The sequence below is a fragment of the Streptomyces sp. NPDC057617 genome, from assembly GCF_042800555.1.
Classification (GTDB): Bacteria; Actinomycetota; Actinomycetes; order Streptomycetales; family Streptomycetaceae; genus Streptomyces.
On sequence record NZ_JBHVGV010000013.1, the window covers coordinates 156913 to 203598 of the forward strand.

General features: G+C 69.5%; 44 protein-coding genes, 1 tRNA gene and 3 pseudogenes. 25 read left to right on the top strand and 23 right to left on the bottom strand.

Annotation, left to right across the window (positions count from 1 at the left end; translation table 11 throughout):
- Nucleotides 1-138: 138 nt before the first annotated feature.
- The gene (locus tag ACFU9P_RS28435) at nt 139-933 is read right to left on the bottom strand and encodes a BTAD domain-containing putative transcriptional regulator (RefSeq protein ID WP_384086389.1); all 795 of its coding nucleotides are present in this window, start codon (nt 931-933) and stop codon (nt 139-141) included.
- Between the two features lie 245 nt (nt 934-1178).
- On the opposite strand from ACFU9P_RS28435, the gene ACFU9P_RS28440 reads away from it, so the two are divergent.
- The 4 genes from ACFU9P_RS28440 to ACFU9P_RS28455 all read left to right on the top strand — a co-directional run bounded on the left by ACFU9P_RS28440 (nt 1179) and on the right by ACFU9P_RS28455 (nt 5854).
- On the top strand, nt 1179-1586 hold the full coding sequence (locus ACFU9P_RS28440) for a hypothetical protein (protein ID WP_384086125.1): 408 nt from the start codon (nt 1179-1181) through the stop codon (nt 1584-1586).
- A gap of 4 nt (nt 1587-1590) precedes the next feature.
- Nucleotides 1591-3855, top strand: coding sequence for a TOMM precursor leader peptide-binding protein (locus tag ACFU9P_RS28445; RefSeq protein ID WP_384086128.1), 2265 nt, complete (start codon nt 1591-1593; stop codon nt 3853-3855).
- 104 nt (nt 3856-3959) lie between these two features.
- Entirely contained in the window at nt 3960-5186 is a 1227-nt protein-coding gene (locus tag ACFU9P_RS28450) for a sensor histidine kinase (protein ID WP_384086131.1), read from the top strand.
- 53 nt (nt 5187-5239) lie between these two features.
- Entirely contained in the window at nt 5240-5854 is a 615-nt protein-coding gene (locus tag ACFU9P_RS28455) for a DNA-binding response regulator (RefSeq protein WP_376385416.1), read from the top strand.
- Nucleotides 5855-6013: 159 nt separating this feature from the next.
- Here the strand turns inward: ACFU9P_RS28455 and ACFU9P_RS28460 are convergent, their stop codons facing one another.
- The 4 genes from ACFU9P_RS28460 to ACFU9P_RS28475 form a co-directional block, all read right to left on the bottom strand.
- The gene (locus ACFU9P_RS28460; RefSeq protein ID WP_376385304.1) at nt 6014-6643 is read right to left on the bottom strand and encodes an antibiotic biosynthesis monooxygenase family protein; all 630 of its coding nucleotides are present in this window, start codon (nt 6641-6643) and stop codon (nt 6014-6016) included.
- The gene (locus ACFU9P_RS28465; RefSeq protein ID WP_384086392.1) at nt 6630-7595 is read right to left on the bottom strand and encodes an aromatase/cyclase; all 966 of its coding nucleotides are present in this window, start codon (nt 7593-7595) and stop codon (nt 6630-6632) included. The genes ACFU9P_RS28460 and ACFU9P_RS28465 overlap by 14 nt, the downstream gene beginning before the upstream one ends.
- 161 nt (nt 7596-7756) lie before the next feature.
- Nucleotides 7757-8791, bottom strand: a complete 1035-nt coding sequence (locus tag ACFU9P_RS28470; protein ID WP_384086134.1) for a ketoacyl-ACP synthase III family protein — start codon at nt 8789-8791, stop codon at nt 7757-7759.
- A 23-nt stretch (nt 8792-8814) separates the two neighbouring features.
- Entirely contained in the window at nt 8815-9513 is a 699-nt protein-coding gene (locus tag ACFU9P_RS28475) for an alpha-isopropylmalate synthase regulatory domain-containing protein (RefSeq protein ID WP_384086395.1), read from the bottom strand.
- Nucleotides 9514-9526: 13 nt separating this feature from the next.
- Between ACFU9P_RS28475 and ACFU9P_RS28480 the strand changes: the two genes are divergently transcribed.
- The gene (locus ACFU9P_RS28480) at nt 9527-9685 is read left to right on the top strand and encodes a Cys-every-fifth RiPP peptide CefA (RefSeq protein ID WP_384086398.1); all 159 of its coding nucleotides are present in this window, start codon (nt 9527-9529) and stop codon (nt 9683-9685) included.
- A gap of 110 nt (nt 9686-9795) precedes the next feature.
- Here the strand turns inward: ACFU9P_RS28480 and ACFU9P_RS28485 are convergent.
- Nucleotides 9796-10614 (bottom strand): annotated as a pseudogene (locus ACFU9P_RS28485) (citramalate synthase); the annotation flags it as partial.
- A 161-nt stretch (nt 10615-10775) separates the two neighbouring features.
- Between ACFU9P_RS28485 and ACFU9P_RS28490 the strand changes: the two are divergent.
- Entirely contained in the window at nt 10776-11795 is a 1020-nt protein-coding gene (locus ACFU9P_RS28490) for a zinc-binding dehydrogenase (RefSeq protein ID WP_384086136.1), read from the top strand.
- Nucleotides 11795-12976 (top strand): macrolide family glycosyltransferase, encoded by a 1182-nt coding sequence (locus ACFU9P_RS28495; RefSeq protein WP_384086139.1) that lies wholly within the window; start codon nt 11795-11797, stop codon nt 12974-12976. The genes ACFU9P_RS28490 and ACFU9P_RS28495 overlap by 1 nt, the downstream gene beginning before the upstream one ends.
- 158 nt (nt 12977-13134) lie before the next feature.
- Here ACFU9P_RS28495 and ACFU9P_RS28500 read toward each other — a convergent pair whose 3' ends face one another.
- Nucleotides 13135-13848 (bottom strand): class I SAM-dependent methyltransferase, encoded by a 714-nt coding sequence (locus ACFU9P_RS28500; RefSeq protein ID WP_384086141.1) that lies wholly within the window; start codon nt 13846-13848, stop codon nt 13135-13137.
- 231 nt (nt 13849-14079) lie between these two features.
- On the opposite strand from ACFU9P_RS28500, the gene ACFU9P_RS28505 reads away from it, so the two are divergent.
- Nucleotides 14080-15324 carry a winged helix DNA-binding domain-containing protein gene (locus tag ACFU9P_RS28505; RefSeq protein ID WP_384086143.1) on the top strand — a complete coding sequence of 415 codons (1245 nt, stop codon included), beginning with the start codon at nt 14080-14082 and terminating at the stop codon, nt 15322-15324.
- A 105-nt stretch (nt 15325-15429) separates the two neighbouring features.
- Nucleotides 15430-16542 (top strand): DegT/DnrJ/EryC1/StrS family aminotransferase, encoded by a 1113-nt coding sequence (locus ACFU9P_RS28510; RefSeq protein ID WP_384086146.1) that lies wholly within the window; start codon nt 15430-15432, stop codon nt 16540-16542.
- Nucleotides 16543-16869: 327 nt separating this feature from the next.
- Here ACFU9P_RS28510 and ACFU9P_RS28515 read toward each other — a convergent pair whose 3' ends face one another.
- The gene (locus ACFU9P_RS28515; RefSeq protein WP_384086149.1) at nt 16870-17850 is read right to left on the bottom strand and encodes an NAD-dependent epimerase/dehydratase family protein; all 981 of its coding nucleotides are present in this window, start codon (nt 17848-17850) and stop codon (nt 16870-16872) included.
- A gap of 163 nt (nt 17851-18013) precedes the next feature.
- Here ACFU9P_RS28515 and ACFU9P_RS28520 point away from each other — a divergent pair, with 163 nt between their 5' ends.
- Complete coding sequence (locus tag ACFU9P_RS28520; RefSeq protein WP_384086152.1) at nt 18014-19489, top strand: alpha/beta fold hydrolase; 1476 nt, start codon at nt 18014-18016, stop codon at nt 19487-19489.
- Between the two features lie 45 nt (nt 19490-19534).
- Here ACFU9P_RS28520 and ACFU9P_RS28525 read toward each other — a convergent pair whose 3' ends face one another.
- A complete protein-coding gene (locus tag ACFU9P_RS28525) occupies nt 19535-19933 on the bottom strand; it encodes a hypothetical protein (protein WP_384086155.1) in 399 nt (132 codons plus the stop codon).
- A gap of 217 nt (nt 19934-20150) precedes the next feature.
- On the bottom strand, nt 20151-20471 hold the full coding sequence (locus tag ACFU9P_RS28530; RefSeq protein WP_376385340.1) for a hypothetical protein: 321 nt from the start codon (nt 20469-20471) through the stop codon (nt 20151-20153).
- 117 nt (nt 20472-20588) lie between these two features.
- Here ACFU9P_RS28530 and ACFU9P_RS28535 point away from each other — a divergent pair, with 117 nt between their 5' ends.
- On the top strand, nt 20589-21251 hold the full coding sequence (locus ACFU9P_RS28535; protein ID WP_384086158.1) for an HAD family hydrolase: 663 nt from the start codon (nt 20589-20591) through the stop codon (nt 21249-21251).
- On the opposite strand, the pseudogene ACFU9P_RS28540 reads toward ACFU9P_RS28535, so the two are convergent.
- The 3 genes and pseudogenes from ACFU9P_RS28540 to ACFU9P_RS28550 form a co-directional block, all read right to left on the bottom strand.
- Nucleotides 21232-21993 (bottom strand): annotated as a pseudogene (locus ACFU9P_RS28540) (transcriptional regulator); the annotation flags it as partial. The gene ACFU9P_RS28535 and the pseudogene ACFU9P_RS28540 sit on opposite strands and share 20 nt — an antisense overlap.
- Before the next feature lie 245 nt (nt 21994-22238).
- Nucleotides 22239-22721 carry a hypothetical protein gene (locus ACFU9P_RS28545; RefSeq protein ID WP_384086161.1) on the bottom strand — a complete coding sequence of 161 codons (483 nt, stop codon included), beginning with the start codon at nt 22719-22721 and terminating at the stop codon, nt 22239-22241.
- 161 nt (nt 22722-22882) lie between these two features.
- A complete protein-coding gene (locus ACFU9P_RS28550; RefSeq protein WP_384086164.1) occupies nt 22883-24004 on the bottom strand; it encodes an epoxide hydrolase family protein in 1122 nt (373 codons plus the stop codon).
- A gap of 194 nt (nt 24005-24198) precedes the next feature.
- Here ACFU9P_RS28550 and ACFU9P_RS28555 point away from each other — a divergent pair, with 194 nt between their 5' ends.
- On the top strand, nt 24199-24678 hold the full coding sequence (locus ACFU9P_RS28555) for a hypothetical protein (RefSeq protein WP_384086167.1): 480 nt from the start codon (nt 24199-24201) through the stop codon (nt 24676-24678).
- A 191-nt stretch (nt 24679-24869) separates the two neighbouring features.
- Complete coding sequence (locus ACFU9P_RS28560; RefSeq protein WP_376385354.1) at nt 24870-25703, top strand: hypothetical protein; 834 nt, start codon at nt 24870-24872, stop codon at nt 25701-25703.
- A gap of 7 nt (nt 25704-25710) precedes the next feature.
- On the opposite strand, the gene ACFU9P_RS28565 is transcribed toward ACFU9P_RS28560, so the two are convergent.
- Complete coding sequence (locus ACFU9P_RS28565) at nt 25711-26772, bottom strand: CaiB/BaiF CoA transferase family protein (protein ID WP_384086171.1); 1062 nt, start codon at nt 26770-26772, stop codon at nt 25711-25713.
- A gap of 220 nt (nt 26773-26992) precedes the next feature.
- Between ACFU9P_RS28565 and ACFU9P_RS28570 the strand changes: the two genes are divergently transcribed.
- From ACFU9P_RS28570 to ACFU9P_RS28585, 4 genes are all read left to right on the top strand, one after another.
- A complete protein-coding gene (locus tag ACFU9P_RS28570) occupies nt 26993-28234 on the top strand; it encodes a cytochrome P450 (RefSeq protein ID WP_376385359.1) in 1242 nt (413 codons plus the stop codon).
- A gap of 177 nt (nt 28235-28411) precedes the next feature.
- A complete protein-coding gene (locus ACFU9P_RS28575; protein ID WP_376385362.1) occupies nt 28412-28735 on the top strand; it encodes a 2Fe-2S iron-sulfur cluster-binding protein in 324 nt (107 codons plus the stop codon).
- Complete coding sequence (locus ACFU9P_RS28580; RefSeq protein ID WP_384086176.1) at nt 28735-29985, top strand: NAD(P)/FAD-dependent oxidoreductase; 1251 nt, start codon at nt 28735-28737, stop codon at nt 29983-29985. Before ACFU9P_RS28575 ends, ACFU9P_RS28580 begins: the two co-directional genes overlap by 1 nt.
- A 247-nt stretch (nt 29986-30232) precedes the next feature.
- Entirely contained in the window at nt 30233-30616 is a 384-nt protein-coding gene (locus ACFU9P_RS28585) for a hypothetical protein (protein WP_384086179.1), read from the top strand.
- Nucleotides 30617-30699: 83 nt separating this feature from the next.
- Here ACFU9P_RS28585 and ACFU9P_RS28590 read toward each other — a convergent pair whose 3' ends face one another.
- The 4 genes from ACFU9P_RS28590 to ACFU9P_RS28605 form a co-directional block, all read right to left on the bottom strand.
- Nucleotides 30700-32337: an MFS transporter gene (locus tag ACFU9P_RS28590; protein WP_384086182.1), complete on the bottom strand. Its 1638-nt coding sequence runs from the start codon at nt 32335-32337 to the stop codon at nt 30700-30702.
- Nucleotides 32334-33782 (bottom strand): NDP-hexose 2,3-dehydratase family protein, encoded by a 1449-nt coding sequence (locus ACFU9P_RS28595; RefSeq protein ID WP_384086401.1) that lies wholly within the window; start codon nt 33780-33782, stop codon nt 32334-32336. The genes ACFU9P_RS28590 and ACFU9P_RS28595 overlap by 4 nt, the downstream gene beginning before the upstream one ends.
- Before the next feature lie 93 nt (nt 33783-33875).
- A complete protein-coding gene (locus ACFU9P_RS28600; RefSeq protein ID WP_384086185.1) occupies nt 33876-34994 on the bottom strand; it encodes an acyl-CoA dehydrogenase family protein in 1119 nt (372 codons plus the stop codon).
- A 338-nt stretch (nt 34995-35332) separates the two neighbouring features.
- Nucleotides 35333-35803, bottom strand: a complete 471-nt coding sequence (locus ACFU9P_RS28605) for an SRPBCC domain-containing protein (protein ID WP_384086188.1) — start codon at nt 35801-35803, stop codon at nt 35333-35335.
- Between the two features lie 64 nt (nt 35804-35867).
- On the opposite strand from ACFU9P_RS28605, the gene ACFU9P_RS28610 reads away from it, so the two are divergent.
- The 4 genes from ACFU9P_RS28610 (at nt 35868) to ACFU9P_RS28625 (ending at nt 38599) form a co-directional block, all read left to right on the top strand.
- Nucleotides 35868-36152 carry a hypothetical protein gene (locus ACFU9P_RS28610; protein WP_384086191.1) on the top strand — a complete coding sequence of 95 codons (285 nt, stop codon included), beginning with the start codon at nt 35868-35870 and terminating at the stop codon, nt 36150-36152.
- Between the two features lie 10 nt (nt 36153-36162).
- Nucleotides 36163-36957, top strand: coding sequence for an SDR family NAD(P)-dependent oxidoreductase (locus tag ACFU9P_RS28615; RefSeq protein WP_384086193.1), 795 nt, complete (start codon nt 36163-36165; stop codon nt 36955-36957).
- A 107-nt stretch (nt 36958-37064) separates the two neighbouring features.
- On the top strand, nt 37065-37649 hold the full coding sequence (locus tag ACFU9P_RS28620; protein ID WP_384086196.1) for a flavin reductase family protein: 585 nt from the start codon (nt 37065-37067) through the stop codon (nt 37647-37649).
- Nucleotides 37646-38599 carry an MBL fold metallo-hydrolase gene (locus tag ACFU9P_RS28625; RefSeq protein ID WP_384086199.1) on the top strand — a complete coding sequence of 318 codons (954 nt, stop codon included), beginning with the start codon at nt 37646-37648 and terminating at the stop codon, nt 38597-38599. Before ACFU9P_RS28620 ends, ACFU9P_RS28625 begins: the two co-directional genes overlap by 4 nt.
- Nucleotides 38600-38627: 28 nt before the next feature.
- Here ACFU9P_RS28625 and ACFU9P_RS28630 read toward each other — a convergent pair whose 3' ends face one another.
- Complete coding sequence (locus tag ACFU9P_RS28630) at nt 38628-39098, bottom strand: nuclear transport factor 2 family protein (RefSeq protein ID WP_384086202.1); 471 nt, start codon at nt 39096-39098, stop codon at nt 38628-38630.
- 169 nt (nt 39099-39267) lie between these two features.
- A tRNA-Ser gene (locus ACFU9P_RS28635) sits at nt 39268-39354 on the bottom strand.
- A gap of 658 nt (nt 39355-40012) precedes the next feature.
- Here ACFU9P_RS28635 and ACFU9P_RS28640 point away from each other — a divergent pair.
- Nucleotides 40013-41428: a helix-turn-helix domain-containing protein gene (locus tag ACFU9P_RS28640; protein ID WP_384086205.1), complete on the top strand. Its 1416-nt coding sequence runs from the start codon at nt 40013-40015 to the stop codon at nt 41426-41428.
- Nucleotides 41429-42036: 608 nt separating this feature from the next.
- On the opposite strand, the pseudogene ACFU9P_RS28645 reads toward ACFU9P_RS28640, so the two are convergent.
- A pseudogene (locus ACFU9P_RS28645) lies at nt 42037-42147 on the bottom strand (GntR family transcriptional regulator); the annotation flags it as partial.
- Nucleotides 42148-42371: 224 nt separating this feature from the next.
- Here ACFU9P_RS28645 and ACFU9P_RS28650 point away from each other — a divergent pair.
- Nucleotides 42372-42974: a hypothetical protein gene (locus ACFU9P_RS28650; RefSeq protein ID WP_384086208.1), complete on the top strand. Its 603-nt coding sequence runs from the start codon at nt 42372-42374 to the stop codon at nt 42972-42974.
- A 409-nt stretch (nt 42975-43383) separates the two neighbouring features.
- Here ACFU9P_RS28650 and ACFU9P_RS28655 read toward each other — a convergent pair whose 3' ends face one another.
- Together ACFU9P_RS28655 and ACFU9P_RS28660 are read right to left on the bottom strand one after the other, a co-directional pair.
- Entirely contained in the window at nt 43384-44619 is a 1236-nt protein-coding gene (locus ACFU9P_RS28655; protein ID WP_384086212.1) for a hypothetical protein, read from the bottom strand.
- Nucleotides 44620-45130: 511 nt separating this feature from the next.
- The gene (locus ACFU9P_RS28660; RefSeq protein WP_384086214.1) at nt 45131-45343 is read right to left on the bottom strand and encodes a hypothetical protein; all 213 of its coding nucleotides are present in this window, start codon (nt 45341-45343) and stop codon (nt 45131-45133) included.
- Nucleotides 45344-45576: 233 nt separating this feature from the next.
- Here ACFU9P_RS28660 and ACFU9P_RS28665 point away from each other — a divergent pair, with 233 nt between their 5' ends.
- Nucleotides 45577-45834: a hypothetical protein gene (locus tag ACFU9P_RS28665; RefSeq protein WP_384086217.1), complete on the top strand. Its 258-nt coding sequence runs from the start codon at nt 45577-45579 to the stop codon at nt 45832-45834.
- A 245-nt stretch (nt 45835-46079) separates the two neighbouring features.
- Nucleotides 46080-46529, top strand: coding sequence for a hypothetical protein (locus tag ACFU9P_RS28670; protein WP_376385410.1), 450 nt, complete (start codon nt 46080-46082; stop codon nt 46527-46529).
- Nucleotides 46530-46686: the final 157 nt, after the last annotated feature.

Genomic DNA, 46686 nt, shown 5'->3' on the forward strand with positions numbered 1-46686 from the left:
GGACCAGCGGGGGGGGGGGGGGGGGTTGGGGGGGGGGGAGGAAGGGGAAAAAAAAAGGGACCTCTCTTCCTCCCATGTGTCATGGGCGCAGGCCGGTCCTCTGCTGCGTACGGTCGGAGGGCTGTTCGCGTACGGATCTCAGCCGATCGCGGTCGCTTCGAGATCCAACTCCGGGTCGGCGGTCAGTATCCGGTGATGCAGCCGCCGCAGACGGGGAGACGGTTCGAGTCCCAGCTCGCCGATCAGAGTGGTGCGCAGACGCTGGTACGCCTCCAGCGCGCGCCACGCGCTGCCCGAGCGGTGCAGGGCCGTCATCAACTGCGCACAGAAGTTCTCGTGCATGGGGTGCTTGGCGGCCAGCACCTGTAGCTCCGGCACGATCTCGGTGTGCCGGCCGAGCTGGAGGTCGGCGCCGATACGCCGCTCCAGCGCCGCCATCCTGTTCTCCTCGGCCCGCAGGACTTCCAGCTCAAGGACGCTGCCGACGGGGACGTCCACCAGCGCCGGGCCACGCCATATGCGCAGTGCCTCGCCTAAAAGCTCGGAGGCGGCGCGGTGGTCGCCCGCCGCGTCCGCGGCGCGTCCGGAGGCGGTGAGCCTGTCGAACTCCTGGACATCGACCCGGCCCGGCTGGACCTGGAGCATATAGCCGCCGTGCCGGGTGACCAGGACGTCCTTGGCCTGCTGGAGCGGGTCGTCACCGAGCGTCGCGGCGATCTTGCGGCGCAACTGGAGAATGTAGGTCTGTAACGTGGTGGCCGCGCTGCGGGGGATCCGCTCTCCCCAGATCTCCTCCATCAGCGTCGGCACGGTCACGACCCTGTCTGCCTGAAGGGCGAGGAGAGCGAGGATCTGACGCGGCTTGGCCGCCGTGGGCACCACAGAAATGCCGCGTTCCCGGGCGGTGAGGGGGCCGAGCACCGTGATCTCCATCATTCGCTCTACCTTTCACACGTTCTCCGTCGATCCGGCTTGAGCCAGGCCCTGTCCGGTCCGGCGCGTCCGTCGAGCCTCGCATCCGGCGCGTTCCGGCCCCAGTGATCCGGTCATGAGGGCGGGCGTGAAAATGTCACACCCCGTTGATGAAGTGTGCACTGTGCCGTCGGGAGAGCCGCCCCGCAGAATCCAGTCCACGGACGTCGGACGCAAGTACGTACGAGTGTCTCCAGGGGGATTCGATGAACGGATCTACGGTCAAGGACATCACCACGGTCAAGGGCATCACCGAGGACATCACCAAGAACACCGCCGAGAGGCTCACCGACGAGCCGGGCGCGGCCACTCCGGAGCAGCGCTTCGCCCTGCTCACCGCACGGGCGGGGCTGGAACCCGAACTGGCGCAGCGGTACTCGGCACACCCGCTCTCCGTACTCGCCGAGTTCGGCCTCCCGGCCACCTGGCCCGTACGTTTCCCGGACGACCGCGCCGCCAGCCGCACCGACAACCACCCCGCCGACCACCCCGGGCAGCCCGACACGATCACCATGCCCGGCACGATCGCCCGGGAGGACCTGGACCGCGCGGGCTCCTCCGTCACCTGGGGCTGCTTCTCCAACTTCACCCATCTCTCGGCCCCCGGTCGGTGAGCCGGTGACGGTGCCCGAACCGGCCCCGACCGGACTGCCGGTGGGGTTCAAGCGGCATCTGCGGGTGGAGACGGTGGCCGGCGAGGCCGTGTATCTCCTGTCGGAGCGCGGCACCACCGTGCTGCGCGGCCCCCGGGTCGAGGCGCTCGCGCCGCTCCTGGACGGCACCCGCACGCTGCCCGCGGTGCTGGCGGAGGTGCCCGCCGCGCTGCCCGCCGACGAGGCGGGCCGGATGATCGCGGAGCTGGCCAGGGCCGATCTGGTCGGGTACCACGGTCCCGGGTCGGACACGGCCGCGGACGCGTACTGGGAGTTGGCCGGGGTGGGCGGTCCGGGGGTCCAGACCGCGCTGGGTTCGGCCCCGGTGGAGGTGGTCGCGCTCGGCAGGACGGATCGTGAGACGGTCCGGGCGCAGTGCCTGGCCGACGGGCTGACCCTCGCGGGGCCTGGCAGGCCGGCCGTGTTCACGGTGGTGTTCTGCGACGACTATCTCGACCCTGAACTGGGCGGTATCGACGCGCGTCACCGGGCGGCCGGCCTGCGCTGGCTGCCCGCCCGTACCAGTGGCACCGCGGTGTGGGTGGGGCCGGTGTTCGGCGCGGACGGCGGGCCCTGCTGGCACTGTCTCGCCCACCGGCTGCGCGGGCACCGCTCGTCGCAGTCGCCGGTCCGGCACGCCCTGGGGCTGGCGGGTCCGGTGCCGCTGCCCGAGGCGTCGCTGGCGGCCGGGCGGCTGCTGGGCGTGCACACGGCCGTACTGGAAGCCCAGAAATGGCTGGCCGGGGTGCGCTATCCGGGCCAGGACGCGGTATGCGCGCTGGACACCCGTACGCTGTCGGCCCGTCACCACCCGGTGACCCGCAGACCGCAGTGTCCGGTCTGCGGGGACCCGGGGCTCGTCGGGGCGTCGGTGCGCGAACCGTACGTACCGGTGTCCCGGCCCGTCGGGCACGAGAGCGGCGGTACGCACCGGGCCCTGTCCCCCGCCGCCGTGCTCGCCCGTTACGGCCGGCTGATCGATCCGGTCACCGGTGTCGTGGCGGAGGTACGGCCGGCCCCGGGCACGCCAGAAGGCCTCAACCACTATGTGTCCGGCCGGAATCTGGCGCTGCGCAGCACCTCGCTGAACGGACTGCGCAACTTCAGCGGCGGCAAGGGGATCACGGCCGAGGAGGCCGAGGCCGGGGCGCTGTGCGAGGCGGTGGAGCGCTACTGCGGCACGCGCCAAGGAGACGAACCGGTCGTACGGGACTCCCTGACCGGGCTCGGTGACACGGCTCTGCACCCCAACGCCTGCCAGCTCTACGCGGAGAGACAGTTCCAGGAGCGCGAGGCGTGGAACGCGTCGCGCCAGGGGACACAGCTCGTCCCGCCGCGGTTCCGGCCGGACGTCCCGACGGAGTGGACCCCGGTGTGGTCGCTGACCGCGGGCCGGCACCGTCTGCTGCCCACCTCCATGCTGTACTTCGGCCCGGCGCCGGACGGCACCGAGAGCGCGCCCTGGGCCGACTCCAACGGCAACGCGGCCGGCGGCAGCGTCGAGGACGCGGTGGTCCAGGGGTTCCTGGAGCTGGTGGAGCGCGACGCGGTGGCCCTGTGGTGGTACAACCGGCTGCGCAGACCCGCCGTGGACCTCGACTCGTTCGACGAACCGTGGCTGGCCCGGACCCGGACGGCATACGCGCGGACGGGCCGCGAGCTGTGGGTGCTCGATCTCACCGCCGACTTCGGCATCCCGGTCATGGCCGCCGTCTCCCGCCGTACGCGCGGCCCCGCGCAGGGCATCTCGTTCGGCTTCGGGGCGCACTTCGATCCGCGGCTGGCGCTGCGCCGGGCCGTCACGGAAATGAGTCAACTCCTGCCGCCCGAGGGGTACTTCGGACCGTCCGCCCCTCAACGCTCCCCCTTCGCCTCGGAGGTGGACCTCTGGTGGCATGAGGCGACCGTGGACCAATTGACGTATCTCACGCCCGATCCGGCCGAGTCGCCTCGCGGGCCCGGTTGTTACACGTACGTATCGCGGTCCGACATGGGCGCGGACGTGGTGGCAGCGGAGGCGGTGGTACGCCACCATGGCATGGAGCTGATGGTCCTCAACCAGACACGGCCCGACCTGGAACTCCCCGTGGTGAAAGTGCTTGTCCCGGGGATGCGGCACTTCTGGGCCCGGTACGCGCCGGGGCGGCTCTTCGATATACCCGTCGCCCTTGGCTGGCGCAGTCATCCTATGAAATATAATGAGATCAACCCATTGCCCCTGTTCGTATAGTCTGTTCCCCTTACAGTCCGTTGGCCATTAGTATGCGGTTCTGCCACAGTCCAGTTGAGGAGTGGCCATAGCCAACCGTTCCGAAGGCCCGGGTGGATGCACTGATGAGCGAAGAACGGGGCGCGAGTGTCCCGAGGAGCCTGCCGCGGTACGCGACAGAAGTGCCCGCTCCCCGGCTGGCCCGGACCATCACCGGAGTCGCCCTCGGCTGCTACGCCAGCGTCACCATCCTCAATGTCCTGAGAGCCGGCGGCTCCAGCACCACCCGGCTCACCATCTGCATCGGGCTCGTTCTCCTGGTGTTCGGCGTGCAGTTCGTCGTGTCCGCTCCCCGGGCGCGGTCCTGGAGCATGGTCCGCAAGCTGTCCACGCTCGGCTTACAGGTGGTCCTCACCTATCTGCCGCTGTTCTGGTTCGGCATCTCGTGGGGCAGCATGGAGGGCCCGCTCGCCGCGACCGTCCTGCTGAGCCTGCCCGGCCGGATCGCCTGGCCGCTGTACGGGGCGGTGGTGACCAGCATCCCCGGCTACGCCTATGCCATCGGTGTACCGGGGGTGGAGGTGGGCTATTTCTTCATCGCCGGCATGCTGTCGGGACTGGTCATCTACGGACTGAGCAGGCTGACCGACCTCGTCCACGAAGTGCACGACACCCGCGAGGAACTGGCCAGGATGGCGGTCGGCCAGGAGCGGCTGCGGTTCGCCAGGGATCTGCACGACCTGCTCGGCTACAGCCTGTCGGCCGTCACGCTCAAGGGGGAGCTGGTCCACCGGCTCATTCCCGTACGGCCCGAGCAGGCCCAGCGCGAGACACGGGAACTGCTCCAGGTCGCGCGCCAGGCACTGGCGGACGTACGCCTGGTGTCCAGCGGCTACCGCGAGATGTCACTGCGGGACGAGGCCGCGTCGGCCGCGTCGATCCTGGCGGCCGCCGATATCCACGCCGAGGTGGACATCGACTGCGGCCGGCTGCACCCGGTCACCGAGACGGTGCTGGCCACAGCTCTCAGAGAAGGTGTCACCAACATCTTGCGCCACAGCAAGGTCCAGACTTGTACGATTAAGGCGACGAGCAATGCTGAAGCGGTCCTGTTGGTTCTGGTGAATGACGGCGCGCAGCAGAACGACAGGGGTCCGGGGGTCCCTGCGGGCAGTGGGCTGAGCAATCTGCGTGAGCGTATCTCCGCGATCGGCGGCCAACTCACCGCCGGACTGCGGGAGGACGGCCTCTTCCACCTTGAGGCCTGCACGCCGGCTCAGCCGCCGAACGCGCACGACACCACGGACCGGACCCCATGCGCGCCGCAGCCGGAACCGTGCCGCCTGATGTGACCGTGCCGACGGCCTTGCCGCCGTTCATGACGACATCGACCGACGGGGGAACGATGCTGTCCGTGAGGATTCTGCTTGCCGAAGACCTGCATATGATCCGCGGAGCTCTGGTCGCCCTGCTGGAACTGGAACCGGATCTGAAAGTCGTCGCGTCCGTCGACCGGGGCGATGTGATCGTCAAGACCGCGCTGGAGACCAGGCCCGATGTGGCGATCATCGACATCGACCTGCCGGGCATCGACGGACTGACCGCCGCCGCCGAACTGCACGGGCAACTGCCCGGCTGCCACACGCTCATCCTCACCAATCTGGGCCGCCCTGGCACCCTGCGACGCGCGTTGAGCGCCCATGTCGCCGGCTTTCTGCTGAAGGACTCGCCGCCCGACCAACTCGCCCAGGCCGTACGGGCGGTGGCTGCGGGCCGGCGGGTCGTCGACCCGCATCTCGCCCTTGCCGCCTGGGACTCGGCGGACAGTCCGCTGGCCCCCAGGGAGCTGGAGGTCCTGCGGCTCGCCGCGCGGGGCGCCGACACCGCCGAGATAGCCGGGCTCCTCTATCTGTCCAAGGGGACCGTACGCAACTACCTCACGGCGATCGTCAGCAAGCTCGGCGCCCGCAACCGTATCGACGCGGTGCGGATAGCCGAGGAGGCCGGCTGGATTCCCTGAACCGCCGCCCGGCGCTCGGGGCCCCGGGGTCGGTCCGCCGGCGCGGCGGGCTGAGTCCGCCACGCGGGAACATCCCGCACATCGAATCGCACCGCGGCGCGTTCGCGTGTGCGTCCTCACCGGCGCCCGAGGCCGTTTTCACCGGCGCCCGGGGCCCGTTCAGCAGATCGCGCGCTCGAACGCCACATGGCGGCTGCGTTCCGTCGTCACCCACGCGACCTCCCGCTGCGCGTCCAGCGCCGCGCGGTAGCCGTCGGTGGCCTCGGCCCGGTCGCAGTGGCCCGCGTCGCGCCACCACAGCACGCCGGTGTAGGTGAAGGGGCGTACGGCGGAGCGGAGCAGATCGCTGCCGCCGAAGCCGTCCGCCTCGTCGCACCGGGCGCTGAGCTCCGCGAAGCGCCTCTCCAGCTCGACACAGTCGCCGTACACCTCGGCGCTGAGGAGGACGACGCTGGACGACCCGGCCGTGGACGCCTCGCGTACATGGCGCCGTACGCTGACCGCCTGGTCCGCCTCGGTGACCACCTTCGGGCCGATCCGGCGGACATGCTCCACGAAGGTGTCGTGCCGTACGACGTCGAGAAAGCCCCGCAGGGTCCGCCAGTACCCCAGCCGCACATACACCCGGGGGTCGTCGACGAGCCCGACGGTCAGCGAGAAGTCGAAGTCCTCCTGTCCGCGCAGAAACTGGGAGTGGTCACGGAATTCTCCCTCGAATTCCGCGATGTCACCCTTGACCTGGAACCGGTTCACAACGGTCACAGGCCGGTCGGGATCACGCTCGTGCACGCGCTTCCTCCGCGAAGCGCCTGGCGTGGCGCAAGGTGGTCGAGCTGTTGGTGCCCAGGGCCTTGCGTACCAGCGCACGCGCTTCGGCCGGGGTGGCCTCGGGGCCGAGGGCCTTGCGCACCCCTTCGGGGTCGAGCGTGACGGTGTGCCAGGACGTCACCCGGACGGTGCCGTCGCCGAGCGGTTCGATCTCCCAGCGCCCGGTGTGACCGCTCATCGCGACCGGCACCTTGAGCTGCTTGTAGACGATCAGCCCGCGGTCCGCGAAGCACACCCGTATCGACGTGGTGTTGTGCACCGAGCCGTCGGGGCTCCGGGTGTCCATGTCCATGTGCTGGACGCCGGGTTCGTCCTCGGTGAGATCGAGCCGGGACACATGCGGCAGCCGCTGCGGCCACAGATCGGCGCGGTCCAGGAACGTATACACGTCACCCGCGTCACCCGCGACAGTCTCGGAGTCGCTGAAGACGAAGTGCAGCTCGTCGCGCAGTTCCCCCTGTTCCGCGGCTTCCTTCAGGGCGGCCAGCTCGGCGAGGCTGTTGCGGTCCACGGCGCGCGCGATCAGCTCCTCCGCGGCCGGGTCGTCGTCGACCGCGCGGTAGTCGTGCAGCAGGACCACCCGGCTCGTACCGTCCCCGGCGGACTCGACACGCCACTCACCGCCCATCGACGCGACGGGCGCGGCGGGCACGGTCTGCCGGAAGAGCACGGTGCGGGCGGCGGGATCGAGGACGCGGCGCGAGGTCCAGGCGCGTACCTGTCCGTTGGCGGTGGCCCAGATACGGAGCAGCTGCTCGCCGCCGCGCTCCGGGTCCGCCTCCTCCAGGACATCCACATGGACGGTGGGTCCGAAGACCGCGGGCCAGCCGGCGACATCCGCGATCAAGCCGTACACGACCGCCGGAGGCGCCGCGACGGTGATGGAGTGCTCCGTCGCATGGGTCGCCGGCATGTCCGCTGTTACGTGCGCCACGGCGTACCTTCCCTTTCATCGCGTCATTGCGTCATTGCGGCTGGCTGAACGGGCTGAGTGAACGGCTGACCCAGCCTGCACGCACATGCCTGAAGGTCACTTGAGCGCGGGTGGAACATGATCGGTGGCCGGTCACCTGATCAGTGGCCGGCCCAGCCGGGGCGCCCGGTGATCTCCACGACGGCGCATCCCCAGCTGTAACCGGCTCCGACACTGACGAGCACGATCCGGTCGCCGGGGCGGGCCCGTCCTGACACCACGAGATGGTCGAGGCTCGCGAACTGGTCGCCCGCGCCGAGATGCCCCACGGTGCGGCTGAACTCCCAGGTGGTGCGGGCCGGGTCGATGTCGAACGGCTTGTAGTAGATCGACTCCAGCCGCCGGCGTCCGAAGTGCGGCAGGATCACCCAGCGCGCGTCGGCCAGTTCCATCCCGGCGTCGGCCAGCGCTTCCTTGACCGCGGTCCGCTGGCCGTTGTGGGCCCGGGTGATCGCGTACGAGATGCCTGCGCGGCCGATGAAGGCACGCTTGGCCTCTTCGAAGTCGACGGGGATGCGGTGGGTGAACGGCGCGGGGGTGAAGGGGTCGTCGCCCCTGTGCAGCGGTTCGAGCTCCGGATCGGCGTACAGCGCAAGGGACTTGAGCCGGGCGAAGCCGCCGCGCCGGGACAGCACCAGGGCGGTCGCCCCGTCCGCGTAGGGGGTGCCGGGGTCGGTCCGCCACCGGTCGATGCCGGGCTCGCAGAACCGGTCGGCGGTGGTGAGCAGGGCATCGGCGCGGCCGTGCCCGGCGGTGAGATAGGCGGTGGCGAGATCCATGGCGGCGAGACCGCCGTTGGACATCTGCCGGATCTCGATCGCCGGGCAGCCGTTGCCGACCGCTTCCCGCTGGATGTACGAGGCGACGGGCCACAGGTCCTGGCCCTGGTGGTAGGTGTCGGCGTGCAGGAGCAGATCGATGTCCTCGGGTCCGGAACCGGTCCGCTCCAGAACGGCCCGCGCGGCGCCGGCCGCCATCTCCGCCGCCGACTCGCCGGGCGAATACGCCACGGACTCAAGACCGGTGGCGGCGGCCGTCCGGGGCGGGCAGGCCCCGGACGCGACCGCGTCGGCGACGGGCGTCAGGGAGGGCAGCCGTACGGACGTGCCCCGTATCCAGATGTCTTCCACACGCACAGCCACTCCCGGGTTTCGAGGTCTCAGCTCGCGCGGGCGGTCGCCAGAGGCGCGGCGGCGCGGTCGGCGCGGTCGGGCCGCGCGCCGTCGAGAAGGGCGTAGCGGACGGCGTCGACCAGCGCCCGCCAGCCGGCGGCGACCGTGTTCCCGCCCACTCCGACGGTGCTCCAGTCACGGGCGCCGTCGCTGAACCGGACCAGGACCCGGGCGCCGCCCGTGCCGGTCCCGGTGCCGCCGGTCCCGGTGCCGCCGGTCCCCGCGGTCCCGCCGCTGAGGACCCGTACCTGATGGTCGGTCAACTCGACCTTCGCGAGCTGCGGGAAGACCGGTTCGAGGGCCGAGTGCAGGGCCCGGTCCAGGGCGTCGACGGGGCCTTCGCCGTGCCCGGTCGCGGTGACGGCGGTTCCGTCGACGCTCAGCTCCACGGCGGCTTCGGTACGTACCTCGCCGTCGCGCCCCCGGGCCACGGACACCCGCCAGGTGGTGACGGAGAACGGCGGCCCGTCCGGCGCGCCCGCCAGTTCCTCGCGCAGCAGCAGCTCGAACGAGGCGTCGGCGCTGTCGAAGCTGTAGCCGCGGCTCTCCAGGTCCTTGACCCGGGCGGCGGCGCGCGCCGCCGCCTCGGAACCGGCGGTGACGGCGTAGCCCAGTTCGCGGGCCTTCAGCTCGACGGAGGAGCGCCCGCCCAGGTCGGAGACGAGGGTGTGCGTGCCGTTGCCCACCCGTTCCGGGGCGATGTGCTCGTACAGCCCGGGGTCGACGCGCGGCGCGGAGGCGTGCGGCGCGGAGGCGTGCGGCGCGGAGGCGTGCGGCGCGGAGGCGTGCGGCGCGGAGGCGTGCGGCGCGGAGGCGTGCGGACCGGCCTTGTGGGAGAAGGCGGCCGCGCCCACATAGGGGGCGGCGGGGTCGGGCGGGACGCCGGTCAGCTCGGTGATGGCGCGCCCTGCGTCGGCCAGCCCGCCGAGGAGCGCGGGGTCGATCACGTCACGGCCGCGTTTGAGGACGAGGTTGGCGAGGACGGTGAACAGGTCGGCGTTGCCGCAGCGTTCGCCGTAACCGTGCGCGGTCCCCTGCACATGGGTGGCTCCGGCGTCGACCGCGGCCATGGTGTTCGCGACGGCGCAGCCGGTGTCGTCGTGGCAGTGGATGCCGATCGCGGCTCCGGTGGCGGCGACAGTGTCCGCGACGACGGCGGCGATCTCGTCGGGCAGGCACCCGCCGTTGGTGTCGCACAGCACGACCGTCTCGGCGCCCGCCTCCGCGGCGGTCAGCACCACTTCCAGGGCGTACGCGCGATTGAGGCGGAAGCCGTCGAAGTAGTGCTCGGCGTCGAGGAACACCCGGCGGCCGCCGTGCACGAGATGGCGTACGGTGCTGCCGATCATCGCGAGATTCTCGGCGAGCGTGGTGCGCAGGGCCCGGGTCACATGCCCGGTGTGGCTCTTGGCGACCAGGGTCACCACCGCCGTACCGGCCTCCTTCAGCGCCCGTACCCGCGGGTCGGCCGAGACCAGGGCGCCGGGCCTCCGGGTGGCGCCGAAAGCCGTCAGTACGGCGTGCTTGAGGTCGAGTTCGGTCCGGGCGCGCCGGAAGAACTCAGTGTCTCTCGGTACGGCTCCGGGCCATCCGCCCTCGATGAAACCAATCCCGAGGGAGTCCAGACGGCGGGCGACGGCGAGTTTGTCGTCGACCGTCAGGGCCATGCCCTCCTGCCGGCTTCCGTCGCGCAGGGTCGTGTCGTAGAGCTGGAAACCCCGTTCGCTCATCGTCCCGCTCTCCCTCGCTGTCACCCTCTGTGGTGCCGAGAGTTCTGCGGGCGGCATGAGCGCGTCTTGAGAGGCGCTGGAGAGACCGGTGCACGGCCGACGCGCGGCCGGCGCGGGACCGGCGCGCGGTCCGCGACATGCCGCACGGATTCAAGCGGGATTCGAGCACGCGCCGGAACGATGTCCTTCGGATAGTTGTCCGCGACCAGGAAGGCACCATGACCACCGAAGAGATTCCCGCGAAGGCCAAGGAAGTGCGTCTGGCCGCCCACCCGGACGGCGCGCTGACTCTCGCGAACTTCGAGCTGGCCGAGGCCGCGGTGGCCGAGCCCGGAGAGGGCGAGGTCCTTGTCCGCTACCAGTATCTGCAACTGGCCGCGGTGATGCAGGACCTGATGAAGCCGGAGCCGAGCCTGCCGATGCCGGGCTACCAGATCGGCGCCCCGATGTGGGGTGCGGCCGTCGGCGTCGTGGTCGCGTCGAACAGTCCCGACCTGGCTCCCGGCGACATCATCGAAGGCATGGACGGCTTCAAGGAGTACTCCACAGGGCCGGCCGGTGACTACTTCAAGCTGGACCCGGACGCCTTCCCCAGCCCCCTCCACTACCTGACCCAGGGGCCGACCGCCTATCACGGCATGGTCGACATCGTCGAGGTCGGCGAGGGCGACACGGTGTTCGTCTCGGGCGCGGCCGGCGGTGTCGGTTCGCTGGCCGGGCAGATCGCCAAGTGCCGCGGCGCCAAGCGCGTCATCGGCGCGGCGGGCAGCAAGGCCAAGGTCGAGTACCTGGTGAACGAGCTGGGGTACGACGCGGCGTTCGACTACCACGACGGACCGGTGCTCGACCGGCTGCGCGAGCTGGCCCCCGACGGTATCGACGTCTTCTTCGACACGGTCGGCGGCGAGCAGTTCGAGGCCGCCGTCCAGGCCGCCTCGGCGGGCGCGCGGTTCGCGCTGTGCGGCGCGCTGTCGGGTCAGGTCGGCGACGCCATCGGCGCGTTCCCGCGGCTGGACATCATGACGTCGATCGTCAAGCAGATCTCCATCCGCCCCTTCGCGACGTACCACACACCCGAGCAGATCTGGGCGTGGAACTCGAACTTCGCGACCTGGCTGGAGGAGGGCCGGTTCGTCCTGCCCCAGTCCGTGGTGGAAGGCGGCCTCGAAGCCGCCCCGCAGGCGCTCATCGACCTGCTCGGGGGTAAGTACACCGGCAACCTCGTCGTGAAGTTCTGATGAGCCGGCACATCGCCTTCTTCAACATCCCGGCGACCGGTCACCTCACGCCCACCCTCGGTGTGGTCGAGGAACTGGTACGCAGGGGACACCGGGTCACCTACGCGGCGACCGCCGAGTACGCGGAGCTGATCGCCTCCACCGGGGCGACCGTCCTGCCGTACACCTCCTCGATCGACCCGCAGAAGATCGTGCCGGCGGGCGCCGAGGACTGGCTGGCGCGGGTACTGCTGGGCAATGTCCGTGAGGGTGTCGCGACGGCGCCGGTCATCGAGTCGTACTTCGGCGACGACCTGCCCGATCTCCTCGCGTACGACATCTCCGTACAGTTCCTCGGCGGGATCCTGACCCGCAAGTGGGGACGGCCGGGCGTGAAGTTCTACTCGGTGTCCCCGACGAACCGGAGCATTCCGCGAGAGGCGGTCGGCGCGCAGGCGTACGACCAGATCGAGCGGGAGCTGCGGGAGTTCGGGGCGCGGCACGGAGTGGGCGATGTGTCGTTCGACGAGCTGGTGGACGATCCCGCGACGCTCGGTGTGGTGTCCGTACCCCGGGAGTTCCAGTACCAGCAGGAGACGTTCGACGAGCGGTTCGCGTTCGTCGGGCCGTGTCTGCGGGAGCGGGACCTCCAGGCCCGCTGGGAGCCGCCGGCGAGCGGCCGTCCGGTCGTACTGATCTCGCTCGGTACGAGCTTCAACGCGCAGCCGGAGTTCTTCAGGACCTGCGTCGAGGCGTTCGCCGGGATGCCATGGCACACCGTGCTCATCACGGGACCGGGGGTGGACCGCGCGGCGCTCGGACCGCTTCCCGACCATGTCGAGGTGCACGACTGGCTGCCGCTGCAAGGGGTGCTGGCGCACACCAAGGTGTTCGTCTGCCACGGCGGCTGGGGCACGGTCATGCAGTCGTTGTACGCGGGAGTGCCGATGGTGGTCGTCCCGCAGGTCGGTGAGACCGATCAGCTCGCGCATCAGATCACTTCGCTGAATCTGGGCGCCGTGCTGTCCCGGGACGAGGTGACCGCCTCGCTGATCCGGGACACCGTGACGGCGGTGGACGGGGACCAGGAGATACGGGACGGCGTCGGGCGGATGCGGAAGCATGTGCGGGACGCGGGGGGCGCGGCGCGGGCCGCGGACGAGATGCTGGCGCATCTGGAGCGGCGTGGGCGGGCGGGATAGCCGGGTTTGATGGCTCAGCCCGATGGCTGAGTCCGATGGCTGAGTCGGGCGCGCCGGATGTGCGCCGAGGCCGGCCGCCACGCGGGATTCCGCGGGCGGCCGGCCTCTGTCGTGTGCGTCTGTCGGGCCGGCCTCTGTCGTGTACGTCAGCCCGACCGTCAGTCCGCGGCGGCGAGGAACAGTCCCCGGCCGTTCTGGATGCCGGGTACGTACTCGACGGCGAAGCCCGCGTCGCGGAACGCGGCCTCGTACTGCTCCCGGGAGAACAGCGTCGCGCGGTGCGTCTCGGTGAAGTACCTGACGCCTTCGGTCCGTTCCGCCACGACGTAGTGCACCTCCATCCGCGACGCGTCGCCGTCCCGCACGGTGTGCGACACCCGCGCGACCGTACGCCCCTGCACCTCCACCACATCCGCGGCGACATGGCCGGGCAGGAACGTCTCCGGGAACCACCAGGGTTCGACGGCGACGGCCCCGCCGGGTGCGAGATGGCGGCGGAAGCACCGCAGGGCGGCCGTCAGTTCGGCCTCCGAGCCGAGATAGCCGACCGAGGCGAACAGGCAGGTGATCACGTCATAGGTCCTGCCGAGGTCGAACTTCCGCATGTCGGCGACGGACACGGGCACCCCGGGCAGCCGTTCGCGCGCCACGGCCAGCATCGGCTCGGAGACATCGATGCCCTCCACCCGGGCGAAGTGCCGCCCGAAGACCTCCAGATGGGCTCCGGTGCCACAGGCCACATCGAGCAGCGAGCCGGAGGCCTTGGACTTCGTCCTGATGCGGTCGAGTACGTTCTCCGCCTCCGCCAGGAAGTCCTTTCCTCTGGCCCGGTGGGTCTGGTCGTAGATCGCGGCCGCTTCTGCGCCGTACATGGGACCACCTCGAACGGTGAGCGGGGTACGGCGACTTGCCGTACGGGACACGGTCGTACGGGCCGGTCGACCCGGGGTCGAGAGCGGCTCGCTCGGGGCATGGCAGGCTGGCCCCACGACCCCGTGCCGGGCACGGCAGCGTCTGCCGGGAGAGGCACTCGTACGCCCTTCCCTTCCCGGCACGTCTGCCGGCCGCGGCACTCGTACGCCCTTCCAGGAGGACCCCCGCACATGGCCGTCAGTGAGCAGCAGCCCGATGTCCCGGACGCCGTGTGGCAGCGCGTCCGTGCCCGGCGTCTGGCCAGGCACAGCCTGGACGTACCGGCCGCCGGGGGGATTCCGGCGGTCGCGGGCGCGATATGCGGGGCGCACGCGCAGGTGATGTCCGCGGCCGAGCTGTCGATCGGGTTACGGACGGCCGGGACGACCCGTGCCGATGTACGGCGGGCGCTGTGGGAGGACCAGACCCTGGTCAAGACGTTCGGGCCGCGCGGCACGGTGCATCTGCTGCCGTCCGACGAACTCCCGTTGTGGACCGGTGCGTTGGCCGCCGTACCGATGCCTCCGGGCGGGATGCCCGTGGCGGCCCGCATGGACGAGGCGCAGACCGATGCCGTTGTCGACGCCGTCGCGGACGTACTGCGCGAGGGGGAGCCACCCACGGTCGACGAGCTGAGCGAGGCGGTGATCGCACGGCTCGGGGACTGGGCGGCCGATCCGGTCGTGCCGGGCTTCGACGGAATGTGGCCGCGCTGGCGGCAGGCCCTGCACACCGCCGGACACCGGGGGGCGCTGTGCTTCGGCCCGAACCGCGGGCGGAAGGTCACGTACACCAGTCCGGACCGCTGGCTGCCGGGCTTCACCCCCATGGACGCGGACGCGGCCCAGGCCGAGGTCTTACGCCGCTATCTGCGCGCCTACGGCCCGGCGAACGCGCAGCACTTCGCGCAGTGGCTGAGCGCGCCGCGGCCCTGGGCGAGCGCGCTGTTCGCCTCGCTGCGCGACGAGTTGCGGCCGGTGGGACCCGGGGGAAGCAGGGGGAGCGGGGAGAGCGCGGAGAACATCGGTACGACTCTCTTCGAGCTGGCGGACGAGGAGGCCGGCCCGGACAGCGCCGCCCCGGACAGCACCGGCGACAGCACCGGCCCGGATGCGCTGCGGCTCCTGCCGTACTTCGACGCCTACGCCGTGGGCAGCCACCCACGGGCGCGGGTCTACCCCGGGCAGGCCGCCGAGCGGGCCCTCACGCGCGGGCAGGCCGGCACCGTGCAGGTGGTCACCATCGGCGGGGTGGTGTCCGGGGTGTGGCACCAGAAGCGCTCCGGACGCAAGGTCGCCATCACGGTCGAGGCCTTCCAGAAACTGACGAAGCGTCAACTAGCCGATCTGGAAGCCCAGTCGGAGCGCGTCGGCGAGATCCTGGAGGCCGCCCCGACCCTGTCGCTCGGCGCCGTCGAGACCGGCAAGCACCTCTGAGCCGAGGACCGAAACGCATCGTTCCAGCGAGGGTCGAGCGGCGGTCCAACGGCGTGTCCGACAGTGGTGCGCCCGACGACGACTACCGCGGAGGCCGACCACCCCATGACCACTTACGTGTGGGACTACCTTCCGGAGTACGAGAGCGAGCGCGCCGATCTCCTCGACGCGGTCGAGACGGTCTTCGGCTCCGGGCAGCTCGTGCTCGGCAAGAGCGTCCGGGGTTTCGAGGAGGAGTTCGCCGCGTACCACGGCCTGGCGCACTGCGTCGGCGTCGACAACGGGACGAACGCGGTGAAGCTCGGGCTCCAGGCCCTGGGTATCGGGCCCGGCGACGAGGTCATCACGGTGTCGAACACCGCCGCGCCCACGGTCGTGGCCATCGACGGGACCGGTGCGAAGCCGGTGTTCGTCGATGTCAGCGCGGACGACTACCTCATGGACGTCAGCCAGGTCGAGGCCGCCATCACCCCCCGTACAAGGGCGCTGCTCCCCGTCCATCTGTACGGGCAGTGCGTCGACATGGCCCCGCTGACGGCCCTCGCCGAGCGCCACGGTCTCGCCGTGCTGGAGGACTGCGCCCAGGCACACGGTGCCCGGCAGGGCGGGCGGACGGCGGGCACGATGTCGGACGCGGCCGCCTTCTCCTTCTACCCGACGAAGGTCCTCGGCGCGTACGGCGACGGAGGCGCGGTCGTCACGGACGACGCCCAGGTGAAGCGCCGGCTGCGACGGCTGCGGTACTACGGCATGGAAGAGCGCTACTACGTCGTCGAGACACCCGGCCACAACAGCCGGCTCGACGAGGTGCAGGCCGAGATCCTGCGACGCAAGCTGACCCGTCTCGACACGTACATCGAGGGCCGCCGTGCGGTGGCCGCGCGCTACGAGGAAGGGCTCGGCGATCTGGCGGAACTGACGCTGCCGCGCACCAACCCGGGCAACGAGCACGTCTATTACGTGTACGTGGTACGCCACCCGCGCCGCGACGCCGTACTGGAAGCGCTGCGTCCGCACGGCTTCCACTTCAACATCAGCTACCCGTGGCCGGTCCACACCATGACCGGCTTCCGGCATCTCGGCGTGCCGACTGGTGCGCTGCCGGTCACGGAGCGGCTGGCGGGCGAGATCTTCTCGCTGCCGATGTACCCGTCGCTTCCGCGCGCGGTACAGGACCGGACGATCGAGGTACTGCGCGAGGTGCTGGCGCGGGTCTGAGCGGCGGGTACGGGCGCGGCCCGGCCCGGTACGGGCGGCGGGGGTAGGGGCGGCGGGGGTACGAGCGGCGCGGCGCGGCCCGGGCGGCATGGGTACGAGCGACGCGGGTACGGGCGACGCGGGTACGGGCGACGCGGGTACGGGCGGCGGGGGTACGGGCGGCGCGGCCCGGTTCGAGCGGCGGGGCCCGGTCCGGGCGGCGGAGGTACGGGCGGCGCGGCGAGGTCCGGTACGGGCGGCGCGGGTACGAGCAGCGCAGGTACGGGCGGCGCAGCCCGTCCAGGCGGCGCGGTCGGCCGTGGTGAGTGCCCCGTCCGGCCGTCGGGCTCACACCACCGTGGCGCGGGCGCGCGGATACTGCTCCCAGTACGCCCGTACGGCATCCTCCAGCGATCTGCGGGGCCGCCAGCCGAGCAGTTCCGCAGCCGGACCGGTGTCCACCCGCATCCAGTCGGCCGGTGCCGGGGCCGCGCCGCGCGGCTCGTCCCGTACGGTCTCGACCAGCCGGACAGGCACCCCGCTGACGGCCACGAGCAGTTGGACCAACTCCCGCACCGGCACGGCCTCGCCCCGGCCGATGTCGACGCACCGCCCTGTCAGCGACGTACCGGCCGCCGATGCGTCGGCCGCCGCGACCACCGCGTCGGCCACGTCCCGTACGTCCACGTAGTCGCGGTGCGCACGCAGCGGCGACAGTTCGACCACGACCGGTTCCGGCCCGCCGTCCCAGGTGGCGAGGCGCGCGGCCACCTGTCCGAGCAGGCTGATGTCCGGCGTCCCGGGCCCCGCCACATTGGCGATCCGCAGGACGAGCGCGTCAGCGGTCCCCGCCGCCTCCGCCGCGAGGACCGCCTCGGTGGCGGCGAGTTTCGCCCTGCCGTACGGGGTGTCGGGCCTGGCCGGGCCGCGTGCGGTCGTCCCGGGCGCGACCGGCCCGTATTCGAGTACGGACCCGAGATGGACCAGCCTCGGGCGCCCGGCGGCCATGGCCAGCGCTTCGAGGAGCCGCTCGGTGGGCGCGACGACCGACGGGACCATGTCCTGCGCGGTACGCCCCCAGATGCTGCCCACGCAGTTGACGACGGTGCCGGGCTTCTCCCTGTCCAGAAGGCGGGCGAGAGCGGTGGCCGGTACGGCGCCGAGGTCGAGCCGCAGGGCGCGGACAGCAGGGTGGTTGCCGGGAGCGGGCGACGGTACGGGATTCCTGGACGCGGCGGTCACCTGACGGCCCGTCGCCGCGAAGGCGGCGCACACCTCCCGCCCCACGAACCCGCTGCCTCCGAGCACGAGCACACGGTCGTCGGTCATGAACGTCCCCCCGGAACAAGGGTTTTCGCGGTCGGTCTCACGTCGGGCGGCCACACTGCCCGGCCGCCCTTGAGCACGGGTGCAGCACACCTGGACACGCGCGGGGGCGCGTACGGGCGCCCGACTCCAGCCCCCCTCAAGGCACCGTCGGCAAGGTACGGCCATGACCAGTGGGATGGATACCGCGAACCCGGCGCCTGCGGACCCGGCGCCCGCGTACCTGGCGCAGCGCCCCCGGTGGACCCCGGCGCAGTCCCCGGAGGTCCCGGACGGACGGCTGGAGTACGCCGAGATCGAGGCGCCGCTCGACTACGCCCGGCCCGAAGGACCGCGCATCACCCTCGCCCTGAGCCGTATCCGGGCCACCGGTCCGGCCCGCAGGGGCATTCTGCTGTCGCTGAACGGCGGCCCCGGCGGTGACCACGGCATCGGCCGCGGACTGCCCGCCCGGCTCGCCGCCGCGACGCCGCTGGGCGAGGCGTACGACCTCATCGGCTTCGACCCGCGCGGTACGGGCGCCTCGACGCGGCTGGAGGGCGAGGACAGCCCGGTGACCGTACCGTTCGACTCGCGTCCGCCCGACTCGGTGTTCGACGCGCTCGCCGCGGACATGCGGGAGCGCGAGGAGGGCTGCCGGCGCGCGGGCGGCGAGCTGCGCCCGTACATCTCCACCAGGAACAACGCACGCGACATGGATCTGATCCGCGCCGTGCTCGGCGAGGAGAAGCTGAGCTTCGTCGGCTGGGCGTACGGAACGCTGCTGGGCGCGGTGTACGGCACGATGTTCGGCGAACGGCTGGACCGCAGTGTCCTGGACTCGTGCGTCCACCCGGACTGGGACTGGCGCGAACAGTTCATGTCCCAGGCGGAGGCGAGCCGCGAGAACGTGGACGCGTGGGCGGGGTGGGCCGGCGAACGTCCCTCGGCTTTCGGTCTCGGTACGGGCCCCGGCGCGGTCGTCGCCACGGTCGAGGCGGCGGCGTCGGCACTCGCCGCGCTGGACGGCGGCCGGGCCCTGCGTACGTCGTTCGACATGCTCATGGGCTCGCTGGCCGCCGACCGTTCGGGCTGGGCCACACTCGGCGAACTGGTCGGCGAACTGCTGCGCGCCGCGCGGGCCGGCGATACGGCCAAGGCCGGCGAACTGCTCGCCGGGCAGGCGGAATGGCGCCCCGGCACCCCGGCCGGCACCCGGCGCGAGGCGGTGCTCGAAGCGGTCACCAGCGAGACGGACTGGCCCTCCGACCCCCGCCAGTACCACGCGGCCATGCGCGACTTCCGCGACCGCTGCCCGTACGGCCTCGGTGTGATGCGCGCCCAGCCCTGGGTGGGCACGTTCCGCACCTTCACCCCACCCGAACCCGCCACCCGCGTACAACCGGGCCCGTACCCCACGGGCCTCATCATCCAGGCGGACGGCGACCCCCTGGACCACCACGAGGGCGCCCACGCCATGGCCGCCCGCCTGGGCCACCGCCTGATCCAGGTGATCGACTCCGGCGCCCACGAGATCTACGCCCTGTCCGGCAACGCGTCCGTGGACGCGTGGGTGAACAGCTACCTACTGCACGGCACACTGCCCCCGGAGCCCACAACCAGGGTCACGGGCGTCCCACGCCCAACAACGCCAACGGGCTGACGAACCCGCCCCGGCCGCGTCCGCCCCACCACGTAGGAAACGGTCTCAGGTGGACCGCCCCGCACCCTCGGTCGGTGTCGTTTCGGCGCCGGCCAATGCCGTGCCCAGGAGAACGTATGCGACGAGCGCGGGGATCGGCATGTGGCCGCCCGCGCGGTCGATGTCGTCGATGAAGTACCCGGAGACCATGAGCCAGGCGACCCCGCCGACAAGGATGAGGAGAAGGTTGCCGGTTTCCCGCAGCAGACGCATACCGGCCCACAGCAGGAGCGGCATGAGAACCCACGAAGCGGCCGTGACGAGAAGGAATTCGAAGGCCCCGGAGAACATGGTGCCCCCGCTGTCGGTTTCGGCCTCGCGTGCCCACCCGTAGCCGTTGCTCATAAGGGTGTGGCAGACGGCGGTGGCGACGACAACACTGAGGCCGCCTTTGGCGTGTCTCACATAATTCACAGACAGAACCTTTGCCCCTAAAGACCGGTGTGCCCCAACCTGTTCCGACGGGGCCTTCAGTCACCCCGGCCTGGCCAACGACCAGCGTCCGGCTCGGCATCTGCCGACCAGACGGAGAGCCCTGCTCCCCGCCGCCCTCGCTGACCATGCGCAAGCCCTCCTCCCCCGCCCCTCCAGAAACCCTAGGCGACCAATCCGACGCGGGGTGTCATGAACGGCGGGGGATCGTCGCGTGGACAGGCGGCCGTTGAGCAACTGCTGTCTGTTCTCGTCGACGGAGCCGACCCTCGGCCGTGTACGTCGAAGGAACCCAGGCGTCCAGATGCGCCCGGACCGCGGCCTCCGGCCCGGCCTCGTCGGCGGTACGGAACCGGAATCCGTCCGGCAGCACCGGCTGTTCCACGTCGGTGAGGTCCCGCTCGTTGAGCTGGGTCCAGTACCCGGTGTCGCCGAGCGAGGCCGGGTCGGTCTCATAGCCGTGCGCCGCCCATCGCTTCAGGGCGAACTCATCCGCGGCGGACGGCGACACCGTACGCTCGATGCCCGCCGCGATACTCCGGGGGCGCTTTCGTCATGCTCTGGGACTGGACCGCACAGATGCGGGGAGCGCTCTTGGGCGGATGTGCCCGCTGGCTACGATGCGGCCATGATTCGGGCGGTGGTTTTTGACGTCGGTGAGTGTCTGGTGGATGAGACGAAGGAGTACGGCGCTTGGGCCGACTGGCTCGGTGTGCCGCGGCATACTTTCGCCGCCGTGTTCGGTGCTGTCGTCGCCCAGGGCCGGGACTATCGCGATGTCTTCCAGGAGTTCGAGCCGGGCTTCGACCTGCACGCCCAGCGGCGGGCGCGGGCCGATGCCGGGCAGCCCGAGGCGTTCGACGAGTCCGACCTGTACGACGACGTCCGCCCGGCACTCGCCCGGCTCCGGGCGGACGGACTCTGGCTCGGCATCGCGGGCAACCAGACGGTGCGGGCCGGCGGCATCCTTCGGCAGCTCTTCACCGACGACGTCGACCTCATCGGTACGAGCGACGACTGGGGAGCCGGCAAGCCGGACCCCGAGTTCTTCGTCCGTGTCGCCGATGCCGTCCCGCACGAGCCGGACGAGATCCTGTACGTCGGCGACCGCGTCGACAACGACATCCGCCCCGCAGCGGCGGCCGGGATGCGAACGGCTCTTGTCCGTCGGGGGCCCTGGGGGACGATTCAGTGGCAGACCACGGAGGCGCGCGATCTGCCCACGTTCCGTATCGAGTCTTTGGCCGAACTGTCCCAAGCCGTCAAGGAATTCAACGAGCGAGGGCGCTGACCGTCGTGGCCCATCCGTAAAGCCGCTCGTCGAGGTCGCGCACGCACTGTTCGTGCTGATGCGGTGCCAGCGCCCGCCGGACGTCGCGTGCCCGGTCCATGCCCGTCGCGTACCAGGTCCGCCCCAACTGGTCGAGCGCTCGTACGGCGTATTCGCACGCCTCCTCCGGCCGCCCTGCGGCAGCCTCTACTGCGGCCAAGTCGCCGAGGATCACCGTGGTCTGCTTCTCCGCCCGATCCAGATCGGCAAGAACAGCGAGCAGGGTCTCCCTGGCCTGCGGAAGGTGCCCCGCCTTGAGCTGTGTGTTGCCCTTGAACGCTGCCAAGCGGACCGGGCTGAACCAGTCCATCCACTCAGGGGTTTCGTGTGCGCTGCCCCGGACGAGAACGTCCTCGGCATGACCGATCAGATGCAGTGCCGTGCGGGTGTGCCCGCATCGTGTCTCGCACTCGGCCTCCACCGCGTCCAGCCACGCCAGGAAACTGGCGCTTGCCGGCCCTCGACGTGCGTAGGTACGGGCCGCCACCATGCGTTCGACGGCGGCATCCCGCTCTCCGGCCCAGCCGGGGATGAATGCGGTATGGGCCAGGATCGCTGCGCCGAGCAGTTGGTCATCCGCTTCTCCTGCGGCTTGCAGCGCGCGAAGCCACGTGCTGGAAGCGCGGTCCGGCTCACGGAGATCGAAGAACTCGATTCGGCCTGCGAGCAGCAACGTCTCCGAAAGGGCGGCGGCGGGCCTTCGAGAGCCGGCGGATCAGGTGGGTGCTCGCGGGCCAACTCATCATGGAACTCCTGGAGTTCACCCTCGTGGACCTGGCAGTAGAACACGCCACGTACCTGAAACGGGCCGAGGCGCCAGGCAAGCTCTTCAGCGGACGCTGAAGCGAGCGCCTCAGTAGATACAGCACTGAGGCAGGACCGGGGCCGGTCTGTTGCTCGGCTCCGGTCCGCGGTGCGGCCTCGGTCTGTACGGTCGGCTGTGCGGCGTCAGCAGGGCTCGGGGGCTGTGCTGATGCGGCGGACCTCGACGTGTGCCGGTGCGGTCGCGAGGTGCGTGCCGGTCGCGTCGTAGATCTTTGACAGGCCGTCGCTCTTGATCCGCTGAGCGTGCTGGACGCCCCTCTGGTCGACCCGGACGAAGCCCACGGTGGCGCCGGTGCCGTCGTACAGGCGCTCTGTGACCTGGTACGACAGGGTGTTCCCGCCGGTGGCGTGCCAGCGGCCCCGGCCTTCGCCGCCGCCCTCGCCGCCGTCGCCGGACCGCAGGCACAGCACCCCGTTCCGGTGGAACGACAGGGTGACGTCCCCCAGGCCCTCCGCGTGCTGCACGGTGCCCTCCCAGGTGCCGACGGGCGAGACGGCGCCTCCCGTACGCGGACCGGACCGCTCGCCGGCGGATGCCGCGCCCGCCGCGTTCGGTGCCGCGAGAGCCGCTGTCGTCGCCAGCCCCACGGCCAGAATCGTGGTCATCACCCTGGACGTGCTCTTCCCTATGGTCATCTGCCTTGCTTCCTCTCAGTTGTTGTCAGGGCTTGGCAGGTGCGGGGGGTGTACTGGGTGGGGGATTTGCGGGGGGCTTTTCAGGTGGGGGGACTTTCAGGTGGGGGGAGCGGGCTGCTGGAAAACGGAGGTCAGCCCAACGCCCTGCTGAACGTACGCAGTTCGCCCGCCAGCACCTCCGGCCGCTCCAGGGCCGGGAAGTGCCCGCCATCCGGCAGGTCGCGCCAGTAGCGGAGGTCGGTGAAGCGTTCCCGCGCCCAGGCGCGCGGCAGCCAGGCGTCCTTGGGGAACACGGAACAGCCGGTCGGCACGTCCGTCGGGTGCATCGGCTCCTTGTCGAAGCTCTCCCAGAACAGCCGCGCCGACGACGCTCCCGTATTGCCGAACCAGTACATCGAGACGATGTCCAGCAGCCGGTCGCGCGGAATCGCCTTCTCCAGCTCGCCGTCGTGGTCCGCCCACGCCCAGAACCGGTCGATGATCCAGGCGAGTTGCGCGGCCGGCGAGTCGGCGAAGCCGTACCCGAGCGCCTGCGGACGGGTCGACTGGATGGCGGCGTAACCGGACCGGTCCTTGCCGAAGCTCCGCATCCGCGCCATGGCCTTCCGGTCCCGCTCGTCCAGCTCGATCTCCCGCTCCGGGGGCCTGGCCAGCGGCATGCTGAGATGGATGCCGCGCACATGCTCCCGGTCGACGGCGCCGAGCGCGGCGGACACCCACGATCCCCAGTCGCCGCCGTGCGCGAGGTACTGGTCGGCACCGAGGCGGGCCATGAGCGCCGCCCAGGTCCGCGCCACCCGGTCGACGGTCCAGCCGGCCTCCGCGGGCCGGTCCCCGAGGCCGTGTCCCGGCAGGGTCGGGCAGACGACGTCGAAGGCGTCGGCGGGGTCCTCGGGGTGGGTGAGCCGGGGGATCAGATCGAGGAACTCCACGACGGAGCTGGGCCACCCATGGGTCAGCAGCAGCGGCCGCGCGCCCGGGTGGGGCGAGCGCGCGTGCAGGAACTGGACGCGCAGTCCGCCGATCTCGGTGGTGAACTGCGGGAAGGCGTTCAGCCGTTCCTCGGTGGCCTTCCAGTCGTAGCCGTGCGCCCAGTACCGGCACAGCTCGCGCATCCGCTCCAGCGGCGGCCCCTGCGACCAGTCGTCGACCGTCTCCCGGTCCGGCCAGCGCGTGTTGTCCAGCCGGGCCCGGAGATCGTCCAGCGCGGCCTGCGGTACGTCCGCCCGGTACGGCTCGATGACGGGATTCACTCGTACGCTCCTCTGTGACGTGTGCGACGTGTGCGACGTGTGTGATGTGTGTGATGTGTCTGACGTCTTCCTGTCGCGGTCATGGCTCTGCCGCGGCCATGTCTCTTGCCGGGGTCCTGTCGCGGCGAGGGTAGGAGCCCCGCCTACAGCAGCGGTCGAGTGCGGTGAGAGGACGTCTCGCAACACTCCTCGTCATGAACCTGACACTGAAATCGCGGACCGCCCTGGGCGCCGCGTCCCTCCTCGTACTGCTCCCGCTCACGCTGACGCTTCCGCTCACGACCACGACGGCCCAGGCCGCCGGACGATCCACCACCCCCGAGGGGACCTGGCGCGCCACGGTCACCCGCGAGGGCGCCGTCTACGACGTACAGATGTCCTTCGCCCCGGACCGCACGGTCTGCCTCGTCTCACCGGCCGGCCCGAGCGAGGGCACCTGGCACGTCCAGAGCCGGCACGGATTCGGCTACTTCATCCGGGAGATGTGGTACGACGCGAACGGCGCCGTCGAGGGCTGGGTGGACATCGACCAGGACGGGACGCGCACCGGATCCAGCTTCAGGACCACCGGCGTATCGAGCGTCTACCTCCCCGACGGCACCCTCGACAGCACGGTCCCGGTCACGATCACAGCGGTACGGACGGGTCCCCCGGACTCGTCCGCCTGCGCATAGCCGCAGCGGTAGCCGGAGCGGCAGCGGCAGCCGGAGCGGTAGCCGGAGCGGCGGCCGAAGCAGCGGCGGGGGTGGCCTCCAGTACAGGAACGACCCTCGCCGAGGCCGGCTTACGGAGGTGGTGTGAAGGTCTCTTCGGCCAATCCGCAGAAGTCGATATCGTCTGGGCACCGACGGGGGGGGAGGGGATCATGGCAGGTTCATCCGACGGCGATTCCACCGCCAAGTTGTGGGCATTGCTCGGAGGAATCGCATCCCTGGTGGCGATCGTGAGCTGGTTAGGTGTCAGCAACGCGCAGGAGCTGAAAGCGGTCTTGAACGAGTCGTCCCCAACCAGTTCCAGCTCAGCACCCAGCTTCAGCTCACCCCCGGATGAGCCTTCGGAGACTGTCCACATCCCTGACAGCCCTGAGCCGACTGATACGGACTCCGACGATCCGGGTTGGGGCGACGACTCCAGCGGCGGATCGGACGACCCCGAATCCGAGACACCGTCACCCACTCCCGACCCCGCCGAAGAGGCGTTCAAGGCCGTCTCGGTCGGCGACTGCCTGGAGGTCTTCGACACCGGCCGCGGCGGCGACAGCATCGACTGGAGCGCCGACATTCCGCCGGCGCCCGTGCCCTGCAACATCCAGGCGGCGGGCCTCGTCCAGGTCACAAGCACCACGGACACCACCTGTCCCAGCGGTGCGGGGAAGGCGTCCTGGACGTACACGTCTGCCGTCTCGGGCGAAACCACGAGGCTCTGCGTCACCCGCATTTACCACAAGTACTACTGCGTGCTCGGTAAGCGGGTCGGCGACAATACCCGGCTGGGAGCGATGACAGCCGTGGACTGCAACGCGCAGCAGATTCCCGCCAAGTACAACCGGATCATCCATATCACCGGCGTCTATCAGGCCCCGTCGAACGCCAGCCCCCGCAACTGTGCGCTGGGGCCGAACGACCAGACGCAATACCTGGCCTGGCTGGTGAACGACGACAAGCTACTGCTCTGCGCGAAGATCTATCAGGGCGGCTGACAGCCAACTAGGTCCCAGGTGCCCCGGCCGCCGAGGTGCGTCCAGGTCTCCCGGCCGTCGGCGTCCGCCCGAATCTCGGTACGGCGGCGGCCTCGACGACACCGTCGGCCGTACGGCGGTACACCCCGCGAGCCCGGTGGTGCGGGTGCTCCACCGCCTCCTCCAGGGTCAGTACGGGCGTGACGCACGCCTCCGTACCCTCGAAGGCCGCCGCCCAGCCGTCCCTGCTCCTGGTGAGGAAACACGCGGCGAGCCGGGCCCGCAGGACCGGCCAATCGGCCCGGTCCGTACGGTCGGGGACCTCGTCCGGCGCCAGTCCGAGCCCGGCGAGCAGCGCCGCGTAGAAGCGGTCCTCCAGGGCGCCGACGGCCACGTACCGGCCGTCGGCGCAGAGGTACACGTCGTAGTACGGGGCGCCGCCGTCCAGGACGTTCGTACCGCGCTCCGGCCGCCACTCGCCCGCCGCCGTCATCCCGGCGAGCATGCCGAGCAGCGCGGCCGTACCGTCCACGATGGCCGCGTCGACGACCTGGCCGAGACCCGACCGGTGCCGCTCCTCGACCGCCGCCAGGACACCGAAGGCGAGTGGCAGTCCGCCGCCCGCGAAGTCGCCCAGCAGATTGAGGGGGATCACGGGCGGTCCGCCCGCGCGGCCCATGGCGTGCAACGCACCGCTCAGAGCGAGGTAGTTGATGTCGTGGCCGGGGGCCCGGGCCAGCGGCCCGTCCTGCCCCCAGCCGGTCATCCGCCCGTACACCAGCCGCGGATTGCGCGCCAGGCACACCTCGGGGCCGATGCCGAGGCGTTCGCAGACACCCGGCCGGTACCCCTCCACCAGGATGTCGGCGCCCTCCACCAGCCGCAGCAGTGCCTCGACCGCCGCAGGGTCCTTCAGGTCGAGTGCCACGGTACGGCGGCCACGGTCGAGCACGCGGTGCCAGGCGCCGAAGGCCCTGTCCACTCCGGGCCGGTCGACACGGACGACCTCGGCGCCGAGGTCGGCGAGGAGCATGCAGGCGAACGGTACGGGCCCGATGGCGGCCAGCTCCAGTACACGCAGGCCGCTCAACGGCCCGCCACGCACACCACTCAACGAACCGCCACGCAGACCACTCAGCGGCCCGCCACTCAGACCGTTCAACGGCCCACCGGTCACAGGACTGTTCACCCGGCAAAGCTAGGAACGCGGGCTTCAGGGTGCCTTGAGCGTGACTCCATCGGGGACGGAGGCCATGTCGCGACACTGCTGACTTCGCGGCCCATGCCGACCGAAGGGACCACCGACCATCATGACGACCAGCATCAGTCAGTCGGGCGCCGGACCGGACGCAGAACCGGACGCCGAGGAGAAGACCTTCCCGTACCAGCGCGGCTGCCCCTTCAGCACCCCCGCCGAGTACCCGGAGATGATCGAGAAGGACGTCTCGCAGGTCACGCTCGCCGGTTCGGGCCTGCGGATCTGGACGGTGACGGGCTACCACACGATCCGTACGCTCCTCACCGATCCGCGGGTCAGCGCCTCGCGCAAGCACGCCAATTTCCCCTTCTACTTCATCGCGCCGCCGGAGTTCCGTACGGAGACGTCCTTCATCGGTTACGACGGTGACGAGCACATCAACACCCGTCGGAAGGCGGCCCTGACCTTCACGAGCCGTCAGGTGCGCAAGCTGCGTCCCCGGATCGAGCAGATCGTGGACGACCACATCGACCGGATGCTGTCGATGCCCCCGCCCGTCGACATGCACCATGCGTTCTCGCTGCCCGTCCCGATGACGGTCATCTGCGAGCTGCTGGGCATCCCGGACGACAAGCACGACTTCTTCATCAAGCACGGGACGGCCCTGCTCGGCGGGCACAGCACCCCCGAGGAGCGCCAGGCGGCGATCGTCGAGGTGAACGCGTACGTCGCCGAGCTGATCCAGTTGAAGAAGCGCGAGCCCGGCGAGGACCTGCTCAGCCGGGCGATGGCCGACTACGAGGCGTCCGGGGAGGAGTACACCGACCGGGACCTGTTCAACATGGTCCGGCTGCTGATGAACGGCGGCCACGAGACGACCGCGAGCCAGATCTCGCTCGGTACGGCCTGCCTGCTGGAGAACCCGGACCAGTTGGAGCTGCTCAGGGCGGACCCGGAGCTGGTCAGGCCCGCCGTGGAGGAGCTGATCCGGATCGCCACGATCGGTGACACGGCCGTACCGCGGGTCGCCCTGGAGGACATCGAGATCGGCGGGCAGACGATCCGCGCGGGGGACGGCATCCTCTGCCTCGGGCTGGCCGCGAACCGCGACCCCGAGGTGTTCCCCGAGCCGGACAAGGTCATCATCAGCCGCGGCAGCCGCAAGCACCTCGGCTTCGGGCACGGGGTGCACCACTGCATCGGCGCGGATCTGGCCCGGCTGGAGCTGGAGATCGTCTGGAGCAAGCTGTTCGAGCGCATCCCGACCCTGCGGCTGGCGAAGCCGTTCGCGGACATACCCCGCAAGGAAGGCGCGGTCATCTACGGCCTCTGGGAACTGCCCGTCGCCTGGTGACGGTACGGACCCGTCGCCCGGCGATGGTACGGACCCGTCGCCTGGCGACCGTACGGACCCGACGCCCGGTGACCGTACGGACCCGACGCGGCCGAACCGACGCAGACACCCGGCCGCCGTCCCGCCACCGGGGCGGCGGAACCCGCAGCCAACCCCCATGGTCCGAGGAGGACACCCATGGCCAAGATCACCTACCGGAGCCCGAGCGGCACCGACACCGTCGTCGAGGTGACCGCCCCCGGCACCGTGATGCGTGGCGCCAAGCTCAACAACATCGACGGCATCGAGGCACAGTGCGGTGGCTCGGCACAGTGCGGCACCTGCCATGTGTACATAGACGAGGCCAACACCCGCCCGCTGCCGCCGATGCACGAGTCCGAGGACGACGTGCTGTACGGAACGGCCAGCCCCCGGCGCCCCACCAGCCGGCTGAGCTGCCAGCTCCCGATCACGGACGACCTCGACGGTCTGCTGGTGCATCTGCCGGAGAAGCAGTCCTGATGCCGGCGTCGGTCGTCGTCGTGGGGGCCGGACCGGGCGGGACGGAGACGGCCGCGGCGCTGCGCGGACGCGGCTTCCCCGGCCGGATCACCCTCATCGGCGCGGAGGACGCTCTGCCGTACCAGCGTCCTCCGCTGTCGAAGGGGTATCTCGCCGGTACGGTGCCGCTCGCCGAACTGGCCCTGCGACCCGAGTCGTTCTTCGGGAGCCAGGACATCGATCTGGTCAGCGGCACATCCGTCACGGAGATCGACACGGCCGGGCGGCGGGTGACCCTGTCGTCGGGGGCGGGACTTCCGTACGACCATCTCGTCCTGGCGACGGGGGCTCGGCCGCGCCGACTTCCGCTGCCCGGCGCCGGTCTCGTCGGTCTCGCCGGGGTGCATACGCTGCGCGATCTGCGTGACGCCGACGAGCTGCGCGCCGCGCTGTCGGCCGGGGGCCATCTGCTGGTGCTGGGCGGGGGCTTCGTGGGGCTGGAAGTGGCCTCCACTGCACGGAAGTTGGGCGTGGAGGTCACGGTGGTCGAAGCCGGTCCGCGGGTCATGGAGCGGTCCGTCGGCGAGCTGCTGTCCCGCCGGGTCACCGAGGAGCACCGCAGGCAGGGCACCCGGATACTCCTGCGCCGTGAGGTGCGCGCCCTGCGGGGCGACGGCGCCGGGCATGTCCGGGTGGCGGAACTGGACAACGGCGAGCGGGTGTCCGCCGACCTGGTGGTGATGGGGGTGGGCGTACTCCCCAGGACCGAACTCGCGGCGGACGCCGGTCTGCCCGTCGGTGACGGTGTGGTGGTCGACCGGCTGCTGCGAGCCGGACCCGGGGTGTACGCGCTCGGCGACTGCGCCCGATTCCCCAGCCGCCGGGCGGGCCGCCGACTGCGGCTGGAGTCCGTCCAGAACGCCTCCGACCAGGCCAGGACCGTGGCCGCCGGAGTCTGCGGGGAGCCGGAGCCGTACACCGCGGTCCCATGGTTCTGGACGGAGCAGTACGGGCTGCGGGTCCAGCTCGCGGGGATCACGGCCGGGCACGACCGCACGGTCGTGAAGGGCGATGTGGAGGGAGGGCGCTTCTCGGTGTTCTGCTTCCGCGGGGACCGGCTCGTCGGTACGGAATCGGTGAACCGGCCGGCCGACCACATGATCACCCGTCGGCTGCTGGCCGACGACGCGGGCCCGGGTCCCGGCCCGGACGAGATCGCGCGTCCGGACTTCGATCTGAAGGAGTACCACTTGGCGCGTACGGCGGGGTGAGGGCCTGGGGTACGAGGGTGGGAAGACTGTGGCGCGCGGACGGGAGCGGGGCCGAGGCCCTGAGGTGTACGGGGCGGGAGCCGGTGGCGGGGCCGGGGCGCCGGTCGGGGCGCCGGTCGGGTGGCCCGGCTTCCGCTCCGTACGCGTACCCGTGCCCGTGCCCGTACCGCCTCGACCCGCCCGTACCGCCTCAACGCGCCCGTACCGCTCGACCCGCTCTCAAGGCGGCCCGGGCAGTGTGCCGCATATGACAGCCTCCACGGGGCCTACCAGTCCTGCGAATCCCGCGAGCCCCACGGGCCGGAGCGGACCGGCCGGCGCGTGGACGGCGCGGATCGGCCGCGAGACCGAGACCTCGGCGAACACCTTCCACTTCACCGGGGACGGCCGGGTCTTCCTGGCGGACGGCGGCGCCGGCACCTGGACGGCGACAGGACCGGCGTCCTTCGGCTTCCGTATCGCCGAACCGATCTACGACGGGACAGGGGCGTGCGTCGGCTGGGTGGACATCGACCAGCGGGCCGTCCTGAGCGGCACGACCTTCACCAGCGAGGGCGTCTCGCTCGTACGGGACAGCGAGGGCCGGACGCTGCGCACCACCCGGGTCACGGTCACGGCCAGCCGGGTCTGACGTCGGCCCGGACATGGCCGTACGCGGCCCCGGCTCGGCAGGACGAGCCAGGGCCGCACATGTGCCGAACAGCGGGAGCGGGCTCAGGCCGTGGCCGCCCCGGAACCGGAATGATCCGCCGCGGGCCCACCTGTAGGCCCGCCCTCAGGAGTGTCCTTCGCCGCGGTGTCCTCCGCTGCCGCCTCCCCGTCGCTCGGCTTCACATCACGCAGTAGGACGAACGCCAGCACAGCGGCGACGAGCACCAGCCCAGCCGCAGCCACCGCGTTGACGTGCAGACCGTCGACGAACGCCAGCCGCGCCGCGTCGACGAGCCCGGCTCCGGTGGCGTCCGGCAGCGTCCCCGCCACCTCCAGCGCCCCGCCCAGGGTGTCCCGGGCGGCTTCCGCGGCCCCCGCGGGCACCCCGGCCGGCATGGTGTCGGAGAGCACCGACCGGTACACGCCCGTACCCACACTGCCGAGCACGGCGACACCGATCGCCGCCGCGAACTCCTGGTTGGTCTCGGACAGCGCCGACGCCGCGCCCGCCCGCTCGGGCGGGGCCGAACCGACGATCATGTCGACGCCCATGATCGAGATGGGTGTGACACCGACCGCGAAGACGACGGAGGAGACGACCAGCAGCGTCAGATCACCGGATCCGTCGAGACCGGTGAACATCGAGAAGCCGACCGCCGCGACCACCAGACCGCCGCCCATCACATACGCCGGACGGACGGACTTGACCAGCGCCGTCGTGAGACCGGCCGCGATCACCATGCCACCGGCCTGCGGCAGGGTCCACAGCCCGGCCTGGAACGGCGAGAGCCCGAGCACGAGCTGCATGTACTGGGACAGGAAGAAGAACAGCCCGGACATCGCGAACAGCGTCAGGGTGAGCGTGATCAGCGAGGCACTGAACGCGCGGCTCGCGAACAGCCGCAGATCCAGCAGCGGATGCGCCAGGACTCCCTGCCTGCGGATGAACCACACCCCGAGCGCAACACCGACGACCAGCGCGAGCAGCGGGACGGCCGCGAAGCCGTCCTTGGCCAGCTCCTTCACCCCGTACACCAGCGAGATCATGGCCGCGACCGACAGACCGACACTGGCGAAATCGACCTTGCCGGGGTTCGGGTCACGGTACTCGGGCAGCAGAACCGGGCCGACGGCCAGCAGCAGCACCATCGGCGGTACGGCGAGCAGGAACACCGCGCCCCACCAGAAGGCCTCCAGTACGGCACCGCCGACCAGCGGACCGATGGTCATGCCGATGGTGAAGCTCGACATCCACACGGCGATGGCGGCGGTGCGCTGGGACGGTTCGTGGAACATGTTGCGGATCAGCGCCAGCGTGGACGGCATCAGCGTGGCTCCGGCGATGCCCAGCAGCGCACGGGTCGCGATCAGCATCTCCGCGCTGCTCGACCAGGCCGCGAGCAGGGACGCCACACCGAACGCGGCGGCACCCGCCAAGAGCAGCTTCCGCCGCCCGATCCGGTCCCCCAAGGTGCCCATGGCGATGAGGAATCCGGCCACGAGGAACCCGTACACGTCCAGGATCCAGAGCAGTTGGGAACTGCTGGGGGCCAGGTCCTCGCTCAGTTCGGGGACCGCCAGATACAGGACGGTCACATCCATCGAGATGAGCAGCGTGGGCAGTGCCAGGACAGCGAGTCCGATCCATTCCCGCTTGCCCGCCCGGCGCGGGGGTGCGTCGGGCATGGCGGCTTCTGTCATGAGTGTCCTCCGTAAGGACTTCGGTGTTCCGGACTTCGGTGTGCCGGTGCCGCGTCGGCCGCTCCGGTGCTCAGCACCGTGAGCAGACTCCGCGCCTGGACGTTCAGGTAATACCCGTGCCGGGCGAGTGCGCCGAGCTGCGCGACGGTGGCCCAGTGGAAGCCGGGCGGCGCGGTGTCGGGGACCTCCGGCGTGCCGGGGGCCGTCGGCGTGTCCGGGGCCTCGACGATCAGATAGCGGCTCTCGGCGTTGAGGAAGCGCCCGCCCTCCTCGGAGTGGACGGCCTCGTAACGTATCCGCTCGCGGGGCGCGCCCAGCACGACATCGAGGAAGCGCGGCCGGTCCTCGGGGGCCAGGTGGGCGTGGTTCTCCGGTACGCACTGCACGGTCGGCGCCAGCTCCACGCCGTGGTACAGCCCGGCCTCGACCCGTGCCTGGACCAGGACGTGCGGTACGCCCTGGAAGCGGCGGGTGACGAACGCGGCGATCCCGCGGCCCGTCGGCTCGAACAACGGCTGGGTCCAGCCGCCCACTTCGCGGCTCCCGGCCTCGACGGCGACCGCCACGACCCGGAAGAACCGGCCGTCGTCGCGCTCCACGGCCCACGGGCCTCGGCGCCAGCCGTCGAGCCCGTCGAGCGGTACGCGTTCGGCCTTGACGTAATCGGATCGTTCGGCGGCGAACCACGACAGCAGTTGCGTCTCGGAGCGTACGGGGACCGGGTCCGGTGCTTCCGGGGCTCCCGCGACGGGCGCGCCGGCCAGGACGGACCGGGCGTCCATGTTCACCACGTTGTCCAGGCGCAGGAGTTCACCGATCTGGCCCAGTGTCAGCCAGCAGAAGTCGTCGTGCGGCACGATCTCGTCGGATGTCTCGACGATCATGTTGCGGTTGCTCTTGCGGAAGAACCACGAGCCGTGCTCCGACTGGAGGGCGTCGGCGAGGACCCGCCCGCCGCCGTCCTCCGGCCGCAGGAAGCGTTCGAGATAACGTACGTCCGCGCCCTGGTGGACCTTGGTGTAGTTGCTACGGGTCGCCTGCACGGTCGGCGAGAGCTGGAGCAGATTGGGGTTGCCCGGCTCCATCTTGGCCTGCATCAGGAAGTGCAGCAGCCCGTCGAACTCCTTGGCGAGGATGCCGAGGATGCCGACCTCGGGCTGGTTGATGATGGGCTGCTGCCAGTCGCGGTACGGTCCCCGGTCCACGGCCGCCCGCAGTCCCTCCACGGTGAAGAACCGTCCGCTGTGATGCCCCAGATTCCCGGTCCCGGGCAAGAACGACCAGCCCGCCAGATCGGCGAACGGGATGCGCCGCACGGCGAAGTGGTGGGCCTCGCGGCGCCGGGCGAGCCAGCCGGCGACCTCGGAGGTACGCATGAACGAACCGGCCTCGGTGACGGCGGCGGAGCGCGCCAGCCTCCCCGGAACGTCAGCGCTGTCCTCCACCGGGGAGGAGGACGGGGGGACCGTGCGGGCGGCGGCACCGTCCTGGACCTGCGGCGAGGCCGGGGGGACCGCGGGCGCGGCGGCGGGCACCGGTCAGTCCTCCGCCGGGCCGAGGAGTACGGCCGCGTAGTTCTTGGCCGCGGACGTCTCGTACTGGAGCGCCACATGGCTGGTGGCCGTGGTGATGTCGCGCCAGTGCCGCTGGAGCGCGCCGCTCTCGCTGAGTCCGGCGGTGCCCGCGAGGGCGACGAGCAGCCCGGCCGCATCCCGCAGGGTCTCGGCGGCGTACGTGGCGTTGCGTTCGCCGCGTGCCAGCAGCGCCCGGTCAAAGCGGTGGGCGTCGGCGGCTTCGGCGTTCTGCTCGATGAGCAGCCGGGCGGCGTCGATCCTGCCCGCGGCCCGTACCAGCTTCACTTCGTTGAACGGGGTCCTGCGGCGCCCGGTGAGGGTCGCGCCCGCCGCCTTGAGCGCGCCGGCGGCGGCGCCGGCCGCGGGCGTGACGAAGGGCAGTCCGCTGACCGCCTGGATCGGCACATTGTGGACGGCGAGGTCCGAGGAGCTGTTCCGTCCGGTGAACAGCTCCTGGCGGTCGAAGGACAGATGCTCGGGCACCAGGACGTCGGTCACCGTGACCGTATGGCTCCCGGTGGCCCGCATGCCGACGTTGTCCCAGACCGGGTCGACGGTCCACTCCCCCCACGGCACGGCGAAGAAGCGCATGGCCGGCGGTCCGTCCGCGGCCGGTACGAGGGCGCAGAGCAGCGCCCAGCCGGCGAAGTCGATGCCGCTGACGTAACTCCACCGCCCGTCGAGCCGCCAGCCGTCGGCCACCCGGGCGGCCCGGCCGCCCGGCACCATGCCCGTGGCGATGACCGTGTCCGGGCTCTCGCCCCAGACCGCCTGCTGCCCGGCCGGGGGCAGATGGGCGGCGAACCGCGACGAGTACGCGGCGAGCGAGGCGTACCACGCGGTGGCCGCGCAGCCCTCGCCCACGGTGAGGACGGCCCGGGTCAGCTCGGCGAACGACCCCTCGGCGCCGCCCCACCGCGCGGCCACGAAGTGCCGCGGGAAACCGGCCAGGACGACCGCGTCGGCGACTTCCTTGTCGAGTCTGCGGGTGCTGTCCGCGTCGGCGGCCTTCTGCGCGGCGAGAACCCGTACGGTCTCAGCGCTCCGGCCCGTCCCGGCGTCCGGCGGTGTGTCGGCAGGCATGCTCGTGACCTCCTGGGCTTGTGGGCTTGGGCTGATGGGGCGGGTGCGGTGAGGGGGTCGGGGCGGTGGGGGGTCGGGGTGCGGGTCCGGGCTCGGGGTCCGGGGTCGCGGCGGGCCAGGGTCCGGATCCGGGCTCGGGGTCCGGGCTCAGGCTCGCGGCGGGCCGAGGGCCGGGGTCCGGGCGGGGCAGTCCGGGTACGCCGTCGCAGCGGGTGAGCCGTTCCGGGCGCGGCGTACGGTCAGGTCGTCCGGTCGGGTCGTCCGGTCGGGTCGGATCAGGTCGAACCGGGTCGGATACGCGGGCCCGGCAGGTCGGCCCGAGTACCCCCCCCGGCGGGTCAGATCGCCTTCGCGAAGCGTTCGAGCGTCTCGCCGGGGCTCGGTCCGTCGAGCGCCTGGAAGATCCGTTCGGCGCCCTCGCCATGCCGTTCGAGCATGACGTGCGCCAGCTCGACACGGGTGTGCCGCTCGTCCACGCGTATGAAGTCGACCTCGATACGGCTGGCGCGCTCGTCGTCCGGAATCGACTGCCAGTTGGCGTCGATCCGCCAGGTCATGACGAGACGCCGGCCCGGCTCCCACTCCAGCACCTTGCCCCAGTCGATACTGTTGCCCTCGACGTCCCACTCGTAGTAGCGGCCGCCGACACCCGGTTCGAACGCGAGCCCCGCGCGCTGCTTCTTCAGCAGGACATGGCTCGGCGGCCACCAGTCCTTGGGGCGCTCGGTGAAGACCTCGAAGCAGTGCTCGGGCGTGGCCGCCACGGTCACCGACTTCCGTACGTCAGGAATCGTCCGCTCCTCGGGCACGCGCTCTCCTCGGCCGGTCCGCTGGGTGAGGGGAACGACGCTGGCCGATCACGCTGGACCGCCCATGGACCTCGGGTGGAGCGCGGCTCGAAGCGGTACGGCCCGCCGCTGCTGCGGTACGGACGGCACGGCCCACCGTTCCTGCGGCACGGACGGCACGGACGGCACGGACGGCACGGACGGCACGGACGGCACGGACGGCACGGACCATGGTCCCTCCCGTACGGCCACCGCCACCGCCACCACCTCCCCGTACGGCCCACCGTTTCTCCGGCGCGATTTGAGCGGGCCGCAAGGGCGCGGCGTCACGGTCGTCCCACCACCGCGCCAGGACGGACAGGACCGATGAGGAGAACGCGATGACGGACCACGGACGAGCGGGACGGCATGTTGCCCTGGTCACGGGCGCGACGAGCGGCATCGGTCTCGCCGTGACCGAGCTGCTGGCCCGCCAGGGCGTGGCGGTCTTCGGCGTGGCGCGGAACGCCGAGAGCGTGAGCGCGCTCGTCAAGCGGCTGCGCGGGGAAGGCCTGGAGGCCGGCGGCGCGGTCTGCGACGTGACCTCCGTGGAACAGATCGGCGCCGCCGTACGGTCCGCCGTCGCGGAGTTCGGCCGTATCGACATCCTGGTCAACAACGCGGGCCGGGGCGGCGGCGGAGTCACCGCGGAGCTGGACGACGCCCTGTGGGACGACGTGATCGAGACGAACCTGAACGGTACGTTCCGGATGACCCGCGAGGTGCTGAGCACCGGCCGGATGCGGGACGGCGACTGGGGCCGGATCGTCAACATCGCCTCCACGGGCGGCAAGCAGGGCGTGGAGCTGGCGGCGCCGTACTCCGCGTCCAAGGCCGGTGTCATCGGCTTCACCAAGGCGGTCGGCAAGGAACTGGCCAAGACCGGGATCACGGTCAACGCCGTATGCCCCGGCTATGTCGAGACCCCGATGGCACAGCGCGTACGGCAGGGATACGCGAGCCATTACGGGTTGAGCGAGCAGGAGATCCAGGACAGGTTCAACGCCAAGATCCCACTCGGCCGCTACGGCACGCCCGAGGAGGTCGCCGGGCTGGTCGGCTATCTCGTATCGGACCTGGCCGCGTCGGTCACCGCGCAGGCGATGAACGTCTGCGGCGGCCTCGGGTCGTACTGACGGCGGCAGACCCGACCGACAGCGGCCTGGGGTCCTACCGACAGCCGCAGGCCCGACCGACAGCCTCAGGTCCTGCTGACACACGAGCGCGGAGGAGCCCGCCGACCATGGCTCAGGGAGCCGGCACCTCAACCGTCCAGCAGGATCAGGACATTGCCAAGGATCCGGACATTGCCGTAACCGTCCAGCCGGACCCTGCCGTGTACCGCGCGGCGATGGGCCGCTTCCCGACCGGCGTCACACTGCTCACGAGCGGCAGCGGCGACAACCTGGCCGCCATGACACTCAACAGCCTGACCTCGGTCTCCCTCGATCCGCTGCTGGTTCTGGTGTCCATCAGGGCGGACGGCAAGCTGGTGCCCGGGATCGAGGCCGGCGGCGGCTTCGCCGTCAATGTGCTGACCGAGTCGCAGCGGGATCTCGCGGTGGAGTTCAGCCGCCGGGACCGCCCCGGGGGCCGGGCCGCGATGCGGCGGCTCGGCGCGGTCGAGGGAGTGACGGGCCAGGCGGTCATCCCGTCCGCCGACGCGTACTTCGAATGTGAACTGCACGCGCGGTACGAGGCCGGGGACCATGTGCTCTTTCTCGGCAGGGTCGTGGCCCTGTCGTGCGGGCCTCGGGAGTCCGTGCCGCTCCTCTTCCACCAGGGCCGCTTCACACGGCTGCCCGTGAACCACCCGGAGTCCGCATGAACAACCCCTTGAACAACCCCCTGAACAGCCCGCTGAACAGCCCGCTCGCCGGACCGCCGTCACTGCGACAGATCGCGGACGGGGTGTACGCGTTCGTACAGCCCGACGGCGGCTGGTGCCTGAACAACTCCGGCCTGATCGTGGGACGGGGCCGTACGGTACTCGTCGACACGGCGGCCACCGAGTCCCGCACCAGGAGGCTGCGCGAGGAGGTGGAACGGGTCGCGCCCGGCGGACCGGACTTCGTGGTCAACACACACTTCCACGGCGATCACACCTTCGGGAACGGCCAGTTCGCCCCGCGCGCCGTGATCGTCGCACACGAGGGAACCCGCGCCGACTCCGCAGAGGCAGGCCTCGGGCTGCGGCATCTCTGGCCCGAAGTGACCTGGGGCGCAACGCCGTTGACGCTGCCGACGCTCACCTTCCGCGACTCCCTCACCCTGTACGCCGACGACCTGCGGGTCGAGCTGACGAACGTGGGACCGGCGCACACCGCGAACGATGTGGTGGCGTGGGTACCGGAACGGTCCGTGCTGTTCACGGGTGACGTCGTGTGGTCGGGAGTCACACCGTACGTCCTGATGGGATCGATCAGCGGTTCGCTACGAGCCCTCGCCACCCTGCGCGCGCTCCGCCCCGACACGGTCGTCCCGGGACACGGCCCGGTCGGCGGCACCGAGCTGATCGACGCCACGGAGGCGTACGTACGCTGGATCGACCGCCTGGCCCGCGACGGCATCCGGGACGGGCTGACCCCGCTGGAGGCGGCGAAGAGCTGCGACCTCGGCGAGTTCGCCGCACTCGGCGACTCGGAACGCCTGATCGGCAACCTGCACCGCGCGTACGCCGAACTCGACGGCCTGCCGCCGGGCGCCCGCATCGATGTCGCCGCGTCGTTCAAGGAGATGGTCGAATTCCACGGCGGCCTGCCGACGTGCCACGCGTGAGGGCCCCTCACGCGTGGCGGTGAGCACATCACTGGCTACGGGCCGACGCTTCCTCAGCCACCTGTTCGACCGGCATATCACGATGAATGACCCGGGACAGCGTGAGGAGCCGCCCGTCACGCCGTACGAGCACGTCCTCCACGGTGAAGGTCGGCTGGAAGCTGACCTTGCCCTCGCGGTCGGTGAGGGTGACGAGGGAGTAGTACGAGACCCGCAACGTGTCCTCGTCCACGGGGTCCGGCTCGATCAGCAGATGGTCGAACCAGTGCCGTACGGCGATGTCCCGGTAGCGCGGCAGACTGGCGCGCATCCCGGCGATCATCTCCTCCCGCCCCTGCTGCCGCTGCCCACCCGCGTGCACCACCACGCCGTCATCGGTGAACGTATCGGCGAACCCCACGATGTCCAGCGAGTCCACCCGCCGCATCTGCCGCGCGTAGAACGTACGCACCTCGGCATACAGATCCCCGGTGACCTGCAACCCGACCAACTGTGGCATGGCAACTCCCAGCACTAGACCGCCCGCAACACCCCCACCCTGCCCCGCCCCGCTCTAGCCCGACTGGTACCCGAGTAGAACCCCACCGCCCCCACCCACCCAAACCCGAAAAGGGGCGCCTCCACCCCGGAGACACCCCTCCCGACCAGCACATACGCCGGCCTGTAAGCGGTGGGTGTGGGATTTGAACCCACGGTGACATCACTGCCACGACGGTTTTCAAGACCGTTCCCTTAGGCCACTCGGGCAACCCACCTCAGCCCCGCCCACCAGCAACGGAGCGCCTACAGCCTACCGGCTGCCGGATCGAGCTGTCCGGCACTGGCCAGAGGATGGCCACAGCACTCCGCTGCCGACCATATCCAGCCAGGGATCACGTCGGCGTCGAGCAGACTCTCATCGCCCTATGCGTCCGTCCGACACCGCTCTGCTCTGGCTGCCGACGGCTCGCTCACCCGCCGGCCCCAAGGGTACTAAGAGTCAGGCTCGTCCTGCGTCGGTGTAACGCACCGCCTGTGCACCACCGCACGGGCGTCAGGGGCCTCAGCCCGATGTTCATCTGCCAGGCCGCGATCCCGTGAGTAGAGCTCGGTTCCACGTGATCAACTGCCCCACAATCGCTTCAGCACGGCGTGCGCCAGCCGTTCCGAAGAACGGCAATACCAAGACTCCTGGGGCGGCTGCGAGGCTGATCAACAGCAGCGGGAGGCTACCGAGCGCGACGACCGCGATGCGCTGCACCCCAGTCGCCTCAACGATCGCCGATGTCCAGTTTTCCACTCTTTCCTGGCTCCTTCGTAGCAGACTTGCGTACTGGTCGAGTGGTCAACATCTACGGCTACAGAGCGAGTTGCAGTAGCTGCAACGGTTGCCGATTCGGCCGCACCCGGAGTCGTTTAGGGAAGGGAGCACTAGTGTCGGAAGTCAGCAGGTCAAAGGTTCGTCTCACTGAAATCGAAGTCAGCTGTATCCCGGAGGTTGCAGCGTTTGCAACAGAGTTGACGACGCTGTTCAACGCGCTAGGAATCCCTCAGCAGCAGTATGCGGCGCGCATCTCGATGGACAAGAGCACCATCTCTCGTTTCCTGAACGGGAGACGTGTCGCAACGCAAGACTTCGTCGATCGCCTTCTGGCCGAGCTGGAACGCCACCGCCAGACCCCAGTAACCGGCGAAACGCGATTACAACTGCGATCAATGAGGCTGGCCGCTCTACAGAAGACGGACCCAGCAACCTTCCAACTGGAGTTCATCCGAGACGAATTGGATAGATCGCATCGGGCCATCAAGCAGCTGAAGCGACAGCAAGTGGCACTAGAACTATTGCTCGATGAGAGAGAGATGGAGGCAGATGAAGCACGTCGCGAGATGCAGCAGCTACGGAACGATTGGATTGCTGAGCGACGGCATAACGAGGTCATGACGACTGACCTGTCCGCAAAAAATGAAAATCTCAATAGTGAACAGGAACGCCTCAGGGGGGAGATTGCGGAACTCAGAGCGCAGTTGGCCGAACTTACGCAGCTTAAGCATGGCGCGGAGGAGAAGTGCGCTCGTCTCGAAGAGAGACTTCTGGAGGTGGAGCGCGAACTTTCTGCACACCTCGAGGAGCTTGGTGAACAGTCATTCAATTTCACCCCAACGGAGGTTGCACAGGAAATATCTCAGAGTTATGGCGAGCAGCGATTCTATGACGCAGCTCGCACACTTTCATTGGCGGCGGCACACTTTTCTGCACCAGATATCATCCACCTTTGGTCCCTCATGATAGGAATGAGAAGGCGCCTGGACGCGGAATCGCTCATCCGAGATGCCATCCGATTCAAGTCGGCTGAATTCAGTGCGGATATTATTGAAGACTTACTGGCCCAAAAATCATTGCCGTTGTTCTACGATCCAAGAAGATCGCTTGGCATGAGCTTGGCCTCCTCGAAGTCTTCTACCGAGCTGGGATACCTCTACGAGCGTTGGCAGGGGGGTGGGCCATGTTACGGAGTACTACGATCCGCATTCGTCCTATGGAGCGAGACGGCCAATACGGGACTTGCCTTCGAGCGAATCCGTCAATTAAAAGAGGAGGGTGACACGGTAATTACCGTTCGGATGCTACATGCGCTGGGACGGCGGAGCGCAGAGGATGTGGTTTCCCTGTCGGACCTCCTGGTAAGTCAAAATATGAAGGCCGAATGCCGAACGCTATTCCATAGGTGGTATAGCAGTTTCCCCAAAGAGGCTCGGAGGGAGGCTGCGGCGGAATGGAAAAGAGAATCTTCCCGGGCGCATAACAGTGTCGCCCTTGCGGCACTCGTTCCAGGCAGGCGCGGAGCGTAATAACCCGTTAACTAACCCGAGATCGGGCCGTATACAAAATACCGCGGGAGCCCTGATATACGTTTTATTGTAGCGCGGTCTCACGTAAGGGAAACCGAACCATAAGTCTGGGTCATCTCGCTCACATCGTCGCACGATTGAAGTGGCGGTGAAAATGGGGTCTCAAGCTACGAGCCCGCTGCAGCGCTCGTTCCGTTCCGGTGCTCGTGGGGTTACTGCGGCTCCAACTCAACCGATACGGCATCAGCGAAGACGCCCTGGCAGACCCGGAGCAGTGGCCAGCACCGTGAGGGGTTGCCGGTACACGCCCTACCCGAGTGAGACCACCTACCCGAGTGAGACAGAGTGGAACGCAGAAGGGGTTTTCTCGCGGAGAGGCACCTCTTCTGGCCAGCGCGTGCGCTCACCTGCTGCGGTGGGCGTGGGATTTGCACCCACTGTGACATCGCTTGACGGTTATCGGGAGAACCCAGCGGCGGCACCGCACCGACTAGTGTGAATGCCACTTTGTGGGTCAATCAGAACCCTGTGGTGGACGCCGGGGAGGATGGGCGGTCGAGGGACGGTCTAGCTGGCCGTCCCACCCCCATCCCGGCGAGCGGTCGGCAGATCGTCGGGACGCTTCGCCGGTGCTCCTCCGCGAGCTGCGTCTCGGAGGGCAGGCGGTCGCCGGGCTTCAGCTCACCTGCACGGATGGACTGACGGAGGTCGTCCGCGATCCGCTCGACGGCCGACCCGCACGCTTTCCAACTGTGGTGGTGGGGTGGTTGGGCGTGTGCAAGGGCATTCACCTGGGTTCATGGGCGGTCGGCTCATGGGTGGGACACAAGGTCCGGTCTCGTCTGAACGAGCGTGAAGTAGCTGAATGAGACGGAGGCTGAGACGGACGGAGCGCTTGTCTAACTCGGTGGCGGCGGGTTCTGGTTGGCGTTACCGTGCGGCGGTGATCAGCAATGAGGGGGCACGTCTGGGCGCGGAAGCCGCGCATCGCTTGGCACAGACCGGACTCTACGAGTTGGAGCCGGGGCTGTCGGACGCCGAGTTCGCGCGCATCGAGTGCGAGTATGGCTTTGAGTTCGCAGACGACCACCGCGCGTTCCTCGCGGCCGGCCTTCCGGTGAACGTTCCTCCTGAGGAGGGGCAGACCTGGTCCAAGCCCTGGCCCGACTGGCGCAGCGGGGATCTGGACAAGTTGCGTGATCGACTCGGCTGGCCCGTGGAGGGCGTTCTCCTGAGCTGTGAGCACAACGGCTTCTGGTACGAGGGCTGGGGTGAACGTCCAGCCGACGGGGCGGCGGCACTGGCTACGGCACGGCGTCATCTCGCAGAAGCGCCAGCCCTGGTGCCCGTGTACGCCCATCGGTACCTCCCGGCGGGCCGTGGAAGCTATGGGCATCCGGTGCTCTCGATGTGGCAGACCGACGTTATCTACTACGGGCTGGACCTGGTCGACTATATGCACCGAGAGTTCGACGAGGCACGCGGCGACGTTGACGAGAACTGGAACCCGAGGGCGACAGTCCCCTTCTGGCGGAACCTTCTCTGACTCCTGGGGCTCGTGGACAGAGCAACGGACGCCCTTAGCTTGGAAGCTTGGGTCTTCCAAGAGCCGTTCATGGGTTGGCCTGTGGCGGAGCGACTACGGAGCCTGTCTGGCCGACGGCCTGCACCCCGCTGTTCCTCGTGGTTCTCCGCATAATCTGGCACGGCCGCGACCGTCTGATTCGCCCCCCGGCCGGCGACCATCGCTTTAGGAGTTCGATCCGTGTCCACTCCGGCGTTGCCGTCGACTGGTGCGACAGCCAGTCAGATGCGCTGGTGTACGCGCACCGTGTAGCTCGTGAATTTGATCCGGTGGCTCGTACGCGTTTCTGCCAGACAGCATCTGCCCCCTGGTGCGTGTGCCCGTCATAGCGATGCTGGGGACATCGAATCGCCTACGTCATGCAACGGCGTCAAACCCCCAGGCGGAAATCTTCGATCTTCTGACGGATCACCTCACTAGGGTCGTTTCCGAAAGACTTGTCGGTTAGCATCTGGACAATGTCAGCATCAGTAAGAGTCACGATCATCCTGTCGTGTTGCATCCACTGGTTCTTAATTGCGTGGACCGCTGACTCTTGCGGATCCACACGCGTCACAATTAGGGCAAATAGTCCGGTTCCGTGCCTGGATAGATAATTAGCGACCTTGATTATCTCCTGCTTCTCGATCCCGCGAGTGTAATTCTTAGCATCTGCGACTACATAGTCTGCGGAGTATTTGTCTCTGATGAATTTCCAGAACCCATCCTCGGCGTAATTAGGAAGGATGAAGTCTCGCCGGTTCATCTCGGCATCGTCCAAGCTCTCCCATACGGGGGATTTCAAAGGAGGACAGAAGAGATATTCTGCGATGTCTCGACAAAGTCGCTGATAGGCCGACCAAGATCCTCGCCCGGCCGGCATCTGCATGAGTTTGTCAGTCAAGTCGAGGGCTTCGCTCTGTGGAGCAGCGTCGAAGTACTCTGGGGTGAGGAACTTGGATGCCTCGTCTTGCAGGCCCGCCGCTACCGACCTCGCAGCGATCCATGTCCCATCCCATATTTCGACCCCGCGTTTCGCGAGTAGCTCCGCGCTCTTGTTCGCCAAGATTCCAGGAGCTGCCACAACGAGGCGCTGCCTATGGTCGCCGTACTGTGCCGCCCGGGCAAGACTGCCATAATGCTTCACCTGTTTTACGGCATCTTCAATGCGAAGGTTCGTCTGCGGCGAAACGCGTTTGACCTCAATGATGAGCACGGCGCCCTGTGACTCGGCGACGATGTCCGCGCGAGCCCCTGGACCCAATAGAACGTCTTGCGATACGTTCCGGTGGCCGGTTTTATTGAGTAGCTGCACGAGGAAATGAGTGAATTCGAGCTCGCTGAAATCGGGGACTCCGCCTTGGACTTGGAATCCAAGGCGCTCCAACCAGGTCACCGCGTGCGCCTTTCCACCGCTGAACTCGGCAGGCTTGAGAGCGCGTTCCTGGTCCCACTTGTGCGCCACTCCGGCGATCGCCTTGGTGTCATACTCCCTGCCCTCGTGCACGAGGACGTATGTACGGGCCTTGCTGTAGCCGTACTTCGACAGGAAGGCCTCGCGCCCCAACTCGTCGTACTCCGCGATTGCCTTGAGTACGGACTGCCGTGTGATCGCTCCTCTGCGCATGACCGAAGAGTACGGCCGGGGACTGACAGAGGTGGATGTTCAGCCGATCACCTGAGGCTGCGAAACTCGGGCAGCCTCTCTCGACCAGCCCGGTGTCACAGCCGGGCACTGTGCCAGGTGTCCATAGGCCAAACCGGTAGAGGAAGTTGTAACTCAGTCGGTCGCATGAGTAGGTGCTCTCGCTCAGCGGCGTCCGATGTCCGGCTGCCCACTTGGCCAGAGGCTGGCCCCACACCCTGATCGACGGCGGGATCGCGTGGGACCGAGTGAGATGGTCACATGCGTGGGAGGGGCTGATGAAGCATTCGGTAGCCCCTCCCACATGCAGCTTTGCTAGCTGCGAAGAGTCAGGGGTCTGGGTTCAGGGATCGGCAGTAAGGGCAATCACGGATTTCAAGAGGATCCAGCGGTCAGCTCCGACACGCCACTGACCAGCACGAACACGACCCCGTGGGCAAGCCTGACCACCCGTGGGGGACACCAGGGGGATGAGCACCCCCAGACCAGGCCGTCAGCCACCAGCCCGGTCGCCATCCTGCCGAGCGGCGGGCAGCAGAAGGTCCCGCTCGGGATGGCTGTCGCCAGTGACCTTCCCCTGCACTCCGAGGTCCACCCGGGCGGCCTCGTGGAACTGGTTGATCTCCCGGAAGACAACACGATTACGCTCGCGCCACTCCTCCAGGGTGCCCGCGGTCTTCCCAGTCAGCCTGCCAGTCGACCGCAAGCGCAGCCGCGTTCAACTCATGTGCGGCCTCCACCACCTCGTCCCCGCCGAGCAACATGATCTGCTCGAAAGCCCGCCCGCGGTGACGGTCGGCCTCAGCCAGCTCGGCAACCATCTCCGCCTCGGGCCCAGCCGGTGTCCCCGGTACGGCGCTCACGGGGGTACGTGCGGCCCGAAGCCGTACCGGACGGACACACCGAACGATCCGACGATCCGATGAGAGGACTCCACTCATGTCCACGCCGTACGCAACCGCCCCGTCCCGGATCTCGCTGATGGCCGCCGGCGAAATCCGGGACGCGCTCCGGGCCATCGGAGAGGGCCGCGGCCCCGCCGCCGTCGCCTCCCTGATGGCCATCGACCCCGCCTCCTGGCACGCGGTGGAACAGCGCCTCGCCGCCGTCGTGGGCAGCGATCTGCGTGACCTCCTCCTGTCAGCCGCCGGCGGCTCCACACACGGCATCACACACGCACACCAGTTCCTCGACTGAGGAACTCCGCCCCGCGCCCCGTGAAACTCGGCTTTTCTGCGCTTTTCCTCAATTCAAAAATCCGGGCGCCAGCAGCTCATAGGCTTTTCGGTATGGAATTCTGAGGACTAGACGACCAACAGACGAGCCAGAAGGTTTCCTCTCCTCGTAGGAGTGAGCGCACGCATTACACCTAGCGACCGGTAATTCGGATGTGCCATAAAGGGAAAGGGGGCCACTGGGCCCACACTCAACAAGGAGACGAAATGAGCAGACCGCTCGTCAAGAACCGAGCCGCCGCAGCGCTCGCCGCCCTGGCGCTCGCCGGGTGCGGCGTCCTGGCTGCCACAACGGCCACCGCGTCCACGGCACCCGCCGCGTCCACCACCCCCGCGGCGAGCAGCGATGCGGATTCGCACGCGCTGGCGGCAGTCGGACCGCAGTACGGCAAGGTGGTGACCAACAAGAGCCCCCTCGACATTCGCCAGCGGCCCGACAAGGACTCTGCCATCCTGGGTACGGTCCCCCGCAACAAAATCATCCGGCTGGCATGCTGGGAATCGGGGACGACCTACACGATCCCGAATTACGCGGGCGGAAACCAGTTCTGGTACAAGATCGCCCCAGGTCAGGGATATAAAACGGGATATCTCACAGCGCAGTACGTGAGGATTGACCCCAACGACCTGGACGACCTGCCGAACTGTCATCATTGAGCAACCGCAAAAGGCCCGGCCACATAGCGGCATACAGAAGGCGGGGGCGTCCCCCGGGGGCGTCCCTTCTTTTCTTCTTTGGGTAAGCACGTTAGTTTTTTTGTCCGTTCTTTCGTTTTTCACCTTCTGTTTTTCTCAGTGTTTCTCGGCCGTGTGT

Bases quoted from the DNA above. Each gene is read 5' to 3' on its own strand.
- ACFU9P_RS28520 (WP_384086152.1), top strand. From the start codon at position 18,014: ATGACCAGTGGGATGGATACCGCGAACCCGGCGCCTGCGGACCCGGCG.
- ACFU9P_RS28500 (WP_384086141.1), bottom strand. From the start codon at position 13,848: ATGTACGGCGCAGAAGCGGCCGCGATCTACGACCAGACCCACCGGGCC.
- ACFU9P_RS28570 (WP_376385359.1), top strand. From the start codon at position 26,993: ATGACGACCAGCATCAGTCAGTCGGGCGCCGGACCGGACGCAGAACCG.
- ACFU9P_RS28510 (WP_384086146.1), top strand. From the start codon at position 15,430: ATGACCACTTACGTGTGGGACTACCTTCCGGAGTACGAGAGCGAGCGC.
- ACFU9P_RS28590 (WP_384086182.1), bottom strand. From the start codon at position 32,337: ATGACAGAAGCCGCCATGCCCGACGCACCCCCGCGCCGGGCGGGCAAG.
- ACFU9P_RS28555 (WP_384086167.1), top strand. From the start codon at position 24,199: ATGAACCTGACACTGAAATCGCGGACCGCCCTGGGCGCCGCGTCCCTC.
- ACFU9P_RS28655 (WP_384086212.1), bottom strand. From the start codon at position 44,619: ATGCGCAGAGGAGCGATCACACGGCAGTCCGTACTCAAGGCAATCGCG.
- ACFU9P_RS28600 (WP_384086185.1), bottom strand. From the start codon at position 34,994: ATGCCTGCCGACACACCGCCGGACGCCGGGACGGGCCGGAGCGCTGAG.
- ACFU9P_RS28515 (WP_384086149.1), bottom strand. From the start codon at position 17,850: ATGACCGACGACCGTGTGCTCGTGCTCGGAGGCAGCGGGTTCGTGGGG.
- ACFU9P_RS28585 (WP_384086179.1), top strand. From the start codon at position 30,233: ATGACAGCCTCCACGGGGCCTACCAGTCCTGCGAATCCCGCGAGCCCC.
- ACFU9P_RS28495 (WP_384086139.1), top strand. From the start codon at position 11,795: ATGAGCCGGCACATCGCCTTCTTCAACATCCCGGCGACCGGTCACCTC.
- ACFU9P_RS28480 (WP_384086398.1), top strand. From the start codon at position 9,527: ATGTGCTCGTACAGCCCGGGGTCGACGCGCGGCGCGGAGGCGTGCGGC.
- ACFU9P_RS28545 (WP_384086161.1), bottom strand. From the start codon at position 22,721: ATGACCACGATTCTGGCCGTGGGGCTGGCGACGACAGCGGCTCTCGCG.
- ACFU9P_RS28440 (WP_384086125.1), top strand. From the start codon at position 1,179: ATGAACGGATCTACGGTCAAGGACATCACCACGGTCAAGGGCATCACC.
- ACFU9P_RS28490 (WP_384086136.1), top strand. From the start codon at position 10,776: ATGACCACCGAAGAGATTCCCGCGAAGGCCAAGGAAGTGCGTCTGGCC.
- ACFU9P_RS28435 (WP_384086389.1), bottom strand. From the start codon at position 933: ATGGAGATCACGGTGCTCGGCCCCCTCACCGCCCGGGAACGCGGCATT.
- ACFU9P_RS28455 (WP_376385416.1), top strand. From the start codon at position 5,240: ATGCTGTCCGTGAGGATTCTGCTTGCCGAAGACCTGCATATGATCCGC.
- ACFU9P_RS28625 (WP_384086199.1), top strand. From the start codon at position 37,646: ATGAACAACCCCTTGAACAACCCCCTGAACAGCCCGCTGAACAGCCCG.
- ACFU9P_RS28630 (WP_384086202.1), bottom strand. From the start codon at position 39,098: ATGCCACAGTTGGTCGGGTTGCAGGTCACCGGGGATCTGTATGCCGAG.
- ACFU9P_RS28465 (WP_384086392.1), bottom strand. From the start codon at position 7,595: ATGCCGGCGACCCATGCGACGGAGCACTCCATCACCGTCGCGGCGCCT.
- ACFU9P_RS28615 (WP_384086193.1), top strand. From the start codon at position 36,163: ATGACGGACCACGGACGAGCGGGACGGCATGTTGCCCTGGTCACGGGC.
- ACFU9P_RS28575 (WP_376385362.1), top strand. From the start codon at position 28,412: ATGGCCAAGATCACCTACCGGAGCCCGAGCGGCACCGACACCGTCGTC.
- ACFU9P_RS28580 (WP_384086176.1), top strand. From the start codon at position 28,735: ATGCCGGCGTCGGTCGTCGTCGTGGGGGCCGGACCGGGCGGGACGGAG.
- ACFU9P_RS28610 (WP_384086191.1), top strand. From the start codon at position 35,868: ATGGACCTCGGGTGGAGCGCGGCTCGAAGCGGTACGGCCCGCCGCTGC.
- ACFU9P_RS28560 (WP_376385354.1), top strand. From the start codon at position 24,870: ATGGCAGGTTCATCCGACGGCGATTCCACCGCCAAGTTGTGGGCATTG.
- ACFU9P_RS28665 (WP_384086217.1), top strand. From the start codon at position 45,577: ATGTCCACGCCGTACGCAACCGCCCCGTCCCGGATCTCGCTGATGGCC.
- ACFU9P_RS28505 (WP_384086143.1), top strand. From the start codon at position 14,080: ATGGCCGTCAGTGAGCAGCAGCCCGATGTCCCGGACGCCGTGTGGCAG.
- ACFU9P_RS28670 (WP_376385410.1), top strand. From the start codon at position 46,080: ATGAGCAGACCGCTCGTCAAGAACCGAGCCGCCGCAGCGCTCGCCGCC.
- ACFU9P_RS28620 (WP_384086196.1), top strand. From the start codon at position 37,065: ATGGCTCAGGGAGCCGGCACCTCAACCGTCCAGCAGGATCAGGACATT.
- ACFU9P_RS28535 (WP_384086158.1), top strand. From the start codon at position 20,589: ATGATTCGGGCGGTGGTTTTTGACGTCGGTGAGTGTCTGGTGGATGAG.
- ACFU9P_RS28450 (WP_384086131.1), top strand. From the start codon at position 3,960: ATGAGCGAAGAACGGGGCGCGAGTGTCCCGAGGAGCCTGCCGCGGTAC.